Genomic DNA, 55,762 nt, shown 5'->3' with positions numbered 1-55,762 from the left:
GTGCTGTGCCGCAGGTGGTAGAGGAAGTCGCGGTAGAAGAGTGTCTTGCCCTGCTTGGCCAAGCCCAGCGCGTTGTAGAACTCCGCGCGCGGCTTGCGCGGCATCAGGCTGCGCAGGAACTGCACGTACGCGCTGGGCACTTCCATGTCGACCATGAAGTACGCGCGCGCGAAGCTGAACACCATCAGCAGGTCGTCCTCGCCGTGCAGCAGCGCGTCGATGACGAGCCGCCCCTGCTCGTCGTGCAGGATGGGCAGCGCAAACGGCACCTCCTGAAAACCGTTGATGAGCTTGCCCACCGCGTACGCGCCTTTGTTGCGGTAGAACAGGCTGTCGAGCACCTGGATCTGGAAGTTGGCACGCAGCCGCCGGTGGTCGAACAGCGGCAACAGCCCCGCGACGACGTCACCGACGTCGCGCGCCAAATCCTCGAACGGCACGCGCAGGCCGAAATCCTCGATCAGGCGCGTGAACGTGGCCGGCAGCTCGTCGACGGACTTGGGGTAGTAGCAGCGGTAGGTGGTGTGGGCGTTCGGGTCCTCCGGCTCGATGTATTCGGTGCTGATCGCCGGGCGGACGAAGATGAAATCGTTCTGGAAGTAGCTGCGGTGCAGGATCTTGGTCGTGACCGAGTTGAAGAAGGTCTCGGCCAGCTCCGGCTGGCGGTGGTCCACCAGCATGCCGATGTAGAGCAGCTTGACTTGCTGCCAGACCTCCATGGGCTGCTGCGAGGCGCGAAACTCGCGTTCCAGGCGCGTGACGCACTCTTTCACGCGCAGGTCATAGAACTCGATGCGCTCGCGCTGCGCGCGCTGCTGGCCGGCCCAGTCCGCCGTCTCGAAACGGTGCTTGGCGCGGGCGGACTCGGTGCGAAACAGCCGGTAGTGGCGGTTGAAGCCGTCGATCATCGCGCGCGCGATGTCGTAGGCGAGCTGGGAGTCGAGTCGGGACAGCAGCATGGCGGGTGTCTCGGGTGCGGCAACAGCCCCGATCATGACAGATCGGCACCATGGCGGCACGCCGCCACCTCGCACGCCGCACGGTAGACGGCCTCGACCCGGTCGGGGCTGTCCATCGACAAGCGCAGATCCTGCAGCAGGCCGTCCTTGAGGCCATAGACCCAGCCGTGCAGCATCACCGGCTGGCCGCGTGCCCAGGCGTCCTGCAGCACCGTCGACTGCGCGACGTGCCGCACCTGCTCGATGACGTTGAGCTCGCACAGCAGGTCCAGCCGGCGCTCGGCTGGCACCGCCAGCAGCCACCGCTGATGGCGGTCCGCCACGTCGCGCACGTGCCGCAGCCAGTTGTCGGCCAGCCCGACGCGGATGCCCTCCAGCGCCGCCTGCACGCCGCCGCAGCCGTAGTGGCCGACGACCATCAGGTGCTCCACGCGCAGCATGTCCACCGCGTACTGGATGGTGCTCAGGCAATTGAGGTCGGTGGGCACCACGACGTTGGCCACGTTGCGGTGCACGAACACCTCGCCGGGCTCCAGCCCCGTGATCTGGTTCGCGGGCACGCGGCTGTCGGAGCAGCCAATCCACATATAGCGCGGCGACTGCTGCTGGGCCAGGCGCGCGAAGAACCCCGGCCGCTCGGCCTCCATCCGCGCGGCCCACTCCCGGTTGTGCGCCAGCAGGTGCCGCCAGGGCATTACATCGTCTCCGCGAACAGCTCGCGCCCGATCAGCATGCGGCGGATCTCGCTGGTGCCGGCGCCGATCTCATACAGCTTGGCGTCGCGCCACAGCCGGCCCAGCGGATACTCGTTGATGTAGCCGTTGCCGCCGAAGATCTGGATGCCGTCGCCGGCCATGCGCGTGGCCTGCTCCGCGCACCACAGGATGACGCTGGCGCAGTCCTTGCGCACCTGGCGCACATGGTCGCTGCCGAGCCGATCGAGGTTCTTGCCCACGGTGTAGAGGAAGGAGCGCGCCGCCTGCAGCGTGGTGTACATGTCGGCCACCTTGCCCTGGATGAGCTGGAACTCACCGATCGACTGGCCGAACTGCTTGCGGTCGTGGATGTAGGGGATGACGTTGTCCATCACCGCCTGCATGATGCCGACCGGCCCGGCGGCGAGCACCGCGCGCTCGTAGTCCAGGCCGCTCATCAACACCTTCACACCGTTGTTGAGGCCGCCCAGGATATTCTCCGCCGGCACCTCGACATTCTCGAACACCAGTTCGCCGGTGTGGCTGCCGCGCATGCCGAGCTTGTCGAGCTTTTGCGCCACCGAAAAGCCCTTCATCCCCTTTTCGATGAGGAAGGCGGTGATGCCGCGCGCGCCCAGCTCCGGCTCGGTCTTCGCATACACGACCAGCGTGTCGGCGTCCGGGCCGTTGGTGATCCACATCTTGCTGCCGTTGAGCAGGTAGTAGCCGCCCTTGTCCTCGGCGCGCAGCTTCATGCTCACGACGTCGGAACCGGCGCCGGGCTCGCTCATCGCCAGCGCACCGACGTGCTCACCGCTGATCAGCTTGGGCAGGTATTTGCGCTTTTGCGCCTCGGTCCCGTTGCGGCGGATCTGGTTGACGCACAGGTTGGAGTGCGCACCGTAGGACAAACCCACCGAGGCGCTGGCGCGGCTGATCTCCTCCATCGCGATCATGTGCGCCAGATACCCCATGCCCGCGCCGCCGTAGGTCTCCTCGACCGTGATGCCGAGCACGCCGAGCTCGCCCATCTTGGGCCACAGGTCCATCGGGAACTGGTCGGTGCGGTCGATCTCGGCCGCGCGGGGCGCGATCTCGGCGGCGGCGAAGGCGCGCACCGCGTCGCGCAGGGCGTCGATATCCTCGCCGAGCTGGAAGTCGAGGCCGGGCAGATGCGTCATGGGTCGTCTCCTGTGAGGGGTAGCGGGTGTCATTCGGTTTTGGGCACGGGCATCAGCGTCTGCTGCATGACGGCGCACGGGTGGCGCGTGCCGTCGGGCGCCACGTGGACGAGTTCGGCGGTGGTGGCGGTCATGGGCAGGGTCTTCGATGCAACGCGTTTTGCCAACGCCTATTGACGTTTACGTAAACGTCAATTATGCCGTGTCCGGCACGCGCGTCAGGCCGCTTTTCCGGGGCTGGCCGCCCCCTCGCCCAAGCGGGCGAGCAGCGCGCGCGCCTCCTTTTCGTGGGCCTTGATTTCGTCCAGCGTCGCCTGCAGGTCGGCCATCTGGTCCTCGATCTGCCGCCGGTGCACCGCGAGCACCTCCAGGAATTTGCGCAGCTGCGGCCCGGTGTCGCGCGGGCTGTCGTACATGTCGATCAGCTCCTTGGCCTCCGACAGGCTCAGCCCCAGCCGCTTGGCGCGCAGCACGAGCTTGAGCCGCGTGCGGTCCCGCGCGGAGTACACGCGGCTGCGCCCCCCGGGTCCGGTGCGTTTGGGCTGCAGCAGGCCCATGTCCTCGTAGAAGCGGATCGCGCGCGTGGTGAGGTCGAACTCCCGCGCGAGATCGCCGATGGTGTAAGTGGTCTGGCTGGCCATGGTGCTCCCATCACGGCCGGGCGGGGCTGGACGCCCCTACACCCCGCGCCGACAGCGGTTTACGCCTTGACGTTGACGTAAACGTCAACTTCGGCGGGCATTCTACGCCATCGGGCACGGTCGCGCCCTCGCCCGGTGCGCCCCGCGCCGCGCAAAGGCTATAGTCGGTAATATGTCCACCCCGCCCGCCCCTGCCGCCCCCCTGACACCGGCCGCCGCCTGGCGCCTCGCCCGCCCGGGTTTTCTGTGGGTGACGGTCGCGGCGGTGGCACTGGGGCTGGCGATGGCGGCGGCGTGCGGCTGCGGGTTCGACCCGCTGCGCGCCGGCGTCACCGTCGCGCTGGCCGTGCTCGCCCACGCGGCCGCGAATGCGTGGAACGATTACCACGATGCCCTCAACGGCGCGGATGCGGCCAACCCCGCGCCGCTGTCGCCTTTCACCGGTGGCTCGCGCGTCATCCCCTCTGGCGACGCCTCGCCGGCGCAGGCGCGTGCGCTCGCGCTGGGGCTGACCGGTCTGGTGGTGTTGGGCGGGATGTGGCTCGCACTGGGGGCGGGTGGCGGGCTGATCGCCATCGGCGCGGCGGGCGTGCTGCTCGGCTGGGCATATTCGGCCCCGCCGCTGCGCCTGATGGCGCGCGGTCTGGGCGAGCTGACGGTGGCAACGGCGTGGTGGCTGGTCGTGCTCAGGGCCTATCACAGCCAGCGCGGACAGTGGTCGGTGGTGGCGGCCGCGTCGGCGCTGCCGTTTGCGCTGCTGGTCGCGGCCATCCTGCTGATCAACGGCGTGCCGGACGCGCCGTGGGATGCCCGCGTCGGCAAGCGCACGCTCGCGGTGCGCGTGGGGCCGATCGGCGTCGCGGCGCTCTACACCGCGCTGGTGGTGCTCGCGCACGGCGGCCTGGTGGCGTCGGTGCTGGCCCAGGTGACGCCGCGTGTGGGCTGGTGGGGTCTGGCGTCGCTGCCGCTGTCGCTGGCGGCGGCGGCCCTGCTGTGGCGGCACGTCGCGCGGGCCGCGCCGGTCACGGCGCTGCGGCCGGCGATCGTGCTGACGATCACGGCCGCACTGGTGCACGCGCTCGCCCTGACCGCCGCGTTCGCGACCGTCGCCGCCACGCTGTGAGCCCCGCGCGCCGACCAGTGGGCGGGGCGCGCGGTCAGCGCAGCGGGTGGCGGTGCAGCGCCGCGCGCCGCTGCGCGTAGTCCGGCAGTACCGCCGCCACCAGCGCCCAGAACGCCGGGCCGTGGTTCATCTCGCGCAAGTGCGCCAGTTCGTGGACGACGACGTAGTCCAGCAGCGCCGGCGGCAGGCACACCAGCCGCCAGTTGAGCGCGATCGTGCCGCGGCTGCTCGCGCTGCCCCAGCGGGTGCGCGCATCCGACACGCGCAGCCGCGCCGGTGCCACCCCCAGCAGCGGGGCATAGTGCGCCACGCGCTCGGCAAAGCGCTGGCGCGCCTGTTCGATCAGCGCCGGCGTGCGCGGGGGCCACGCCGGGCGCGGCCGCTCGGCCAACCGTCGCCACTGGGTCAGCACCCAGTCGGCCTTGTGCTGAAGAAAGGCTTCGATATCGGCCCACGCCGCACCGCGCGGGGCCCGCACGCTCAACCCCTGCGGGCCGGCGAGCAGGCCGAGCGTGCGCCGCGCGCTGCGCCGGCACTCGTAGGCGACGCGCACCCCGCGCAGGACGATCTCGCGGTTGGCGTGCGGGTGCGCCCACAGCGCCTGCGACGGGGCGGCGGCCGCCGCATGCTCAGGCGGCGCGGCGCTCATCTCGGTTTGCCCCTGGCGGCGAGTTGCCGGCGACGGGCGTGTACGCTTCCGGATCGAGGCGGCGCATTTCGGCTTCGATCCACGCCTCCACCTCGCGCATCAGCTCGTCCGGATCGCGGCCCACGCTCGGGATCGGCCGCCCGATCGAGAACACCACCGTGCCGGGCCGTTTGACGATCGCGCGGCGCGGCCAGCAGCGCCCGGACGTGACCGCGATCGGGATCACGGGCGCGCCGGTCTGCACCGCCAGCCGCGTGCCGCCGCTCTTGTACTGCCCGCGCTGGCCGCGCTCGACCCGCGTTCCCTCGGGGAACATGATGACCCAGGTGCCTTTGGCCAGCAGCCGCCGCCCCTGCTCCACGACCTTCTGAAACGCCTGCGCCCGCTTGGCACGGTCGATGTGGATCATGTCCAACGACCCCAGCGCCCAGCCGAAAAACGGGATGTAGAGCAGCTCTTTCTTGAAGACGAACGCGAGCGGGTGCGGCATCAGCACCGGCAGGCAAAACGTCTCCCACGTGGACTGGTGTTTGGCCAGCAGAATCGCCGGCGCGTTTTTTCCAACCGGCAAGTGCTCCCAGCCGATCACCTCGTTGCGGATGCCCAGCATCCAGCGCGCCGCCCACACCTGCAGCCGCACCCAGCCAATGCAAAACGAATACAGACGCTGCGACGAGACGAACGGCGCCATCAGCACCGCCGCCGTCGCCCACGGCACGACGGTCACCCCCATGAACAGCAGGTGCAGCCACGAGCGTAGGGCGTTCATGCCGCGCCCTCCCGTCCCGCCGACGCGTCGCGCTCGACCAGCGCCTCGGCAAACGCGAGCAGGTCGTCGTGCAACGCCACGGCCTGCGGCACACCCGGGGGCCGACCGACGCCGCGCCACGCCGCGGACTGTCCGGTCAACACGAGATGGGTGTCACACCCGGCCGCCACCCCCGCCCCCGCGTCGCGCACCGAATCGCCGACGACGACGAGCTGGGATGGCGACGTACCGAAGCGCGCGGCGATCTGGCGGAACAGGCCCGGTGCGGGCTTGCGGCAGTCGCACGCGTCCTCCGGCGCATGGGGGCAGAAGAACACCGCCTCGATGCGCCCGCCCGCCTGCGCGACGGCCTTGTGCATGCGCGCGTGAATGGCGTTGAGCGTATCCAGATCGAAGAGCCCGCGCCCCAGCCCCGCCTGGTTGGACGCGACGACGACGCGCCAGCCGGCCTCGTTCAGGCGCGCGATCGCTTCCAGCGCCCCGGGCAGCGGCTGCCAGTCGTCGGGGCCGTGGAGGAAATCCTCCGGGTCCTGGTTGAGCGTGCCGTCCCGGTCGATGACGACGAGCCGCAGGTCGCGCGCGGGCATGGGGCGTCCTCAGGCAGCGAGTCGCGACAGATCCGCGACGCGGTTCATCGCCCCGTGCAGCAGTGCCAGCAACCCGAGCCGGTTGGCGCGCAGCGCCGGGTCGTCGGCGTTGACCATGACGCCGTCGAAGAACGCGTCCACCGGTGCCTTGAGCGCCGCGAGCCGCTGCAGGCTGGCGGTGTAGTCGCCCGCCGCGTATGCGGCGTCGGCCTGCGGCTGCACGTCCTGCAGCGCGCGGTACAGCGCCTGTTCGGCCGGCTCCACGAGCCGCGCGGCGTCCACCACCGGCTGCACGGGCGCGTCGGCCTTGCGCAGGATGTTGGTCACGCGCTTGTTGGCGGCGGCGAGCGCCGGCGCCTCCGGCAGCGCAGCAAACGCCCGCACCGCCGCGAGCCGCCGCGGGACTTCGCGCAGCTGCGCCGGGCGCAGCGCCAGCACCGCGTCGATTTCGTGTTTCGCGTACCCGGCTGCCGCCGAGGATCCGCCCGCCTCACGCCCCGCGGCCGGGCCGGCCGGGTGCACCCACTCGCTCTCGATCCAGTTGTGCAGCCGCTCGTAGATGAAGGCGGTGAGCGCCTCGCGCGGGTCGCGGATGCGATCGCCGAACACCGGCACGGCCGCGTCGAGCAGCGCCGGCAGCGCCAGCGGCAGGTCGCGCTCGATGAGCATGCGCACGACGCCCAACGCGTGGCGGCGCAGCGCGTACGGGTCCTTGTCGCCGGTGGGCAGGCTGCCGATCCCGAACAGGCCCACGAGCGTCTCCAGCTTGTCGGCCAGCGCCAGGCACACGCCGACCGGGTTGCGCGGCAGCGCGTCGCCGGCGAAGCGCGGCTTGTAGTGGTCCTCGATCGCCTCGGCCACCAGCGGGTCTTCGCCATCGTGCAGCGCGTAGTAGCGGCCCATCGTCCCCTGCAGTTCCGGGAACTCGCCCACCATATCGGTCAGCAGGTCCGCCTTGGCCAGCAGCGCCGCGCGATCGACGTGGCGCTCGAGCGTTGCGTCGCCCAGCTGTGCCGCGATGGCGCGGCCGATCGCCGCCACGCGCTCCACGCGCTCACCCTGGGTGCCGAGCTGGTTGTGATAGACCACCTTCGCCAGCCCCAGCACGCGCGACTCCAGCGGCCGCTTGCGGTCCTGGTCGAAAAAGAACTTCGCGTCCGCCAGCCGCGGGCGCACGACGCGCTCGTTGCCGGTGATGACCGCGGACGGATCGGCCGGCGTGATGTTGCTAACCACCAGGAAGCGGTGCGTCAGGCGCCCCTGCGCATCGAGCAGCGGGAAGTATTTCTGGTTGGCCTTCATCGTCAGAATCAGGCACTCGGCCGGCACGGCAAGGAACGCCTCGTCGAACTGGCACACCAGCACGTTGGGCCGCTCGACCAGCGCGGTCACTTCGTCGAGCAGCGCGTCGTCCTGAATGGGGCGACAGCCGCCGCCGACGCGCGCGGCCGCCGCGGCGAGCTGGCGTTCGATCTCGGCGCGACGCTCGCCGAAGTGCGCGATCACCGCGCCCTCGCGCGCCAATGTCTCGGCGTAAGCGTCGGCGTGCGGGATCTCGATCGGGTCGCGCGCCGCCTCGAAGCGGTGGCCGTGCGTGTGCCGACCGGCGCTCAGGCCCAGCGCCTGCACCGGCACCACCGCCGTCCCATGCAGCGCCACGAGCGCGTGCGCCGGACGCACGAAGTGCACGTTGCGCCAGCCGTCGGCGAGCTGGTAGGTCATCACCTTCGGGATCGGCAGGCGGCGCAGCGCCTCATCCAGCGCCTTTTGCAACCCGGCGGCGAGCGTCGCCCCGGCGACCACGCTGTCCCAGTAGAGCACCTCGGCCTTGCCGTCGGACTGGCGGCGTAGCCGCGCGACCAGCGCGGCCGGCTCGGCCGTGTCCACGCCCAGCGCGGCGAGTTTTTTCAGCAGCGCGGGCGTCGGTTGGCCCTGTGCGTCCAAGCCGACGGCCACCGGCATCAGCTTGAGCTGCACCGCGCGGTCCTCGGCCTGGGCGCGCACGGCACTCAGGTGCGCGGCCAGCCGCCGCGGGCTGGCATACGGCGTGACGACGGCGTCCGGCGCGAGCAGGCCCTGCTCGCGCAACCCGTCGGCCAGACCCTGCGCAAACGCCTCGCCCAGCGCGCGCAACGCCTTGGGCGGCAGCTCCTCGACGAACAATTCCACCAGCAGAGGGGCCACGGTCGTGCTCATGCGGCGGCCTCCTGCTTCTTTTGCCACTGAGCCAGCACCTCGTCGGCCCACGCGCGCGGGGCCATCGGGAAGCCCAGCCGCGCGCGGCTGTCCACGTAGCTCTGCGCCACCGACCGCGCCAGGTTGCGGATGCGGCCGATGTACGCGGCGCGCTCGGTCACGCTGATCGCCCCGCGCGCGTCCAGCAGGTTGAACGTGTGCGCGGCCTTGAGCACCTGCTCATAAGCGGGCAGCGCCAGCTGCTGCGCCATCAGGTGCTTGGCCTGCCGCTCGTGCGCGGCGAAGGCGGCAAACAAAAACTCCACGTCCGCGTGCTCGAAGTTGTAGGCCGACTGCTCCACCTCGTTCTGGTGGAACACGTCGCCGTAGGTCAGCCCCGGCGCGTAGACGAGGTCGTAGACGTTTTCCACCCCCTGCAGGTACATGGCCAGCCGCTCCAGCCCGTAGGTGATCTCGCCGGTGATGGGGCGGCAGTCGATGCCGCCCACCTGCTGGAAGTAGGTGAACTGCGTGACCTCCATCCCGTTGAGCCAGACCTCCCAGCCCAGGCCCCACGCGCCCAGCGTCGGGTTCTCCCAGTCGTCCTCGACGAAGCGGATGTCGTTTTGCTTCAGGTCGAACCCGAGCGCCTGCAGGCTGCCAAGGTAGAGATCCAGGATGTCGGCCGGCGCGGGCTTGAGCACCACCTGGTACTGGTAGTAGTGCTGCAGCCGGTTGGGGTTTTCGCCATAGCGGCCGTCCTTGGGGCGGCGGCTGGGCTGCACGTACGCGGCCTTCCACGGCTCGGGGCCCAGCGCGCGCAGAAAGGTCGCGGTGTGGCTGGTGCCCGCGCCCACCTCCATGTCGTAAGGCTGCAGCAGGGCACACCCCTGCGCGTCCCAGTACGACTGGAGCTTGAGGATGATCTGTTGGAACGTCAGCATAAGGGCCCGATTCTACGGCGCGGGGCCCCTTGGCTCGGCGGCTCAGCGGCGGTCGCGGCGCGGCCGCGTCGCCAGCAGCACCGCGGCGCACACGCCCACCAGCGGCCACAGCCCGGCCCGGGACGCCCACCACGCGTAGGGCGTGAGGCCCTGCCGTGCGGCGACCGTCGCGTCCAGCACCCCACGCTCGCCCCGCGGCAGTTCGGCCTGCACGCGCCCGCGGTGGTCGATCACCGCCGTCGCCCCCGTGTTGGTCGCGCGCACCATCGGGCGGCCCAGCTCCAGCGCGCGCACGCGCGAGATGTGGCGGTGCTGGTCGATGGCCACCGTGTCGCCGAACCACGCGATGTTGCTCAGGTTCACCAGCACCGTCGGCGCGCGGCCCGCCTCGCCAAAGCCCGCCGCAAGCTCTTCACCGAACAGGTCCTCGTAACAGATGTTGGGTGCGATGCGTTGCCCGGCCCACGCCAGCGACGGCTGCGGCAACACCCCGCGGGCAAAATCCCCCAACGGGATATTCATCAACTCGGTAAACCAGCGAAACCCGGGCGGAATGAACTCGCCAAAGGGCACGAGGTGGTGCTTGTCGTAGCGGTAACGCGTCAGCGCCGCGAACGGGTCCGCCGCCGGATCGGCCGCCTCGCCCCCGGGGAACCACGCCACCGCCGAGTTGGTGTACCCCTCGCTGAAGCTGCCCAGCGGCACCCCCAGCAGCACGGCCGCGTCACCGGTGCGCACCACGGCGTGCAGCGCGCGCCAGTAGGCCGGATCCACGTCCTGCGGCAGCAGCGGGATCGCCGTCTCCGGCGCCACCACCAGCCCGCCGGCGAGTGCAGGGTCGCCGGTCGCGCGCACGATCTGCTCGCCGTACCAGCGCAGCGCCAGCGGCACGCCGGCGTCGACATCAAACTTTTGCTCCTGTGGAATGGCGCCTTGCAGCAGGCGTACCGGCAGCGCCCCGGCGGGCCGCGTGGTGTCGGGCAGGCGCTCCGCCAGCCACGCGCCGGCGCCCGGCACCCCCCACACCAGCGCCGCCAGCACGACCGTCACCACGCGCGCCACCCCCCGCAGCAGCACCGGCGCCGCCGCCAGCGCCGCCGCGACCGCGCCGATGCCGTACACGCCGACCCACGGCGCCAGCGCCCCGAGCGCCTCCACTTGCGCGTAACCGCCCGCGCCCCACGGAAAGCCTGTCCACAGCACACCGCGGGCCCATTCCGCCAAGGTCCACAGCGCCGCAAAGGCCAGCACCTGCGCTCCGGGCCCGGCCGTGCGCCAGCGCGACCACAACGCCGCCGCAAGCGCATAGTCCAGCGCCAGAAACGCCGCCAGCGCCAGCACCGCCAACACCGCCAGCGGCGCCACCAGCCCGCCGTAGGTGTGCATGGAAACGAACAGCCACCAGAAGGTGCCGGCCAGCCACGCCGTCGCGTACCCCCCGGCGCGCCACGCCGCGGCACTGGCCGTGGGCGCGTGCGCCAGCAGTGCCACCAGCGCCATCAGGCTCAGCGCGTGCAGCCACGCGGCCGGCTGTCCCGGCGCCAACCACCCGCCGATCGAGACATCCCACGGCCACGCCAGCGCCAGCGCGTGCGCCCCGCCGGCCAGCACCGCGGCAACGGCCACGGCCGCCCCCGCGAGCGCCGCGCCGTCACGCCGTGCCACCGCGCCGCGCGCCGCCATCCCCGTCATGTCGCGGGCTGGCGCGTCACCTTGAACCAGCGCACGGCGCCGCCGCGCGCGTGCTGCACGGTGAAGACCAGGCCCGCGGCCTCGAACACCTCGCCGCGGCGCGGCACGCGCCCCATCTCGTGCGCCACGTAGCCGCCGATGGTGTCGAAGTCCTCCTCCGGCAACGCCACCTGAAACCACTCGTTGACGCGCTCGATCGGCGTGTCACCGCTGACGCGCCACGTGCCGTCGGCCAGCGCGAAGATGTCGCCATGCTCCTCGTCGTCGTCGAACTCGTCCTCGATCTCGCCGACGATCTGCTCGAGCACGTCCTCGATCGTGATCAGCCCCGCCACGCGACCGAACTCGTCGATCACGATGGCCAGGTGATTGCGGTTGCTGCGGAACTCGCGCAGCAGGTCGTTGAGCGCCTTGCTTTCCGGCACGAACACCGCCGGGCGCAGCAACGCCCGGATGTTGAGCTCGGGCGCGCGCTGCAGCTTGAGCAAATCCTTGGCGAGCAGGATGCCGATGATGTTGTCGCGCTCGCCCTCGTACACCGGAAAGCGCGAGTGCCCCGTGTCGATGACGGTGTTGAGCAGCTCCGCGTACGGCGACGCGATGTCGAGCACGTCCATGCGCGGCGCGGCGACCATCACGTCGCCCGCGGTCAGGTCGGCGATACGGATCACGCCCTCGAGCATCGCCCGCGACTGCGCGTCGATGACGGCGTTGTCCTCGGCGTCGGCGAGCGCCGAAATGAGCTCGTCGCGGGAATCGGGCCCGGGGTGCAGGAACTCCACCAGGCGTTGCAGAAAATTGCGCTTGTCCCCGGCACGCGCCTCGGGGCGCGGCCGGGCAGAATGGGAGGGATCGGCCACAGGGGTGGTCAGGTGTTGCGACAGCCGTGAGAATACAACAGCCCGCACAACGACGCGCCCGTCGCAACGGCCCACCCCTTTGTGCGCCCCGCGGCGCGTCGCCCGCTGGCGGCACCTCACCCGTGCCCGGCGGGGCGGCGCACCACCCAGCGCACGAGCCGACGCCATGCGCGGCGCACGGCCTGCCAAAGCGCCTTGAGGCCGTAGTTGGCGCGCGCCGCCTCCTCCTGCAGCAACTCCCCCACCGTGGACTCGAAGTCGGCCGGCGGCAGCGCCAGGTGGCATTCGCTCTCGCCGGCCTGCTGCACCACGGTCGCCCCGGCCTTGCGTGCGATGCGCAGCATCGGCGCGTTTTCGCTCAGCGCGTGGATGTAGAGATAGCGCACCCCATGGTTGCGCGCATGCACCACGGCGCGGTCGAACAACTGCTGCCCGTAGCCGCGCCCGCGCGCGTGCGCGCTGACGCTGACGCCGAACTCCGCGCTGTCGCTGCCGCGCCCGGGCACCACCATGTATGCCAGGTGCGCCATCGCGATCAGCTCCAGTCGCCGGTTGAAAATGCCAAACACCTCGTCGATGCCGAAGCGCAGCCCCTGCACGTAGCGGCGAATGTGCTCGTCCTGCGCCGCGTAGCCGAAGCGCAGGTAGCGGTCGCGCTCGCCCAGCGCGAGCAGGTGGCGCAGGATCGCCTCCGCGTGGCTCGCGTCCAGGGTCCGGATCGGGGCGCGCCCGCGCACCGGCGCGGCCGCCACGGGCCAGGACGGGAACGTTGTCATCGCGCCCTCCAAGTCCGCCCGCCGTGCGCGACGCAGCAGCACCACACCACCCGCGACACGCGGGCGATCGGCGGACGGGGTGGCGGCAGGGGCATCACGCGTGGTTGCATCGGCGACAGATGCCCCGATTATGCGCGCCGGGGACGAAAAACGCTTGGACGGGCGGTGCCCCACCCGTGTACCACCGGCGACAGCTTCTAGGGACATCCCCTGAGTCGCGTCCCGGCCCGGCCCGCGACAATGAGGCCGTTCTTTCCAATTTCATCCGCCATGCAACGCATCTGGCTCTCCAGCTACCCCCCGGGCGTTCCCGCCGATATCGACCCGACGCAGTACTCGTCGCTCGCCGAGCTGTTGGAACAGGCGTTTCGCCGCCATCCGGGCGACCCGGTGTCGGTTTGCATGGACCGCTGGATGACCTACGGCCAGCTCGACCGCTACAGCGCCGCGCTCGGGGCGTATCTGCAGTCGCTCGGGCTGCCGCCGGGCGCGCGCGTGGCGATCATGCTGCCCAACCTGCCGCAGTTCCTGGTCACGATGGCCGCGGTCCTGCGTGCGGGCTACACCTGCGTCAACGTCAACCCGCTCTACACCGCGCGCGAGCTCGAGCACCAGCTCAAGGACTCCGGCGCCGAGGCAATCGTCATCCTGGAAAACTTCGCCCACACGCTGGAAGAGGTCATCGACCACAGCCCCGTGCGGCACGTGGTGGTGGCGAGCTTTGGCGACCTGCTGGGGCCGTGGTACGGGCGCTGGATGACGTTCCTCGTGCGGCACGTGGCCAAGCTCGTGCCGGCGTTCAAGCTACCCCTCAACGGCCCCGGCGGGCCGCGCACCATCGTGCCGTTTCGGCGCGCGCTCGAAGCCGGTCAGGCGCTGTCGCTCAAGCCCGCGCCGATGGACCGCGACAGCATCGCCTTCCTGCAATACACGGGCGGCACCACCGGGCTGTCCAAGGGCGCGATCCTGACGCACGGCAACGTCATCGCCGCCATCCTGCAGGCCGAGGCCTGGTTCACCCCGGCGCTCGAGAAGGTGGGCGACCCGCGGCGCACCAACCACATCATGGCGCTGCCGCTCTACCACATCTTCGCGCTGACGCTGATGCTGCTGGTGATGCGCCAGGGCGCCCACGCGACGCTGATCCCCAACCCTCGCGACATCCCCAAGTTCGTCGAGGTGCTCAAGAGCCGGCCGTTCCACGTGCTGCCCGCGGTCAACACGCTGTTCAACGGGCTGCTGGCCAACGCGCGCTTTCGCCAGCTCGACTTTTCGTCGCTGGTGCTGTCGCAGGCCGGGGGCATGGCGGCCTCCGAAGGCACCGCGCGCCAGTGGCAGAAGGTCACCGGCTGCGTGATGATCGAAGGCTGGGGCATGAGCGAGACCTGCGCCATCGGCACCAACAACCCGGTCACCAACACGGCCTTCACCGGCACCATCGGCCTGCCGCTGCCCAGCGTCGAGATCGCCATCAAGGACGACGACGGCCGCGACCTGCCGCCAGGCGGCACCGGCGAGATCTGCATCCGCGGCCCGAACGTGATGAAGGGCTACTACCGCAACCCCGAGGAGACCGCCAAGGTCTTCACCGCCGACGGCTACATGCGCACCGGCGACATCGGCATCATGGACGAGCGCGGCTACATCCGCATCGTCGACCGCAAGAAGGACATGATCATCGTCTCGGGGTTCAACGTCTATCCCAACGAGATCGACAACGTCGTCTCCACCTGCCCCGGCGTGCTGGAGTGCGCGGCGGTGGGCGTGCCCGACCCCCACTCGGGCGAGGCAGTCAAGCTCTACGTCGTGCGCAGCGACCCGACGCTCACCGAAGAGCAGGTGATGCGCTTCTGCCACGACAACCTGACCGGTTACAAGCGGCCCAAGTACATCGAATTCCGCGACGAACTGCCCAAGAGCAACGTCGGCAAGATCTTGCGGCGCGAACTGCGGGGCAAGGTGTAGGGTACGCGGCCGTGAGCGTGCGCCTGCCCGACGGGATGCGCGTGTGGGAGCGCGGCTGGCTCTCGGCCAACAACGTGCTGTTCGACGGGCCGGACGGCCCGGCGCTGGTCGACTCCGGCTACGTCACGCACGCGGCGCAGACGCTGGCGCTGGTGGAACACGCGCTGGGCGCGCGGCCGCTCGTGCGGCTGCTCAACACGCACCTGCACAGCGACCACTGCGGCGGTAACGCCGCGCTGCAGGCGCGCTATCCGGGCCTGTTGACGCTCATCCCCCCCGGACAGGCCGACGCGGTGCGTGCGTGGGACGAGCAGCGCCTGAGCTACCGCGTCACCGGCCAGCAGTGCGCCCGCTTTCGCTTCGATGGCCTGCTCGTGCCGGGCGCAACGATCCGCTTGGGCGGGCGCGACTGGCAGATCCACGCCGCGCCCGGGCACGACCCGGACGCCGTGCTGCTCTTCGAGCCGGTGGCGCGCATCCTCATCGCCGGCGACGCGCTGTGGCAGCACGGCTTCGGCGTGGTGTTCCCGGAACTGATCGGCGAACCCGGCTTCGACGCGGTCGCGGCGACGCTCGAGCGCATCGAGGCGCTGGCCCCGCGCGTCGTCATCCCCGGACACGGCGCGCCGTTTGGCGACCCGGCCCACACCGATCCCGCCACGCCCGCCGCCCCGGTCGCCGCGGCGCTGGCGGTGGCCCGAGAGCGGCTCGCGCATTTCCGCGCCGACCCGGCCCGGCACCGGTGCCACGCGCTCAAGGTCCTGCTCAAGTTCAAGCTACTCGAATGGCAGCGCCAGCGGCTCGACGCGGTCCACGCCTGGGCACGCGAGGTACCGTATCTCGTGCACCTGCACGCGCGCCACGGCGGCGGCACCGCGTTCGACCCCTGGCTCGACGCGCTGATCGACGACCTGTGCGCCGGCGGGGCCGCCCGGCGCGACGGCGCGTGGCTCGTGGATCGCGTATGACAGTCGGCTGTCAAGCGCGTCTACCGCCTAGACGACACGCCATCTCACACTTCGAGCAGCAGCCGCGCTCGCCGCGGAAAGGCGTTCGCCAGTTTCTTGTCTGCGGTCACGAAATCCACATCGAGGAAGTCAGCAAGCGCGACGTACTCGCAGTCGTAGGCCGAACACCGGCTGGCCTCACTCAGGCGCAAAACAGACGCCGTATCGACCTCGTATTCTTCGGTGTCGATGATTTCCGATGCGCGCTGGAAAAGCGCCAACGCGTCCTGCAGCGCCATCTTCTGGGTTCGCACATACGTCGCCAAGATGTTGCGCAATTCGCTGCGCCACAACCGAGGCACTGCCCATACGGGATCGCTCTCCAGCAGGGCCTCCGCACTCGCCGTGTATCGTCCGGGAATCAAGAGGTATGCAATGACGTTGACATCCACAACGATCATGCACGCCCCTCGCGTTTCATCCCGTCGATGAGCGTGTGGTCAAAGTCCGTCGCTTTCAATCGGGCCCGCACCGCCCGGATGGCGGCCAAGTGCTCCTGAGCAGACAGGCGGCGCGGAAAGACCTGGGACTGCAGCAGAGCGATGATTTCGCCGTTGAGGCTCCGATGATTCGCTGCCGCGGCCTGCTTCAATCGCTCGTACACATCGTCCGGAACACCTTTCAAGGTCAGCGTGACGGCCATCTCGCGCTCCTTTGCGTTATGTCGCGTCATGATGACACCTTGACGCGGTGTTTGACAACCGTGCCCGTAAAGCCATCCCGATCACGGTCTCCGGGGAAGCCCCCAACGCCCGCTCACACCCCCAGCATCAGCCGCAGGTTCTGCACCGCGGCGCCGCTGGCGCCTTTGCCGAGGTTATCCAGCCGCGCGACCAGCAGCGCGTGGCGGTGCGTCTCGTTGCCGTAGACGCGCAGCTCCAGCCGGTCGGTGCCCGCCAGCGCCACGGCGTCGAGCTTGCCGTCCGCCGTGGGCGGCTCGACGCTCACCCACGCGCTGCCGGCGTAGTGCGCCGCCAGCGCGTCGTGCAAATCGGCCGCGCGCACCTGCCCCGGCAACAGGTCCAGGTGCAGCGGCAGCTGCACCAGCATCCCCTGCGGGAAGTTGCCCACCGACGGCACGAACAGCGGCCGCCGCCGCAGCCCCGTGTAGGCCATGATTTCCGGCAGGTGCTTGTGCTGCAGTCCCAGCGCGTACAGCTCGAAGGCCGGGGCCTGGCCGGACTCGTAGGCCTCGATCATCGGGCGGCCGCCGCCCGTGTAGCCGCTGACGCTGGGCAGCGTCAGCGGATGGTCGGGCGGGATCAGGCCCGCGTCGACGAGCGGACGGATCAGCGCGATCGCGCCCGTCGCGTAACAGCCGGGGTTGGCCACGCGCTCGGCGCGGCGGATCGCCTCCGCCTGCCCCGGCGTCAGCTCGGCGAAACCGTACACCCAGCCGGGCGCCACCCGGTGCGCGGTGGAGGCGTCGATCACACGCGGGGCGCGCCCCGTCTCGGCGCGCAGCGCCTCGATCATCGCCACCGACTCGCGCGCTGCGTCGTCGTGCAGGCACAGGATCACCACGTCCGCCTGCGCCATGCACGCGCGCTTGGCGGCGGGGTCCTTGCGGCGCTCGGGGTCGATCGACAGCAGCGTCACGCCGGGGACATCCTGCAAACGTTGCCGGATCTGCAGGCCGGTGGTGCCCGCTTCGCCATCGATGAATACCTGGGCCATCGCGAGATACTCCGAGGGGTTGATTGTCAGCGTTGCACAAGGTTTGTGCGACGCACCATGATACAGTTCGCGCTGTCCCGCGCTGGCCCGCCAGCCCTGCCGCGCCGCCCCGTTTTGGGGCGTCCGCGCACTCGTGCGCGCGTCCGTGCGAGCGGCGATCCCGCTCAACGGCCGCTGGGCGGACCTCCCGTCAGACGCCACCACTTCAGACAGGAACCACATGAAGATACACGAGTACCAAGGCAAGGAAATCTTGCGTCAGTTCGGCGTGCCGGTGCCGCGCGGCATCCCGGCCTTCACGGTGCAAGAGGCGGTCGAGGCGGCCCAGAAGCTCGGCGGCCCGGTGTGGGTCGTCAAGGCCCAGATCCACGCCGGCGGCCGCGGCAAGGGCGGCGGCGTCAAGGTCGCCAAGTCCATCGACGAGGTGCGCGAGCTCGCCGGCCGCATGCTGGGCATGCAGCTCGTCACGCACCAGACCGGCCCGCAGGGGCAGAAGGTGCGCCGCCTCTACATCGAGGAAGGCGCCGACATCGGCAAGGAGTTCTACGTCTCGGTGCTGACCGACCGCGCGACGCAGAAAGTCGCCTTCATCGCCTCCAGCGAGGGCGGTATGGACATCGAGGAAGTCGCGGCCAAGACGCCCGAGAAGATCGTCAAGGTGTTCGTCGACCCGCTGGTGGGCCTGACCGAGGCGCAGGCGCGTGAGCTCGCCGCCGGCATCGGCATGGAAGGCCACACGGCCGACCAGGCGGTGACGCTGTTCCAGAACCTGTACCGCTGCTACATGGAGACGGACGCGTCGCTGGTCGAGATCAACCCGCTCAACCGCGACTCCAAAGGCAACCTGATCGCGCTGGACGCCAAGTTCAACTTCGACAGCAACGCGCTGTTCCGCCACCCGGAAATCGTCGCACTGCGCGACCTCGACGAAGAAGACCCGGCCGAAGTCGAGGCCAGCAAGTACGACCTCGCCTACATCAGCCTGGACGGCAACATCGGCTGCCTGGTCAACGGCGCGGGGCTGGCGATGGCGACGATGGACACCATCAAGCTCTTCGGCGGCGAGCCGGCCAACTTCCTCGACGTCGGCGGCGGTGCCACGGCCGAGAAGGTCACCGAGGCCTTCAAGATCATGCTGCGCAACCCGAACGTCAAGGCCATTCTGGTCAACATCTTCGGCGGCATCATGCGCTGCGACGTGATCGCCACCGGCGTCATCGCCGCGTGCAAGGCGGTCAACCTCAACGTCCCGCTGGTGGTGCGCATGAAGGGCACCAACGAGGAGCTGGGCAAGCAGATGCTGGCCGAGTCGGGGTTGCCGATCATCAGCGCCGACACCATGGCCGAGGCCGCGCAGAAAGTCGTGGCCGCCGTCGCGGGCCGCTGAACCGCCCTTGCCGAGAAGGAACGCACACCATGTCCATCCTGATCAACAAAGACACCAAGGTCATCACCCAGGGCATCACCGGCAAGACGGGCCAGTTCCACACCCGCATGTGCCGGGACTACGCCAACGGCAAGAACTGCTTCGTCGCGGGCGTCAACCCGAAGAAAGCCGGTGAAGACTTCGAGGGCATCCCCATCTATGCCAGCGTGCGCGACGCCAAGGAGGCCACGGGTGCCACGGTCAGCGTCATCTACGTGCCGCCGGCCGGCGCGGCCGACGCGATCTGGGAAGCGGTGGAGGCCGACCTGGATCTCGTCATCTGCATCACCGAAGGCATCCCCGTGCGCGACATGCTGATGGTGCGCAACAAGATGAAGGCCAAGGAGGCCGCCGGCGGCAAGAAGACCCTGCTGCTCGGCCCCAACTGCCCCGGCCTGATCACGCCCGATGAAATCAAGATCGGCATCATGCCCGGCCACATCCACCGCAAGGGCCGCATCGGCGTCGTCTCGCGCTCCGGCACGCTCACGTATGAGGCCGTGGCGCAACTGACCGAGCTGGGCCTGGGACAAAGCTCGGCCGTGGGCATCGGCGGCGACCCGATCAACGGGCTCAAGCACATCGACGTGATGAAGATGTTCAACGACGACCCGGACACCGACGCCGTGATCATGATCGGCGAGATCGGCGGGCCGGACGAGGCCGAAGCCGCCCGCTGGTGCAAGGACCACATGAAAAAACCCGTCGTCGGCTTCATCGCCGGTGTCACCGCGCCGCCGGGCAAGCGCATGGGCCATGCCGGCGCGCTGATCTCGGGCGGTGCCGACACCGCCGAGGCCAAGCTCGCCATCATGGAGGAGTGCGGCTTCAAGGTCACGCGCAACCCGTCCGAGATGGGCAAGCTGCTCAAGAGCCTGCTCTGACGGCGCGCCCCACCGCACACGGCCCCGATGCCCCGCCCCGTGCGGGGCATTTTTCTGGGCACAGCGGCTACACTGCAGGCTCCGGCGTCGCGCCATATCGCTTCTGCGCTGCCTGATGTTGTCGTACCGCTTTGCGTGCGCCACCGACCCCGGCCGTGTGCGCCCGAACAACGAAGACACCGTTCGCATCGAGCCCGACATCGGTCTTGTGGTGGTGGCCGACGGCTTGGGCGGCTACAACGCGGGGGAAGTGGCCAGCCGCCTGTGTTGCGACACCGTCGCGGAGATCGTGCGCACCGCGTCAACCCCACGCGCTGCCGACGAACGGCTGCGCAGCGCCATCGAGGCGGCCAATCAGCGCATCCACGCGCACGCCCAGCGCCACGCCGCTTATCATGGCATGGCCACCACCGTCGTGGCCGTGCTCGTCAGCGGCGAACAGCTCACGGTGGCCCACGTGGGCGACTCGCGCCTGTACCGACTGCGCCACGGGCGGCTCGTTGCCCTGACGCGTGACCACACGCTCGTGCAGGAGTACATCGACGCCGGCTGGCTGCACCCGGATGACATTCACCACGTGGATTACCGCAACATCGTCACGCGGGCGGTCGGGGCCTTGCCCGCGGTCACCGTCGACGTGGCAAAGCACACCGTGCAGGCGGGCGACACCTATTTGCTGTGTTCTGACGGATTGACCGAAATGCTCAGTGATGCCGAGATCGAGGCGATCCTGTGCAACGCACCCCTCGGGCCAGCCACCGCGCTGGCGCTCATCGACGCGGCCAACGCGGCAGGCGGCAGCGACAATATCGCCGTGGCCATGATTTACTGCACCAACACCGGAGGGAGCCCCCATGCCCACGCTGATCATCACGCTCGATGGACGTGAGCTGCAGCGCGTCCCGCTCACGCGCCCCCGCACCACCGTGGGGCGCCGGCCATATAACGATATCGTGATGGAACATCTTGCCGTCAGCGGCGAGCACGCGGTGTTCGTGCTCCAACCCGACGGTCGCGTACAGGTTCTGGACCTCAACAGCACCAACGGCACCTACGTCAACGGGCGCACCATCGTCTCGGCCGACATCGGCCCCAAGGACGTGATCGAAATCGCGCGCTATCAGCTGCGGCTCGCGGACGAATCGCCCCCCTTCCCACCCCCCGGCCCGCACCGCACACCCCGCCGGCGCACGGACCGCAGCCCCCGACGTTGACGGAGCGAACCGATCCGCCCAATCTCACGGCCACGCCGGCCACCCCCGCACCGGCCCCAGTAGCACCAGCCCCCGCAGCGCCGCCCACCCCCCCGACGCCTGCGGCACACATCGTCGTGCTCGACGGACCGGCGGCCGGGCGTACATTGCCGCTGACCAAACCCAGCACCACCATCGGCAAGCCCGGCACCGCGGTGGCAGTGGTCGAGCGCTGCTCAGCCGGCTACCGCCTCACCCAAGCGGCAGGTGAGGCACCGGCACGCCTCAACGGACAGCCCCTGCCGGCCTCGGGTGCGGTGCTGCACGATGGCGACATCATCGCGCTGGCCGGCATCCATGTGCAATTCCGCACCGCCTGAAGAACGACAGCGCGGCCTGCCGGTGCCGCGTGTCAGCCAGCGGCCGTTGGCGGCACAGCGCCACTCCAAACCTCAAAGCCACAACGCGGCGCGCGTTCGCTGTGCCTCGGCCCGTGCCGCGACTGCGAACCCATCGTCGCCGCTGGCGTACAAAATGGCGCGAGAAGAATTCACCACCACTGGCCCAGTCGTGCGCCCCTGCGCGTCACCGCGCCAGCCGGCGCGCACAGTGGTCGCGGCGTCCCCGCCCTGGGCGCCGACGCCGGGAATCAGCAGCGGCACCGTCGGCGCGATGGCGCGCACACGCTCGATCTCCTGCGGGTAGGTGGCCCCCACCACCAGCCCCATCTGGCCGTTGCGGTTCCACGGCCCCTGCGCCAGCGCCGCGATGTGCTCGTACAGGCGCGGCTCGCCCGGCACATCGGCCAGCCGGCGCGCCTGCAGGTCGTCCCCGCCGGGGTTGCTGGTGCGGCACAACAAAAACACCCCCTTGCCGTGATAGCGCAGGTACGGCTCCACCGAATCGAACCCCATGAACGGTGACAGCGTCACCGCGTCCGCCCCGTAGCGCTCGAACGCCTCCTTGGCGTATTGCTCCGCGGTGCTGCCGATGTCGCCGCGCTTGGCATCCAGGATGATCGGCACGTCCGGCGCGGTGACGCGGATGTGCGCCATCAGGCGCTCGAGCTGGCCCTCCGCCCCGTGCGCGGCGAAGTACGCGATCTGCGGCTTGTAGGCGATCACCAGGTCCGCCGTCGCGTCCACGATGGCGGCACAGAAATCGTACAGATGCGCGGGGTCGCCACGCCAGCGCCCTGGCAGCCGCGACGGCTCGGGGTCGAGGCCGACACACAAGCGCGAGCGATGGCGCTGTTCGGCCGCCAGCAACATCTCGATGAAGTCCATGGCCGCATTGTAGGCAGTCCCCCCGGCGGAACAGTCCTCAGCGCTATGATGCCGCCATGCCCGCTGACGACCCGCGCCGTCCCACAGGCAACGACACCCCCTCCAGCCCCAATCCTGCAGCCCTCGCGGACAGCTTGCAAGCGCTGCAAGCCCGCTATGGTGAGCGATATCGCTGGCGCTTGCTGATGTCGGTCATGGTCGGGGCCATCGCGGCGCTGATGTCGTCCACCGTCGTCAACGTCGCCATCCCCGAACTCAGCCACCACTTCACGCTTGGCCAGGATCAAGCCCAGTGGGTGACCTCGGGCTTCATGGCGGCCTCGGTGGTGGCCATGCTGACCACACCGTGGATGTTGGCGCGCTTCGGCTTTCGGCGCACTTACGAGCTGTGCATGCTGGTGCTGCTGCTGGGGGGCATCCTGGGCGGCGTGGCCACCCACTATCCGTGGGTGCTCGCAGCCCGCATCGCCGAGGGAGTCGCCGCCGGCATCGTGCAGCCCATCCCCGCCATCATCATCCTGCGCGCCTTTTCGCCCAGCGAACAAGGGCGTGCCAGCGGCCTCTTTGGCATGGGTGTGGTGCTGGCACCCGCGCTGGGCCCGAGCCTGGGCGGCGTGCTGGTGGAACTGGCAGGCTGGCGCTCGGTTTTTTTCATGGTCGTGCCCTTCGGCCTGCTGGCGATCGCCCTGGCCCGCCGCTACGTCCCCGTCACCGCACCGGGCGGTGTGGCACCACAGCCCGATCTGGCACTGGACCGCTGGGGCCTGCTGATGGCCAGCGCGGCAACGCTGACGCTGCTGACAGGCCTGGTGAGCCTGCACGCGGGCCCGCCGCTGCAGGCGGCTCTGCTGCTGGCCGCGTCGGCGGCAGCGCTGGCGGGCTTCGTGGCGTGGCAGCGCCGCCGCCAGCGCCACGGCAACCCCGCGGCCCTGCTGTCACTCGACGTTTTCGGCCAGCGGCACTTCGCCGCAGGCGGCCTGGTGGCGCTGATCTATGGTGCCGCCCTGTTTGGCTCGACCTACCTCATTCCGTTGTACCTGCAAATGGGCATGGGGCTGTCGGCGGCACACGTGGGCACCTTGCTGCTGCCCGCGGGGCTGGCGCTGGCGGGCACCATCGCCATGGTAGGCCGACTCGCCGACCGCCAGCCCCCCCATCGCCTGGTGCAATCGGGGCTGGCGCTGCTGGCACTGTCGTTCGCGGCGTTCGGGCTCGTCGACGGGCACACGCCGCTGGTGTGGCTCGTGGCGCTGGTCATACTGGGCCGCGTGGGCTTGGGCTTTGTGCTGCCCTCGCTCAACCTGGGGGCGCTGCGGGGTCTGCCCGCAGCCCACTTGCCGGCGGGCTCCAGCGCCATCAACGTGCTGCGCATGCTGGGTGGCTCGGTCGGTGTGAGCCTGAGCGGCGTCGTGCTGCAGTGGCGGCTGGCCGTCCACGGTGCAACCATCGCCGCCGGCACACCCGGCCCACGCCTGGCCGCCTTTGCCGAGACCTTTGGCCTGCTTGCCGCCTTGTGCGCGCTCGCCTGCTGGCGCGCACGGGCGCTGGGTCCCACCGGGCCCCAGCGGTAACGGCTGTCCGCGCGGCACCGCCATGGTGCCGCCTCGCCCGCGCCCCGCACACGGGCGCTGTCGCCAGTCCACGCACTGCACGACACCCCCGACTGCCCCGCCCCGTGCGCGGGCACAGTCGCCGTCGGGCTCACGCAACGCGGCTGGCCACTGCCGGCGTGGCGCGCCAGCCCTGTGCCGGACATTTGCCTCACGCACGCTTCACCAACATCGCAATTACCGCTACAGTGACAACCATGGCGATGGCCACGGACTGCCTCGCTCGCACCGGGGGGCAGCGGCAACCGGCTCGTTGCCGCGCGATCCCTCTACCACTCAACGACAGACACAATCGACCGGTATGCGCGTGAGCTGGCAAGAATGGTTCGTGTGGGGTGATACCGTCGGGCCTCTGGCGCCTGCCGTATGGGACGCCTGGCTCGTGGCCCTGTCGATCGTGATCGCCTGCGCGGGGGGCGTCGCCGCCATGCAGCTGTGCGCCATCGCCCGGCGGCCCGATGCCTTTGGCCCCACCGTCTCACGCGCCGCCTACGCGCTGGCTGCGTTGGGTATGGGCAGCAGTGTGTGGGGCATGCACTTTATCGGCATGCTGGCGGTGGACATTTGCCAACCGGTGCGCTACGACCCGTGGATCACGGGGCTGTCCATGCTGCCCGCGCTGATCGCGTCGTGGGTGGGTCTGCGCATGTACGCCCGCCCGGCCCCCGCTGTGGCCGGTTCGGCGGGCCCGCCAACTCGGCTGCGCTGGCCCCCGATTCTGTGGGGTGGCCTGTGGGTGGGGGCGGGCATCGGAACCATGCACTACAGCGGCATGGCCGCGATGCGCATGGAGAGCACCCTGCGCTACGACCCGATGGGCTTTGCGTTGTCCATCGTGGTCGCCGTGGTCTTGGCCATCATCGGCCTGGGCGCGCGGGAGTGGCTGCGCCACCGGGGACGGATGCGGGGTTTCCAGGCAAACCTGCTGGCGGGTTTGATCCTCGGCTTGGCCACGGTTGGCATGCACTACACGGCCATGCGCGCGTCGCTCTTCATCGGGCCGGTGGACCTGGCCTACCCGCGCTGGTCCAACCGGCAAGTCGAATTGGCGCTGGCGGTGGCGGGCGCGCTGGTGGTGGGGTTTGGCTTTTCTTGGGGAGCGCTGGGGCTGCTCAGCTACCGCACGCTGCTGCAGCGGCTACGCGAGCGCGAGGCGCTGCTGTCGACCATCCTCGACGACATGCCGCTGGCGGTGCTGCGCCTGACCGTGCACGATGACGGCACGACGCTGCCCGCACTGGTCTCGCGCGCCGTGCAAAATCTCGTCGGCCTTCCAGCAGAGGGCTACCTAAACCGTCAGTGGACGCTGCTGCAGCGCATACACCCAGACGACGTCACCGCTGCGCACCAAGCCTTCAACCACGCCTTGGAGACGCAGCAACCGCAGCGCTTCGAGGCCCGGGTCCGCCACGAAAGCGCGGGCTGGCGGCACGCGCTGGTGTTGGCCACGTGCTACCGCAACGAGCGGCAGCGGCACTTGCACATTTACGCGCTGGACATCACCAACGAGGCGCGCATCAGTCGCGAGCGTCGTACGCTGCTGGAGGCCATCGACCACATCGCTTGTCGCGCCATCTTGTCCACCGACCGGCGCTTCGTCGAGGTCAACGACACGCTGGCGCACGCCTTGGGTTACTCCGCAGCAGAATTGGTGGGCCAACCCCACGCCGCCGTGTGGCCCGAGGATGAACAAGCCGCTCAACAATACGAGCAGCTGTGGAGCGCGCTGCTTGATGGCTACGAGGAGCAAGGGTTTTTTCCGCGCAAGCGGCGCGACGGCAGCATCGTATACCTGCAAGGGGCGTACCGCCCGCTGCTCGACGACGACGGGCGCGTGCGGGCGGTGCTCAAAATCGCGCTGGATGTTACCGACCGCGAACGCACCGTGCAGACACTGGAGAAGACGCGCGCGCAGCTGCAAGCCGCGCTGGCCAGCCGAACGGTATTTTTTGCCAGCTTCAGCCACGAAATCCGCACGCCGATGAACGCCATCCTCGGCTACGCGGAGCTGCTGCGCGAGGCGCTGCCCATCAACAGCGCGGAGCGCGAACAAGTCGACATCATCGTCAACGCGGGACGGTCGCTGCTGCGCATCCTCAACGACTTGCTCGACGCCGCCAAGCTCGAGCGCGGCGAATTCAAACTCGCCCCTACACCGGTGGTGCTGCCGCGGCTGTTGCATGGGTTGATCTCGCGTTTTGGCGTGCTGGCGCAGCCCAAGGGGTTGCGGCTGCAACTGGACGTGGACGATGCGCTGCCCGCGTGCATCGAAGCCGACGGCGACCGGCTGGAGCAGATCCTGAGCAACCTCATCGGCAACGCGCTGAAGTTCACCGAGCGCGGCCACGTCACCGTGGGCGCGCGGCGCGCCGACGCGCAAACCCTGCACCTGTGGGTGGAGGACTCCGGCATCGGCATCCCCAAAGAGCGGCAACAAGCCATTTTCGAGCCGTTCGTCCAGGCCGACGCCGTCACCACCCGCCGCTATGGCGGCACGGGCCTGGGCATGACCATCGTCAAGCGCCTGGTCGAGCTCATGCAAGGGGAGCTGAGTTTGCAGAGCGAGCCCGGCGTGGGCACACGCATCGACATTCGCCTGCCACTGCACGTGCTGCCGACCCACGACTGTGCGGAGGCGGCACCGCCGCACAGTCCCGCCGCCGCAGCGCCCGATGCCGCACTGCCCCCGCTGCGCGTGCTGGCGGCCGACGACGTCGAGCAAAACCGCACGCTGCTGCACACGCTGCTGACCCGCTGGGGACACGCGGCGTGTGTGGTCGACGGTGGCGAAGCACTGCTTGCCCGCTATGCGCAAGACCCCGCCGCGTGGGACGTGGTGCTGCTCGACTTGCATATGCCCGAGCTTGACGGGCTGCAGACATGTCAGCGGCTGCGTGCGCTCGAGCACGAGCGCGGCCTGCGGCCCATCCCCGTCTACGCGTTGACCGCCGCGGTGATGGAAGAAGATCGCCGCGCGGCGGCGCAAGCGGGCATGGACGGCTTTTTGGAAAAACCCATCCATCCCGCGGCGCTGCGGCACGTGCTGCAAGCGGCGGCCGAGCGAGCGGGCGCGGTCATGGCTGCGGGATCGGCGGGCGAAGGTACCCACACCGCCCCAGCGCCCACAGCGGCCGACAAAACGGCTGCCGGCCCGGTCGTGGACGCTGAACAGGGCCGCGCCCTGTGGCATGACGATTGGCTGCCGCGCGTCCGCCAGTGGTGGGCGGAGATGGCCCCCCAGTGGGCAGCGATGCCCACGTGGGATCGCACGGCGTGGCACCGCTGTGCGGGTGTTGCCGCCAATTTGGGATTGGCGGCACTGGCCGCGGCCGCGCGTGCGTGCGAACAGGCCCTCGTGCGTGGCGAACCTGCCCCCGTGGACGCGGCGCAGCGGGCGGTGCACGCCACGGCCGCTTGGCTGCAAGAGAGCGACAGCAGCCGCGCGTCGGCAGCGGCTCCCCCTGCGGCGCCCGCGGCTGACGCGTTGTCCGCGCCCCCCGCCCCCGCCATCGTGCAGCGGCTGCGCCGCGCCTGCCAGCGCGGCGAGGTGGACGAGCCTGCGCTGCAGGCCTTGCGGCAAACCCACCCCACCGTCGCCCAAGTGCTGCAGCAGGCGCTGGACAACTTCGACTTTGACGGCGCGCTGCGCTGCCTACAAAATTTGGGCCAGGAGACCACGGATGCAGCCCAACCATGACACCTCGGGACCGTTCGAAGCGTGGGCCGAATGGCTTGGCCCGCCTCGGCTATTGCTGGTGGACGACGAGCCGATCAACCTCCAACTGTTGCGGCGGGTGTTGGCGGACGACTACCAGCTCTCCTTTGCCCGCAGCGGCGCCGAAGCCCTGCAGCGCGTGCGCGAGGTACCCCCCCGGCTGATCGTGCTCGACATCATGATGCCGGGGATGAGCGGTCACGACGTCATCCGAGCCCTCAAAGCCGACCCCGCCACGGCCCACATCCCGGTGCTGTTTTGTACCGCGCTGGGGGCGGAGGAAGACGAGACACTCGGCTTGGAACTCGGGGCGGTGGACTACATCACCAAGCCCATCTCGCCCCCGGTGTTGCGCGCCCGCATCCGCACCCACTTGGCCCTGGTGCAAAGCAGCGAGCTCGAACGCACGCGGCTGGAGATCATCCGGCGCCTGGGCCGTGCGGCGGAGTTCAAGGACAACGAAACCGGGCACCACGTCATCCGCATGAGCCACTACTCGCGGCTGATCGCGGAGCAGCTGGGTGCGCCGCCAGGGTTTTGTGACACGCTGCTGCACGCGGCACCGATGCACGACATCGGCAAGATCGGTACCCCCGACGCCATCCTCCTCAAGCCCGGCAAGCTGGACGCCGCGGAATGGGCCGTCATGCGCCAGCACCCCCAGATCGGCGCGGACATCATCGGCGACGACCCGAGCCCGCTGCTGCGCATGGCGCGCACCATCGCGCTGCAACACCACGAAAAATGGGACGGCAGCGGCTACCCGCACGGGCTGGCGGGCGAAGCGATCAGCGTCGAGGCGCGCATCGTCGCCGTGGCCGACGTGTTCGACGCGCTGACCAGCCAGCGCCCCTACAAACCCGCGTGGCCGCTCGAGCGGGCGCTGGACCTGTTGCGTGCGGAAAGCGGGCGGCATTTCTGGCCGGACGCGGTGCAGGCGCTGCTGGCGCGCATCGACGACGCGTGGGCCGTCCGCCAGCAGTGGCTGGACGACGGGCCGGAGAAGGGCACGCAAGGCGCGCCAGCGACGACGGATGCGACGGTCAGCCCCCCCTGACCGCACCGCCTGACACCCGCACGCCCCGCAAGGGGCGTCTCCCCGCGTCCGATCACGGAAGCACGCGGTGGCCCGCGACCCCGCCGTCGCGGGGTTAACATGGCGCCTCCTGCATCCCCGGGCGACCCATGCGCCCGTACGAACCGATTCGAGCGCTCGACATGAACCCCTGGCTATTGCTCGGTCTGGCCATCGTCGCGGAGGTCATTGGCACCTCCGCGCTCAAGGCCAGCGACGGCTTCACGCGCCTGCAGCCATCGGTGGTCGTCGTCGTGGGCTATGGCGTGGCGTTCTATTGCCTGTCGCTGGCGCTGCGGCATATCCCCGTTGGCGTGGCGTACGCGGTTTGGTCGGGGCTGGGCATCGTGCTCATCACGCTGGTGGCGTGGGTGGTCTATGGCCAGCGCATCGACGGGCCCGGCCTGCTGGGCATGGGCCTGATCATCGCGGGCGTGCTGGTGCTCAACCTGTGGTCCGACAGCGCCGGGCATTGATGCGCCGCGCCCTCACACCCCCACGCCCGCACGGTCCGGGCCGGAGGTCGTTGGCTGTACGCTCACGCCCGCACCGTCCGAATCCGTCGCATCGCACGCGCGATGAGCAGCCCCAACGCGACGCCCACGCCGTCGGCCACCCAGTCGGCCAGATCACCGTGGCGCCAGCCGGTGGCGGCCTGCGCCCACTCGATGGCCGCGCCGTGCGCCAGCAGCCCGGCCACCAGCGCCGCCTCCCGCCACAGCGGGTAGGCCAGAGACCCCAGCAGCGCCAGCGCCGCGAAGCCCAGCGCGTGCTGCGCCTTGTCCCAGAGGTCGAACACCAGCGGTGGCAGGTGCTCCACCGGTGTCAGCGACGCCACAGTGAGCGCCACCGCCAGACCCCAGAATGCGAGGCGCGTCAGCCCGCCGCCCTGCACCGTCACGTCGCGGCCCCTGTTCGGCCATCCGCCGACGCGGCCGCGCCCGCCCGCACGGCAGCCTCCAGCGCATCGACGAAGCGCGCCGCGACATCGTAGCCCGTCTGCTGCGTGATCTCCTGAAAGCACGTGGGACTGGTGACGTTGATCTCGGTCACCCACTCGCCGATCACGTCCAGCCCCACCAGCAGCAGCCCGCGCGCGGCGAGCACCGGCCCCAGCGCGCGCGCAATGGCCCAGTCCCGTTCGGAGAGCGGCCGCGCCTCGCCCCGGCCGCCGGCCGCCAGGTTACCGCGCACCTCGCCGCCCTGCGGGATGCGCGCGAGCGCATACGGCACCGGCTCGCCGCCGATGACGAGGATGCGCTTGTCCCCATCGGCGATCTGCGGCAGGTAGCGCTGCACCATGATCGTCGTGTGGCCGTGCTGGGTCAGCGTCTCGATCACCGCGCCGAGGTTGAGGCCGTCCGCGCCGACGCGGAAGATCCCCCGTCCGCCCATGCCGTCCAGCGGCTTGAGGATGATGTCGCGGTGCTCGGCGTGAAACGCCCGGATCGCCTCCGCGCTGCGTGTGACCAGCGTCGGTGGCGCCCACTCGGCGAACGCCATCACCGCCAGCTTTTCCGGATGGTCGCGCAACGCAGCGGGGTCGTTGAAGACGCGCGCCCCCTCGCGCTGCGCCTGCTGCAGCAGGTGCGTCGCATAGAAATACTCCGCATCGAACGGCGGATCCTTGCGCATCAGCACGGCGTCGAACGCGTGCAGCGGCTCGCGCCCCTGCCGCCGCACGTGGAACCAGTCGTGTGCGTCGTCGGTCAGCGTCACCTCGCGCACCAGCGCCGTCACCGGCTCGCCGCTGCGCCACTGCAGGTGCGCCGGCTCGCACGCGGCCAGCGCCACGCCGCGACGCGCCAGCTCGCGCATCATCGCGTAGGTGCTGTCCTTGTAGGTGACGAAGGTGTGCAGCGGGTCGGCCACCACCAGCACCCGCCGCAGGGGGGGCACCGCCTCAGTCATAGCGCTCCGCCTCGGGGTCGGTGGCCTCCAGCTCGTACGCCGCGGCCAGCATCGCCAGCCGCGCGACCACGCCGTACATGTAGAAGCGGTTGGGCACGCTCGCCCCCGGCGGCGAGCCGGGCTGCGGCTGCAGCGCGCTTTTCTCGAACGCCAGCGGCACGAAGCTCGCCCCCGGGGCGTTGAGGTTTTCGTCGACGCCACGCTCGGCGTGCACGCGGTAAAAGCCCCCCACGACGTAGCGGTCCATCATGTACACCACCGGCTCGGCCACGGCGTCGTGGATGCGCTCGTGCGTCATCACGCCTTCCTGGATGATGACGTCGCTGACCTGCTGGCCGTCCTTGATGACGTTCATCTTGTTTTTGGTGCGGCGGTTAAGGTTGGCCAGCTCCGCCGCGTCGCGCACCATCATCACGCCCATGCCGTAGGTGCCGTTGTCGGCCTTGACGACGACGAAGGGGCGCTCCTGGATGCCGTATTCCTTGTATTTGCGGCGGATTTTGGCGAGCAGCGCGTCGACGTTGGTCTGCAGGCACTCCAGCCCCGCACCTTCGGCGAAGTTGACCTGCCCGCACTGCGCGAACATCGGGTTGATCAGCCACGGGTCGATGCCCACCAGCTTGCCAAAGCGCTTGGCCACCTCCTCGTACGCGCGGAAGTGGTTGCTCTTGCGCCGCACGTGCCAACCGGCGTGCAGCGGCGGCAGCAGGTACTGCTCGTGCAGGTCCTCCAGGATGCCGGGCACACCGGCACTCAGGTCGTTGTTGAGCAGGATGGTGCAGGGGTCGAAATGCTTCAGGCCCAGCCGGCGACCCTCGCGGATGATGGGCTCGAGCACGACGCGGTCACCGTTGGGCAGGTCGATCGTCGTCGGCTCCTTGATGTCGGGGTTGAGCGAGCCGACGCGCACGTTCAGCCCCGCGGAGTAGAAAATGCGCTGCAGCTGCGCCACGTTCATCAGGTAGAACGTGTTGCGTGTGTGGTTCTCCGGCACCAGCAGCAGGTTTTTCGCCTCCGGGCAGATTTTTTCGATCGCCGCCATCGCCGCCTGCACGGCCAGCGGCAGCATTTCATTGGTCAGGTTGTTCCACCCGCCGGGAAAGAGGTTGGTGTCCACCGGCGCAAGCTTGAAGCCCGCGTTGCGAATATCCACCGAGGTGTAAAACGGCGGGGTGTGCTCCATCCACTCCAGCCGGAACCAGCGCTCGATGACAGGGGTGGATTCGAGGATGCGCTGCTCCAGCTCGTTGATGGGGCCGGTGAGCGCGGTGACGAGATGCGGAACCATACGTGCCCTCGACGGGGTGGGGGAAGGGCCACGGCCGCGCCCGGTATACGGTTGGCGCGGGGCGGTGGCGGTCAGTCGAGCCCCGATTGTAGGAAGTCGCGCACGCGGCCCACAACCCGGGCGGGTATCGGGTATAACCATCGCCCATGAACCGCAACCTCTGGCTGCTCGCCATCGCCCAAGGGCTGTTTCTGACGAACAACGTCGTCTTCATCGCGATCAACGGGCTGGTGGGCCTGCGGCTGGCGCCGGCGGGTTGGATGGCGACGCTGCCGGTGATGGGTTATGTGGTCGGGGGTGCGCTGTCCACCGGGCTGGTCGCACGCTCCCAGGCGCGCTGGGGCCGACAGGTGGCGTTCCAGATCGGCCTCGCGGTCGCCTTCGGCTCGGCGCTGCTCGCGGCGCTGGCACTGGCCATCGGGCAGTTCTGGTTGCTCGTGGCCGCCACCGTCATCGCCGGCTACTACAGCGCCAACGGGCAGCTCTACCGCTTCGCCGCCGGCGAGCTGGCGGCCCCCGCGTTCCGCGAAAAAGCCGTCTCGCTGGTGCTGGCGGGCGGCCTGATCGGCGCGGTGGCGGGGCCGAACCTGGCCAACCACACGCGCGATCTGCTCGACGTCCCCTTCCTCGGCGCGTACCTGGCGCTGGCGGGCGTGGCGCTGGTTTCGATGGGGGTGATGGCGGGCATCCGCTTCCCGGCCGAGCCGCCGCGGCCCGCGGGCCGGGTGACGGAGGGCCGCTCGGTGGTGGAATTGCTGCGCGAACCGGCGTTTGCGGTCGCGGTGCTGGGCGCGGCGCTCGGCTACGGGGTCATGAACCTGCTGATGGCCGCGACGCCGCTGGCAATGCAGACCTGCGGGCTGCCGTTCGCCGACGCGGCGCTGGTGCTGGAGTGGCACGTGATCGGCATGTTCGCACCGGGTTTTTTCACCGGGCACCTGATCCGGCGCTTTGGCGCCGTGCCCATCATGGGGGTGGGCGTGCTGCTCAACGCCGCGTGCATCGCGGTGGCGCTGTCCGGACAGGACCTGCACCAGTTCCTGGTGGCGCTCTTTTTGCTCGGGGTCGGGTGGAACTTCCTGTTCACCGGCAGCACGACGCTGGCGATGCAGGCGTACCGGCCGGAGGAGAAGGACCGCGCGCAAGCGACGATCAACTTCGCGGTCTTCGCGACGATGGCGGTCACGGCGTTTGCCTCCGGCGCGCTGGTGACGACGCAGGGCTGGTGGTGGCTCAACGTCGGCTCCACCGTGCCGGTGGCGATCACCGGGCTGGGACTGCTGGCGCTGGCGCTGCGGCAACGGGCCCACGCCGCGGAACGCGCACAGGGGGTGTGATCACGTTCTCTATCGATCCAACATGAAGAAGCTTGGTATTCCCGCACAGCGTCCAACACGTGCGAAGCATGCGGGAGACGCAAGACAGAATCGTGCTGGAGTGATATTGATCCAGTACGAAAAAGTTTTGACTCTCCCGCAGCGTTCTGTGCTAACACGGAAAGCGGGGGGCTCAAGACAAAACCGTGCCGGAGCAATAGTGGGGAGGCCGAGTCGGGGAGGCCGCCCTGCCCTCATCAGTCCGCTGCGCGGCCTGGAAATCGGGCCGGACGGCCTCCCCGGCTCGACCTCAAGGGGTGTCGGGTGCGCGCTGCCGGCGCCCGGTAGCGGCGGCAGGTGGGATCGGGGCCGATTTCCGGGCCGCACAGCGGACCGATGAGGCCACGGCCCCATCCGCCACCGCTCCCACCCACGCGAAAACGCAATCCGGTCCTTCAAGGCATGCGCGCGATGACCTCAGCCACGGCGGCCGTGAGCCGCCGCGCATAAGGCACGTGCAGGAACTCGTTGGGACCGTGCGCGTTGCTCTGCGGGCCCAGCACCCCACACACCATCATCTGCGCACGTGGGAAACCCGCGCTCAGCATGTTCATCAGCGGAATCGTGCCGCCCTGCCCGATGGTGCCGCACGCGGCGCCGAAGTGGGCGTGGCTCGCCACCTGCAGCGCCTGCGCGAACCACGGCGCGGTGTCCGGCGCGTTCCAGCCGTTGGCGGCCCCTTCCGGCTCGAAGGTCACGCGCGCCTGGTACGGCGCGTTGTCCTCCAGCAGCGCCTTGAGGCGCTGCGCCGCCTGCGCCGCGTCCACCAGCGGCGGCAGGCGCAGGCTGAGCTTGAACGCGGTGTACGGGCGCAGCACGTTGCCCGCATCGCGCAGCGGCGGCAGCCCCTCGGCACCGGTCACCGACAGCGTCGGGCGCCACGTGCGGTTCAGCAGCGCCTCCACTGGGTCGGTCGTCGTCGGCAGCGCAAACACGGTGCTGCCGCCACAGTCGTGGTGCGCCCACGGGAAGCGCCGCCACACCGCGTCGCCCAGGATCGCCGCGGTCTCGCGCGCCTGCGCGACGCGCTCGGGCGGAATCTCGCAGTGGAACACCTCGGGCAGCAGGCGGCCGGTGGCGCTGTCCTCCAGCCGGTCGAGCACGTGGCGCAGGATGCGAAAGCTCGACGGCACCACGCCCGAGGCATCACCGGAGTGCACCCCTTCGGTGAGGATGTCCACCCGCAGCACGCCGCTGACCATGCCGCGCAGGCTGGTGGTCAGCCACAGCTGGTCGTAGTTGCCCGCCCCGCTGTCGAGGCAAATCACCAGCCCCACGTCGCCCAGCCGCGCGCGCAGCGCGTCGATCGTGGGCAGCAGGTCGGGCGAGCCGCTTTCCTCGCCGGTTTCGATCAGGCCGACGATGCGTGGGTGGGGGCGACCGCTGGCCTGCAGCGCTTCTATCGCGGCCACCGCGGCGTAGACCGCGTAGCCGTCGTCGGCGCCGCCGCGGCCGTAGAGCCGCTCGTCGATCAGGCGCGGCGTCCACGGCCCCAGATCCGCGCGCCAGCCCGCAAACTCCGGCTGCTTGTCCAAGTGGCCGTACATCAACACGGTCTGGCCGCTGGCCGGTGCCGGGGTGCCGTCGGCGCCGGCGCGCGCCGGCACCTCGAACCACAGCACCGGCGTGCGCGGCGTGCCGTCCGGGCGCGTCAGCCGCACGACCTCCAGCGTCAGCCCCTCGACGGGCTGGCGCGCCACCCAGTCGGCCGCGTCGCGCAGCACGCGCTCCAGGTGGCCGTGCGCGACCCAGTCGGCGTCGAACATCGGCGATTTGGCCGGCACCTCGATATAACGGTGCAGCGCCGGCAGGATGTCACGCTGCCAGCGCTCGTCCACGCGCTGGCGCACGGCGGCGGGGTCGAGCAGCGGTTGGGCGGTATCGGGCAGACGGGCGTTCATGGCAACCTCGTGGGGTACTGGTATACGACGCTGCGGGGGCTGGCCACCGGCGCCTGGACACGCGAACCGGGGCATGACCACGCGGCGCCCCCGCGCGAAGACGTCGTGCAGCGGCACTCACAACGCCGCGGGCCGGCCGAAATGGTAGCCCTGAAACAGGTGGCAGCCCATCTCGCGCAGCGCCTCGAACTGCGCCGCCGTCTCCACGCCCTCGGCGACCACCTCCATCTCCAGGCTCTTGGCGAGCTGCAGGATGGTGCGGGCAATCGCCGCGTCGTTGGGGTCCTCCAGCAGGTCGCGCACGAAAGAGCGGTCGATCTTGAGCTGCGCGAGCGGCAGGCGCTTGAGGTACGCCAGCGACGAGTAGCCGGTGCCGAAGTCGTCCAGCGCGAACTGGATGCCCTGCGCGGCCAACGCCTCCATCTTCGTGATCGTGTCCTCGATGTCGTGCAGCAGCAGGCTCTCGGTGAGTTCCAGCTTGAGCCGGCGCGGGTCGGCGCCGGCCTCGCGCCACGCCGCCTGCACGGTATCGACGAAATCCGGCTGGCGCAGCTGCCGCGGGCTCAGGTTCACCGCCAGCGACCACTGCGCGCGCTCGCCCCCCGCGCGCGCCCACGCGGCCAGCTGCGCGCACGCCTGGCGCAGCACCCACTGCCCCATCGGCAGGATCAGCCCGCTTTGCTCCGCCACCGGAATGAAATCCGCCGGCGACACCATGCCGCGCAGCGGGTGCTGCCAGCGCAGCAGCGCCTCTTGTCCCACAACCTGCGCGCGTGCATCGACCACCGGTTGGCCAAAGAGGCGCAGCTCGCCGTCGCGCAACGCGTGGCGCAGATCGCGCTGCAGGGTGGCCCGCGCCACCACCGCCGCCTGCATCGCCGGGTCGAAGAAGCGCACCGCGTTGCGCCCGGCCGATTTGGAGTGGTACATCGCGAGGTCGGCGCGGCGCAGGATGTCCTCCACCGCCTCGTCCCGGCCGCGAAAGAGCGTGATGCCGATGCTGGGCGTGGCCTGCACCTCGTGCCCCTCGATGGTGAGCGCCGTCTCCACCGCGGCGCGCACCTTCTCGGCCACGTGCTGCGCGCGCCAGGCCGCCTGCTCCTCGTCCGCGTGCAAATCTTCCAGCAGCACGACGAACTCGTCGCCGCCCAGGCGGCCGATCGTGTCCTCGATACGCACCACGTCGCGCAGCCGCTGCGCCACCGTCTGCAGCAGGCGGTCGCCCGCGGCGTGGCCGTAGGCGTCGTTGATGTCCTTGAAATTGTCCAGGTCGATGAAGCACAGCGCCGCCCACTCGCCGCTGCGCGCACTCGCCGCCTGCGCCTGCTGCAGCCGGTCCACGAACGCGCGCCGGTTGAACAGGCCCGTGAGGCTGTCGTAGAACGCCAGGCGCTGGATCGTGGCCTCGTCCTCCTTGCGCCGCGTGATGTCGCGGCCGACCCCGCGGTAGCCGGTGAAGCGCCCGTCGGCGTCGTACACGGGCATTCCGCTGATCGAAAACCACACGACGCGGCCGTCGCGCAACCGACGCTGCAGCTCCACGCGACGGAAAACGCGCCGTTCGGCAAACGCCTCGCGCAGCGGCGCCCAGTCCTCGGGCCGCGGGCGGTTCAGCGCCGGCACGTCCCACGCGCACTTGCCGAGGAACATTTCCGCCGTCTCGTACTCGCGGATCAGCCGCCCCTCCAGCCGCGTGTAGCGGCCCTCGGCGTCCCACTCCCAGTACCAGTCGGCCGACAGCTCCGTCAGGCTGCGGAAGCGCTCCTCGCTGTCGCGCAGGTAGCGCACCATCTGGGCGTGGCGCGTGACGTCGACGTAGGCGCGCACCCAGCCGCCGCCGGGGATGGCGATCGTCGTGCCCTGCAGCGTGCGGCCGCCGGCGGTGGTGTAGGTGTAGACGTGCGGCTGGCCGCGGCGCGCCGTCTCGCGCAGGTGGTGCCACACGCGCTGCAGGATGTGCGACACGTCGCCGCGCAGATCGCCGCGCTCCACCTGCCAGCGCACCACGTCGTCGATAGGGGGTTGCGACTGCAGCAGCGTCAGCGGCAGCTCCAGCATCTCGCGCGCCTGGTGGTTGACGCCGACCACGTGCCCGGCCTCGTCCAGCACCACGAGGCCGACCTGCAGGTGGTCCAGCAAGACGCCCACCGGCAGGCGGCCGCTGCGGACCGGATCGTCCGGCGATTCGGCCACGAGGCCGGGCAACGTGCTGGAAAAATCGATCATGCGGGCTCAGGCCATGGACGGGCGGGGCATCAGAAACTCTCCCACTCGCCCTCTTCCGTCGCGGGGGAGGGGCGCGGTGGCAGCGCCTTGGGGGCGGTGGGCTTGGCCGGTGCGGCCGTCGGGCCGGACGCCGGCTTGGCGGCGCCAGCCGGAGCCGCGCCGGGGGTCTTGCTCGCGGGTTTGCCCGCGGATGAGGAAGATGCGGCGGCCGCGCCCAGCGCCGGCCGCGCCGGCGTGTGGCCCACGGCCTTGAGCGTGGTGGACTTGGCCGCCGCCGGGGGCAGCGACGGCTCGCGCCGCGCGGCGGGTGCCGAGGCGCTCGCACGCATGGGCGCCACGGTGCGCACCGCCCCGTCGCCGTCGCCGGTGCGGAATTGCGCCACCACCTGCAGCAGCGCCTGCGCCTGGGTGTTGAGGCTGGCAGCCGCCGCCGCGGCCTGCTCCACGAGGGCCGCATTCTGCTGCGTCGTGCTGTCGAGCTGCCCCACCGCCGCGTTGACCTGCGCAATGTTTTCGCTTTGCTCCTGCGCCGCCGCCGTCACCTCGCCGATCATGTCCGCCACGCGCTGAATGGCCTGCACGATCTCTTCCATCGTGCGCCCGGCCGCGTCGACCTGCGCGCTGCCGGCCTGCACACGCTGCACACTCTCTTCGATCAGCGCCTTGATCTGCTTGGCGGCCTCGGCGCTGCGCTGCGCGAGCGAGCGCACTTCGCCCGCCACCACCGCAAAGCCGCGTCCCGCCTCCCCGGCGCGCGCCGCCTCCACCGCGGCGTTGAGCGCGAGGATATTCGTCTGAAACGCAATGCCGTCGATCACGTTGGTGATGTCGGCGATTTTCTGGCTGCTGGCCTCGATGCCCTTCATCGACTCCACGGCTTGTGCCACTGTCTGGCCGCCGCTGCGTGCGGCATCGGCCGCCTGGGCGGCGAGCTGGTTGGCCACCGCCGCGGCCTGAGAGCTGCTGCGCACGGCTTCGGTGAGCTGCTGCAGGCTCGCTGAGGTCTCCTCAACGCTGGCGGCGGCATTCTCCGTGCGGGCGGAGAGATCCTGGTTGCCCTGCGCGATTTCGGCGCTGGCCAGCGCCACCTGGTCGGCGCTGGCGCGGATGCGCTGGAACGCCTGCTGAAGCGCGGCTTGCATCTGCTGCAGCGCGCGCATCAGCTCACCGACCTCGTCACCGCGGTCGACGTGGATCGTTTGCGTCAGGTCACCGTGCGCGACGGCCTGCGCTATCCCGACAGCCTCGCGCAACGGGCGCACGATGCCGCGGGTGAGCGAGACGGCAACGGTCACGCCGATCAGCAGCGCCAGCGCTGCCGCCGCGCCCATCGCCAAAGAGAGATTGCCCACGAACCGCTTGGCCTCCTCGATCGTACGTTCCGCGTCCGTCACGAGGTACTGCGCGAGGTCTTCCTGGGCCTGGACATAGCGGTCACCTGCACGCCGATACTCCCCGTCCGCCAGCGCCCTCGCACCGGTATGGTCGCCGGCCCGCACGCGTTCCAAAACTTGGTCGCGCAAGCGCATTTGCGCCCCCCGCGCCTCCCGCGTCAATTGCAGCAGGCGCGACGCCTCGGCATCAGCCAGCTGGTCTACCGCAGCCCCGGTGCGCTGCTGCAGCTCGTCCACGAGCGCGCGCGTTTGCGCAATTTGCGTCTGAAAATACTCCAGCGCTTGCGGATTCTCGCCCAGGCGGGCGACGGCCACCGTGCGGTCGACTTGTTGGCGTGTAAACGCCGACCACTTTTCGGCCAACATGGCCGCCTTATTGTAGGTTTTGACGGTTTCCTCGACCGCCTGCATGCGCAGCCCACCCACGATTCCGCCGATCGCCACGGCCAATAGCAGCGCGAGCAAGAGGCCAAATCCCAGGCCCAGCCGCACACCGATTTTGAGATCCCTTATCGCCATCGTCGACTCCTCGTGCTGGAACACCACCCGACTGGTTCGAAATGACTGTACCCGATGTCACGCGGACGATCGGGTCTCTTGCCGCCGCCGCTCCGGCCCCTGATAGGACGCCGGGTCACCGTGCCCCCGCACCGCTGCGGGCTTGAGCGGCGGGTGCTCGCCCGCATCCGTCGGCAGACGGAACATCGCCACCGTCTCGCCCAGGCGCTGCGCCTGGGCGCGCAGCTGCTGGGCGGTGGCCGCGCTCGAGCCGACGAGCTCCGCGTTTTGCGTCGTCATCTGGTCCACCTCCGCCACGGCGGCGTTGACCTGCGCCAGCGCCTGTGCCTGTTCCTGCGTCGCGTGGCTGATGTCGCGGATGAAGCCCGAGACCTGCTGCGCGTTGTCGACGATGTCGCGGATGGTGGACCCGGCGCGGTGCACGACCTCGGTGCCCGCGGCCACCTGGGCCACGCTCTGCTCGATCAGCGCCTTGATCTGCTTGGCCGCCTCGGCGCTGCGCTGCGCGAGCGACCGCACTTCGCCCGCCACCACCGCAAAGCCGCGCCCCGCCTCCCCGGCGCGCGCCGCCTCCACCGCGGCGTTGAGCGCCAGGATATTCGTCTGGAACGCGATCCCGTCGATCACGTTGGTGATGTCGGCGATTTTCTGGCTCGCGGCCTGCAGGCCGTCCATCGTGGCCACGACCTGCTGCACCTGCGCGCCGCCCCGGTCGGCCACCTCGGCGTTGCGCTGCGCCAGCGCGATCGCGGACTGCGCCGCGTCGCTGGAGGCGCGCACGGTCTGGGTGATCTCCTCCAGGCTCGCCGCGGTCTGCTGCAGGTGCGCGGCGGTGTCGTCGGTGCGCTGGCGCAGGTCGGCGCTGCCGCTGGCGACCTCCTCACTGGTGCGGTGGATGCGCTCGGCGGCGTCGCGCACGGCGCCCACGGTGCGCGCGAGCGCCCCCTGCATGTCGTGCAGGCTGCGCAGCAACTGCGCCAACTCGTCGGCCCCCTGGGTGTCGACCCGAGTCCCGAGATCGCCGCGCGCGATCGCCACGGCCAGCGCCTCGGCCTCGCGCACGGGTCGCACGATGCTGCGCAGGTTGGCCAGCGTGGTCGGTGCCACGATGGCCATCGCCACCGCGAGGGCCGCCGCCAGCCCCCACAACGCCTGCTGGCGGATCTGCTCCCCATGGTCGGTGAGCGCGATCATCTCCTGCGCGAACGCCTCGTTGGCGCTGGTGGCGTTTTGCGACGCCACCGTCCATGCGAGCGTCAGCGCCTCGTGCTGCGCGATCTGCATGTGGTGCACGGCCCACACGCCGACACCGGCGAGCATCACCATCAGCGCCAGCACGACGCCGATCGCCCCCCACATGCGCGTGCGCACCGACCAGGCCCGCATCGCATCGCTCATCCATCGGATCATCGGCATCCTCCCGTGGCAGTGGTGGGTCGGCCGACGCCGCTCAGGCGTCCATCAGGCCCATGTCGGGGCTGCTGACCAGCGCCTCGATGTCCATCAGGATCAGCATGCGCTCGCCGACGCTGGCGATACCGGTGATGAAGGCGGTGTCGACGGCCGCGGACGTCATCTCGGGCGCGGCGCGGATGGCGTCGCGGGCGAGTTCGAGCACGTCGGAGACCGAGTCGACGACCACGCCCACGACGCGGCCCTTGACGTTGAGCACGATGACGACCGTGAGGTTGTTGTACTCGACGCGCTCACAGCCGAGCTTGATGCGCAGATCGACCACCGGCACGATCACCCCGCGCAGGTTGACCACGCCGAGGATGTGCGACGGCGCGTTGGCGATGCGGGTGGGCTGCTCGAAGGAGCGGATCTCCTGCACGCGCAGGATGTCGATGCCATACTCCTCGGCCCCGAGGCGGAACGTCAGGTACTCGGCGCTGGCGCGTTGGGTGGCGATCTCGTTGGAATGGGCGACGACGGCGGTCATGGCGACTCCTGGATGGCGGCCGCGCACCCAGTGTTCGACGGGGCCGCGGCGGCGGGGAACTCGACGATGATGCGAAGCCCCGAGTATCGACCAAAAAGGAGCCTATGCCAACGCGGTTAGTCCGCGTTTTGTCGGCCGGGTGTCGGTACCGCCGCCGACCCCGTCAATGCCCCTCGAAGCTCACCAGCGTGAACAGCGGCAGCCCCGCCGCCTCCAGGCGCTGCACGCCGCCCAGCTCCGGCAGCGCGACGATCGCGGCGCCCTCGGTCACGGTGGCGCCGAGCTTTTCCAAGAGTTTTTTGCCCGCCATCATCGTGCCGCCGGTGGCGATCAGGTCGTCGATCAGCAGCACGCGGTCGCCGGGCTTGACGGCGTCGGTGTGCAGCTCGACGGTGGCGCTGCCGTACTCCAGCTCGTAGGTCTCCGCCACCGTCGTGAAGGGCAGCTTGCCCTTCTTGCGGATCGGCACGAAGCCCACGCCCAGCTCGTACGCCACGACGGAGCCGATGATGAAGCCGCGTGCGTCCAGCCCCGCGACCACGTCCGGCCGCTTGTCGCGGTCCATGTAGCGGTGCACGAAGGTGTCGATGAGCACGCGAAAGACTTTCGGGTCCTGCAGCAGCGGCGTGATGTCGCGGAACTGCACGCCCGGCGCGGGCCAGTCGGGGACGGTGCGGATGTGCGAACGGAGGTAGGCGGCGGTGTCCATGGGGCCGGATTATCCCGCCAGCAGCTTGGCCTCGGCCAGCGCCAGCGCTTCCGGCGTGCCGTAGAGCACCACCGCATCGCCCCCCTGCAGGCGCAGATCGTCGTCCGGCACCTCGCGCCGCCCGTTGGCATGGCGCACGTCCATCACCTGCACGCCGACGGCGTGCAGCGCGAGGTCCGCGAGCCGCTGGCCCACGGTCGGCCCGCCGGGCGGCAGCACGACGGTGGCCAGCCGCGCGTGGCCGGCCTCGTCGTCGGCGTCGTCGTCCGCGCCGTGGAAGTAGCCGCGCAACAGCTGGTAGCGCGCGTCGCGCTGCTCCTGCACCAGCCGCACCACCCGGCGCAGCGGCACCCCGACCAGCGCCAGCGCGTGGCTGGCGAGCATGAGGCTCGCCTCCAGCGCCTCCGGCACGACCTCGGTGGCACCAGCCGCCTGCAGCCGCGCCCAGTCGGTGTCGTCGATCGTGCGCACCACCACCGGCACGGCCGGCGCGTGTTCGCGCACGTGGTGCAGCACCTTGAGCGCACTGGGGGTGTCGATATACGTGATGACGACCGCGCTGGCGCGCGCGAGCCCCGCTGCGATCAGCGACGGCAGCCGCGCCGCGTCGCCGAAGACGACCGAGTGCCCCGCCGCCGCGGCCTGGCGCACGCGGTCGGGGTCGAGGTCGAGCGCCATGTACGGAATGCCCTCGCCGTCGAGCAGCCGCGCGAGGTTTTGCCCGCAGCGGCCGTAGCCGCAGATGATGACATGCCGGTCCGCGGCGATGGACTTGCGCGCGATCTGCGTCATCTGCACCGACTGCTGCAGCCAGTCGCTGCTGACCAGCCGCGTGACGATGGCGTTGCTGCGCTCGATGATGAAGGGGGTCAGCAGCATCGAAATCACCATCGACGCCAGCGTCGGGTTGAACAGCGCCGGCGGCACCAGCCCGTGCTGGTTGGCCAGCCGCAGCAGCACGAGCCCGAACTCGCCCGCCTGCATCAGGTACAGCCCCACGCGCAGCGACGTGCCCATGCTGGCGCCGAAGGCACGCACCAGCGCCGTGATCAGGACCACCTTGAACGTGAGCGACAGCACCAACAGCAGCAGCACCAGCGGCCAGCGCTCCAGCACGATGCGCCAGTCCAGCATCATGCCGATGGTGATGAAAAACAGCCCCAGCAGCACGTCGTGGAACGGCCGGATGTCGGACTCCACCTGGTGCTTGTACTCGGTCTCGGCGATGAGCATCCCTGCGACGAACGCGCCCAGCGCCAGCGACAGCCCCGCGTGCTCGGTCAGCCACGCCAGCCCCAGCGTCACGAGCAGCAGGTTGAGCACGAAGAGTTCCTGGCTCTTGCGCCGCGCCACCAGCGTCAGCCACCAGCGCATCACGCGCTGCCCGCCCGTGAGCAGCAGCGCCAGCAGCACCGCCGCCTTGCCCACCGCCAGCAGCAGCGCGCGCCCCAGGTCCTCGCCCGGCGCGGCCAGCGCCGGGATCAGCACCAGCAGCGGCACCACGGCCAGGTCCTGAAACAGCAGGATGCCCACGACGCGCTGCCCGTGCTCGGACTCCAGCTCCAGCCGGTCGGCCATCAGCTTGACGACGATCGCGGTACTGCTCATCGCCATCACGCCGCCCATCGCCGCCGCCATCGGCCACTCGAGCTTCCACCACTGCGGCAGCAGCCACCCGAGCGCCAGCGACGCCGCCGTCGTCAGCAGCACGGTCAGCACCACCTGCGCCGTGCCCAGGCCGAAGACGAAGCGCTTCATCGCGCGCAGCTTGGGCAGGCTGAACTCCAGCCCAATGGCAAACATCAGGAACACCACGCCGAACTCGGCGAGGTAGCGCAGCCCCGCCGAGTTTTGCGCCAGCGCCAGCGCGTGCGGGCCGATGAGCACACCCACGCCCAGGTAACCGATCATCGCCGGCAGCCGCAGCAAACGGCACACCACGACCCCCAGCACGGCCGCCAGCAGGTACAACAGCGCGAGGTCGAGGGCGTTCATACCGCCGATCATACGGGGCAGAGACGGGAAGCAGTGCCCCACCACGCGCGCGTCGGCATGTGCAGCGGGGCGCCACGCTCGACGGTGCGGCCACCGGCGCCGCGCGGGTGTGACGCGGCGGTGGCTTGCCGGATAATCCCGCCATGACGCTCCTCCCCTCCCAGGCATCCGACGACGAACGTCTGCTCGCCCTCGCGCGCGAGGCGCTGCAAACCGAAATCCAGGGCCTGCAGGCGATGCAGCAGCGCCTGGACGGCCGCTTCGCGCAGGCGGTGCGCGTGGTGCTGGCCTGCCGCGGGCGCGTGGTCGTGATGGGCATGGGCAAGAGCGGCCACGTCGGGCGCAAGATCGCCGCCACACTCGCCTCCACCGGCACGCCGGCGCTCTTCGTGCACCCGGCCGAGGCCAGCCACGGCGACCTCGGCATGATCACGGCAACCGACGTCGTGCTGGCGATCAGCAACTCGGGCGAGAGCGACGAACTCTCGGCCATCCTGCCCCTGATCAAGCGCATGGGCGTGCCCCTGCTGGCGATGACGGGACGGGCGGACTCGACGCTGGCGCGCCACGCGGACGTGGTGCTGGACACGGGCGTGGCGCGTGAGGCCTGCCCGCACAACCTGGCCCCCACCGCCAGCACCACGGCGCAGATGGCGATGGGCGACGCGCTCGCGGTGGCGCTGCTGAGCGCCCGGGGCTTTCAGCCGGACGACTTTGCCCGCTCGCACCCGGGCGGCGCGCTGGGTCGGCGGCTGCTGACGCTGGTGCGCGACGTCATGCGCCCGCTAGAGGCGACGCCACGCGTGGCACCCGGCGCGACGCTGATGGAGACCATGCGCGCGATGAGCGCCGGGGGGCTGGGTGCCACCGCGGTGGTGGACGAGGCGGGCCGCCCGATCGGCATCTTCACCGACGGCGACCTGCGTCGCCTGATTGAAGCGCGCGACGGCATGGGCCTGCGCGAACTCACCGCCGGCGAGATCATGCACCCGCGGCCGCGCACGGTGCGGCCGCAGATGCTGGCGGTGGAGGCGGCGCAGCTGATGGAGGCGCACCGCATCACCAGCGTGCTGGTGGTGGACGACGACGGGCGCCTGGCCGGGGCGCTGAACCACCACGACCTGATGCGCGCCAAGGTGATCTGATGCATGCGCCCACGCTGACCTTTCCGCCCGAGACGCTGCTGCGCGCGCAGGACGTGCGCGTGGCCTTTTTCGACGTCGACGGCGTGCTCACCGACGGCGGCCTCTACTACGGCCCCGAGGGCGAGATGCTCAAGCGCTTCGCCAGCCTGGACGGCCACGGCCTCAAGCTGCTGCGGCACGCGGGCATCGAGCCGGCAGTCGTCACCGGACGCGACTCGGCCGCGCTGCGCCAGCGCCTGCAGGCGCTCGGCATCCGCCACGTCCACTACGGCACCGAGGACAAACGCCCGGCCGCCGAAGCGATCCTCGCGGCGCTGGGCCTGACCTGGGCGCAGGCGGCGGCCATCGGCGACGACTGGCCCGATCTGCCGGTGCTGACGCGCTGTGCGTTCGCGGCCGCGCCGCCGTCGGCCCACGCCGAGGTGCTGGCCCGCGTGCACCACGTGACGCGCGCGCCCGCCGGGGCGGGCGCGGCGCGCGAGTTCTGCGACGTGCTGCTCGTGGCCTCGGGCCGCTACGCGACGCTGCTGGCGGAGGCGCTGGCATGACGGTCGGCGCCTCCCCCGCGGCGGCTGGCCCCGCCTCCGCAGCACGCCCCACCACCCCGCGCCGGCGCTGGCACGGGCTGTGGGACCGCGTGTCGCTGTACCTGCCGGTGCTGCTGATGGGGGCGCTGGCCGCGATCTCGTACGGCATCGTGCGGCAGCTGCCGCCGCTGCCGGCCGCGCCGGACGCCCCTGTGACCCCCGGGGTCCCCGACTATCGGCTGGAGGACTTCGTCCTGCGCCGCTACGACGCGGCGGGGCAACTGGAATCCACCCTGCGCGGCAAAGCGCTGGCGCACTACCCGGACCGTGCCGTGCTGCTCGTGCAGGAGGCCGACCTCGAGCGCTGGGCGCGGGCCGACGGCCACCGCCTGTGGGCACGCGCGCGCGTGCTGCAGACCGACGATGCGCGCACGGTCGTGCACCTGCGCGGGGACGTGCGCGTGGTACGCGAAGCGCTCGCGGGCACCCCACAAACGAAAACCACGCCGCGCCTGACCTTCGAGGGTCAAGCGCTGACGTGGCACGAAACCCAGCGGCTGCTGGAATCGGATCAGCCGGTGCGCGTCACGCGCGGGGCCGATGTGCTGACCGGCGACCGCCTGCGCTACGACGAGGCGCGCGGGGTCGCCGATGTCACGGGCCGGGTGCGCGCCACGCTGGCGGCGCGCCCCTGACCTGCCTGGACCGCGGGATCAGTATCCGCCGCGGTCGTCGCGCCGGCGCGGGCTGCCGTAGGGGCTGCGGAACTGGCCGTCGCCACCACCGTAGCCGCCCTCACGACGGCCACCGCCGAAGCCACCGCTGCGCGGCGGACGCGGCTCCATCGGACGGGCCTCGTTCACGACGAGGCTGCGCCCGCCCATCGACTGGCCGTGCATGCCGGCGATGGCGGCCTGCGCCTCGCCGTCGCTGCCCATTTCCACGAAACCAAAACCCTTGGAGCGACCGGTGTCGCGCTCCATCATGACCTTGGCGCTGGCCACCTGGCCGTAGGCACTGAAAGCCTGTTCGAGATCGCCGTCGCGCACCGAATACGGAAGATTGCCGACGTACAACTTGTTGCCCATTGCGGGACTCCTGAAAACACACAAAACACAAACACGAAGCGATGGAGCCCCGACGGCACACCAGAAACCTGTCGCGCGCGAAACCAACCGATCACTCGAAACCACGGATGTCGCGAACATCCGCGAAGCGCATTATGCGCCCATTCCGTCATCAGGGGGAATTTTTTTGCGCGACCCCGCGGCGGCACGGCGCCGGCGGCGGCGCCTGACGCGCCAAAACAACAGCCGGGTGAACAGACGGGGCCCGCTTCGGCCGCCCCGATAGGGCGAACACTGGCCACCACGGGGCTAGCTCCCTGCGGCGCGGAGCGGCTGTCGAGCGGCCCCATAAAGCCGCATGCCGCGTCGGCCCGTCCGTGGGCGTGTGACCCGGCCGCCCAATGCCCCCAAGGCCGACCTCGTCACGGCTGCCGGGGCCAGCGCCGTTGGTGCCCCTAGCGCCGTGGCCTTATACTGCGGCCCAGCGCCGATTTGGGTCCCGCTTGCGGGCGCTTCAACAAATACCGCTAAAGAGGAAGCCCCGGCACCGTGCCGGGTGTGCCAGTCCTCGGTCACGGCGCTTTTTGAGGATGACCCCGTGATCGTCACCCCCCAACGCCATACCTTCACCGAGCCGCTGCCGCTGCAAAGCGGCGCGGTGCTGCCGTCGTTCGAACTCGTCTACGAAACCTACGGGACGCTGTCGCCCGCGCGCGACAACGCGGTGCTGATCTGCCACGCGCTCAACGCCAGCCACCACGTCGCAGGCTTTTATGCCGACGCGCAGGGCCAGCCGATCCCCAAGAGCGAGGGCTGGTGGCACAACATGGTGGGGCCGGGTAAGCCGGTGGACACCCAGCGTTTTTTCGTCATCGGTGTCAACAACATCGGCTCGTGCTTCGGCTCCACCGGCCCCACGCACGTCAACCCCGCCACCGGGCAGCCGTGGGGCGCAGACTTTCCGGTGGTGACGGTGGAGGACTGGGTCAACGCGCAGGCGCGGCTGCTGGATGCGCTGGGCATCGAGCGGCTGGCGGCGGTCATGGGCGGCAGCCTCGGCGGCATGCAGGCGCTGTCGTGGACGCTGCAGTACCCCGAGCGCGTGCGGCACGCGGTGGTGGTGGCCAGCGCCCCCAACCTCACCGCCGAGAACATTGCCTTCAACGAGGTCGCGCGCCGCGCCATCGTGACCGATCCGGACTTCCACGACGGCCACTACCTGCGGCACGGCACCAAGCCGCGGCGGGGCCTGCGCATCGCGCGCATGATCGGGCATATCACGTATCTGAGCGACGACGTGATGAACGAAAAATTCGGCCGTCGCCTGCGCCCGCTGGCCGAGGCGCTGCGCGCGGGCGACGTGGAGACCGCCGAGCGGCTCGCGTACCGCTACACGACGCAGGAGGTCGAGTTCGAAATCGAGAGCTACCTGCGCTACCAGGGCGACAAATTCAGCGAGTATTTCGACGCCAACACGTATCTGCTCATCACCCGCGCGCTCGATTACTTTGACCCCGCGCGGGCCTACGATGGCGATTTGAGCGCTGCGCTGGCACGCGCCCGCGCGGATTTTTTGCTCGTATCGTTCAGCACGGACTGGCGTTTTTCGCCGGCGCGCAGCCGCGAGATCGTCAAGGCGCTGCTCGACAACGGCCGCGCCGTCAGTTATGCGGAAATCGACGCCCCGCACGGGCACGACGCGTTTTTGCTGGACGACGCGCGCTACCACGCGGCGGTGCGGGCGTACTTCGAGCACCGCGTGGCGGCGGGATTGACCGCGCAGGGGGATCGCCATGAGTGACCGCGCCATTCAAACGATGATCGCGCGGCTCGTGCCCACCGGGGCGCGGGTGCTGGACCTGGGCTGTGGCGACGGGGCGCTGCTGGCGCACCTGCGCGAGGCGCGCGGCTGCAGCGGCTACGGCATCGAAATCGACGACGCGCAAGTGCTCGTGTGCCTCAAGCGGGGACTCGACGTGCTGCAGTTCAACCTCGAGGAAGGGCTGTCGATGTTTGCCGACGACAGCTTCGACGTCGTGCTGCAGATCGACACGCTGCAGCACCTGCGCAACGCCGAGACGATGCTGCGCGAGACCGCGCGCGTCGGGCGCAGCGCGATCGTGGCCTTCCCGAACTTTGCGCACTGGCCCAACCGGCTGCGCGTGCTGGCCGGCCGCATGCCGGTGACCAAGCGGCTGCCGTACGAGTGGTACGACACGCCCAACATCCGTGTGGGCACGTTTGCGGACTTCGAGGTGCTCGCACGGCGCCTGGGCCTGCAAGTCGAGGACGCCTTCGGCCTCGACGACGAGGGGCGCGAGGTGCGCACGCTGCCAAACCTGCTGGCCAGCACCGCGGTGTTCAAGCTGGCCAAGCGGTGAGTGGCACCCGGCCGCAGCCGCCGCGCACGCGGTGGCTGCACGGCCGCGCTCGGCTCGTGGCGCGGTTGTGTACTTGTCGCTCGATCAGGCCAGCTCGCGAATCGTCTCGCCAAGCGCGTCGACCAGCCGGAGAATCTCGGCCTCGGTGCTGATGAACGGGGGGGCGAGCTGGATGGTGTCGCCGCCGTAGCGCACGTAAAACCCCTTGGCCCACATGCGCATCGCAATCTCGAACGGGCGCTTGAGCGGCTCGCCCGGCACGGCCGCGAACGTCAGGCCCGCGGCCAGCCCGTAGTTGCGGATATCGGTCAGGTGCGGGCTCGCGCCGCGCAACTCATGCACCGCCGCCTCCAACACCGGTGCGAGCGCGCGCACACGCGCCAGTGCGTCGTCATCCGTCAACAGCCGCAGCGACGCCAGCCCCGCCGCGCACGCCACGGGGTGCGCGGAGTAGGTGTAGCCGTGCGGGAACTCCAGCGCGTAGTCCGGCCCGCCGGCGGCCATGAAGGTGTCATAAATCTCCTGCCGCACCACCACGCCGCCCAGCGGCTGCACGCCGTTGGTCACCTGCTTGGCAAAGTTCAGGATGTCGGGCGTGACGCCGAAAGCCTCTGCACCGGTCCACGCGCCGCAGCGACCAAAACCGGTGATGACTTCGTCGAAGATGAGCAGGATGTCGTGCGCGGAGCAAATCTCGCGCAGCCGCTGCAGGTACCCCACCGGCGGCACGACGACGCCCGCCGAGCCGGAAAACGGCTCGACGATCACCGCGGCAATGGTCGAGGCATCGTGCAGCTCGATGAGGCGCAGCAGCTCATCGGCCAGCGCCGCGCCCGCGTAGCGCCCACCGCCGTCCGCGGGCGGCTGGCCACGGAAGAAGCTGCCAGCCGGCGGCTGCGTGTGCGGCAGGTGATCGGCCTCGACCCCCTGACCGAACAGCTTGCGGTTGCCGACGATGCCACCGACCGAGATGCCGCCAAAGTTGACGCCGTGGTAGCCCTTGGCGCGGCCGATCAGGCGCGTCTTGCTGGCCTGCCCGCGGGCGCGCCAGTAGGCGCGCGCGATCTTGAGCGCGGTGTCGGCCGACTCGGAGCCGGAGCCGGTGAAAAAGACGCGGTTGAGCCCCGCGGGCATGCGCTCGACGATGCGGTTGGCCAGCTCGAACGACAGCGGGTGGCCGAACTGGAACGCGGGCGAATAGTCGAGCGTGGCCACCTGGCGGCTGACGGCCTCGACGATCTCGCGCCGGCCGTGCCCGAGCCCCGTGCACCACAGACCCGACAGGCCGTCGAACACCCGGCGACCGTCGGCGTCGATCAGGTAGGCCCCCTCGGCCGCGACGACGAGGCGCGGATCGGCCTTGAACTGCCGGTTACCGGTGAAGGGCATCCAGTGCGCGGCCATCCAGTCGGCGCCGCCGGGCGTCACCTCGGCGCTGGTGGGCGTGTAGGCCCCGGCCAGCGGGGCGGCGATGTGCGAGCGGTCCGACAGATCCATGGCGGCAATCCCCTTCTGTGCAAACCGTGCCATTATGCGCGTCATGCACGACGCCCCCCAAGCACCACCTGCGCCCGTCGGTCGCGGACCGCTCGCGGACGACCCACACGGCCTGATCCTGCTGGCGCACGGCGCGCGCGACCCGGCGTGGGCCGCCCCTTTCGAACGGGTGGCCGCCGCCGTGCGCGCGGCGCGCCCCCAAACGCCCGTCGCGCTGGCCTTCCTCGAATTCATGACGCCCGACCTGCCGACCGCGGGCGCGGCGCTCGCCGCCGCGGGTTGCCGCGCGGTGACGGTGCTGCCACTCTTTCTCGGTGTGGGCGGGCACGTGCGCAAAGACCTGCCGCGGCTGCTGGACGGGCTGCGCGCGCGTTTTCCCGCGGTCACGTGGCACCTGGCCCCGGCGATCGGCGAGGACGCGCGGCTGCTGGCGGCGATGACGGCGATCGCACTCGATGCGCTGTCCCCGCCACCCGGTGCCGGCGACGCCACCGGCGGCTGACCGCGCCCGCCCCCAAAAACGCGGCACCGCTGGCGCGGCGGGTTGGACTCCGGCTAGTTTCCCTGGGCCACGACGCAGGCGACATCGGCCTCGCGCAGCATGGCATCGAACGGCGGCGGTGGCGGGCGGTCCGTGTACACGCGCGTCAGCTCCGCGATGTGGCCGACCTCCACCATCGCCGGTCGCCCGAACTTGCTGTGGTCGGCGCACAGCCACACCTGGCGCGCGTGCTCGATGATCGTGCGCGCCGCGCGCACCTCGCGCACGTCGTAGTCGCGCAGTGTCCCGTCCGTCTCGATGCCCGAGATACCGATGAGGGCGATATCAACGCGGAACTGGCGCAGAAAGTCGATCGTCACCTCGCCGACGATCCCGCGGTCGCGCCCGCGCACCACCCCGCCGGTGATGACCACCTCGCAATCCGGGTTGTCCGACAGGATCGCGGCGACGTTGAGGTTGTTGGTGATGACGCGCAGACCGCGGTGTTGCAGCAGCGCGCGCGCCACCGCCTCGGTGGTCGTGCCGATGTTGAGGATCAGCGAGCAACCGGCGGGGACGTCGCGCGCCACCGCACGCGCGATCGCGGCCTTGGCCTCGGCGTTGAGCGTCTGCCGCTGGGTGTAGGCGAGGTTCTCCACCGTGGACACCGGTGTGCGCACCCCGCCGTGAAAGCGCGCGAGCAACCCCATCTGCTCGAGCTGCCGCACGTCGCGCCGCACCGTCTGCAGCGTGACCCCGAAGCGCTGCGCGAGTGCCTCGATGCTGAGCGTGCCGGCCTCGCGCACCAGCGCCAGCAGCTCACTCTGGCGCGGGTTGAGGGCGCGGCGACGCTGCGGCAACGGGTGGGACGACATGGCCACGCATTGTGCCGCAAGGCGGCGGCCGCGTGGTGGACCGGCGGTTCTGGCCATTCCGCGCTGTCCCCCTGATGCCCCCGTGCCATCCCCTATCCCTGTGCCATCCCGGTACTACCCCGACCACACCACGCCCGACCCATTTCGATCATAATCGCACTTATCCGAACATCTACGAACATTCGCAAACCGCGCCTGCCCCATGGCCCCTTCTTCCACGTCCCCTTTTGAGACGCCCATCCCGCCGTCGACCACGGACGTGCTCGTCGTCGGCGGCGGTATCAACGGCTGCGGCATCGCGCGCGACCTCTCCGGGCGCGGCGTGCGCGTGCTGCTGTGTGAACAGGACGATCTGGCCGCCCACACGTCGTCGGCCTCGACCAAGCTGATCCACGGCGGCCTGCGCTACCTGGAGTACGGGGAGTTCGGGTTGGTGCGCAAGGCGCTGGCCGAGCGCGAGGTGCTGCTGCGCGTCGCGCCGCACCTGATCGCACCGATGCGCTTCGTCATGCCGCACGACCCCGGCATGCGCCCGGCGTGGATGATCCGCCTGGGCCTGTGGCTATACGACCACCTGGCGCGGCGCGAGGTGTTGCCGGCGTCGCAGGCAATCGACCTCGCGCACGACCCGGCCGGGGCCGCCCTGCAGCCCGGCTGGCGGCGCGGCTTCGCCTACGCCGACGGGTGGGTGGACGACGCGCGGCTGGTCGTGCTCAACGCGCGCGACGCCGCCGACCGCGGTGCGACGGTGCTGACGCGCACGCGCTGCACGGCGCTGCGGCGCACGCCCGACGGCTGGCTGGCAACCCTGCAGCCGCGCGACGGGGGACCGGCGTGGTCGGTGCACGCGCGCGTCGTCGTCAACGCCGCCGGACCGTGGGCCGAGTCGCTGCTGCGCGAGCAGGCGGGGATCGCCCCTGCGCGGCACCTGCGCCTCGTGCGCGGCAGCCACATCGTCGTGCCCCGGCTGTTCGACCACGACAGCGCCTACCTGCTGCAGGCCAGCGACCGGCGCGTCGTCTTCGCCATCCCCTACGAGCGCGACTACACCCTGATCGGTACGACGGACGTCGAGCACCGCGACGACCCGGCGGCCGCGTGCATCGACGCGGACGAAACCGCCTACCTGTGCCGCGAGGCGGGGCGCTACTTCCGCCGCCCCGTGTCCCCTGCGGACGTGGTGTGGCACTACAGCGGCGTGCGACCGCTGCTGGAGGACGCGAGCGACGACCCGTCGGCCGTGACGCGCGACTACCGGCTGGAACTGGACACGCGCGACGGGGCGGCACTGCTGACCGTGTGGGGCGGCAAGATCACGACCTACCGGACGTTGGCGACGGAGGCGGCGCGGCGGCTGGCGCCGCTGCTCGGGGCGACGACCGATGACTGGACCCGCTGCGCCCCGCTGCCCGGCGGTGACGCGACGCGCCTGTTCGGCACCGATGGCGGCCCGATGGCGGCGATGCGGCGGTTGCTCGACCACATCGGGACGCGCTGGCCGTGGCTGCCTGCGCCGGTGCGGGAACGCTGGGTGCGGGCGTACGGGACGTCGTGTCTGGATTGGCTGCAGGGGGCGCAGCGCCCCGCGGACCTCGGCGACGAGGTCGCCCCCGGGCTGTACGAGGTGGAGCTGCGGCATTGGGTCACGCGCGAATGGGCACGCAGCGCGGACGATATGCTGTGGCGCCGCAGCAAGCTGGGCCTGCACCTGTCGCCGGCACAGCGCGAAGCGGTGCACGACTGGATCGCGCGACACGTGCCCGCCGCACCACTGCCCGATGCGGCCCACCAAGTGCCCCCCAATGCGGCTCACCACGTGCCGCCCAATGCGGAAAAACCCTAGGCCATCGTCCGGATGGTCCCCTTTGTCACTAAACTGTCACGGTTTACTCCAATCATTTCGGGTGTGATCGCCTGTTTTCCCACCACCCCATGCCCCTGCAAGGAGCCGTGATGACCAAACCCATCCAACGCCTCGTCACCGCCACCGTGCTGGCCGCCAGCGCCTTCGGTGCCCACGCCCAGACCGAGATCGTCTGGTGGCACTCGATGGGAGGCGCGCTCGGCGAATGGGTCAACGACCTGGCCAACGAGTTCAACGCCAGCCAGAAGGACTACAAGGTCGTGCCGGTCTTCAAGGGCAGCTACGACGAGTCGATGACGGCGGCGATCGCGGCCTTCCGTGCCGGCAACGCGCCGCACATCCTGCAGGTGTTCGAGGTCGGCACCGCCACGATGATGGCCAGCCGCAACGCCATCGTCCCCGTGGCCGAGGTGATGAAAAAGGCCGGCGTCACCTTCGACCCCAACGCCTACGTGGACGCCGTCAAGGGCTACTACACCGCGCCCAACGGGCAGATGCTGAGCTTCCCGTTCAACAGCTCCACGACGGTGCTGCACTACAACAAGGACGCCTTCAAGGCCGCGGGGCTGGACCCCAACAAGCCGCCCAAGAGCTGGCCCGAAGTGGCGCTGGCCGCCGCCAAACTCAAGACCGCGGGCCACAAATGCCCGTTCACGACGAGCTGGCAGAGCTGGACGCAGCTGGAGAGCTTCTCGGCCTGGCACAACGTGGAGTTCGCGTCGAAGAACAACGGCTTCGGCGGGCTGGACGCGCGCCTGACCTTCAACTCACCGCTGCACGTGCGCCACATCGAAAACCTGGCCAACATGGCCAAGCAGGGGCTTTTCGTCTACAAAGGGCGCGGCAACGCGGCGGACGCGACCTATGTGTCGGGCGAGTGCGCGATGATGACGGGCTCCTCGGCGCTGTACGGCAACGTCAAGCGCAACGCGAAGTTCGACTTCGGCATCTCGACGCTGCCCTACTACCCGGACGTGCCCGGTGCGCCGCAAAACACCATCATCGGCGGCGCCAGCCTGTGGGTCATGGCCGGCAAAAAGGACGCCGATTACAAGGGGGTGGCGCAGTTCTTCGCCCACCTGTCCAAACCCGACGTGGCCGCGCGCAGCCACCAGCGCACGGGCTACCTACCGGTCACCAAGGCCGCCTATGAGCTGACGGAGAAATCGGGCTTCTACAAACAGAACCCCGGCACCGACGTCTCGGTCGAGCAGATGATCCGCAAGACCACCGACAAGTCGCGCGGCATCCGACTCGGCAATTTCGTGCAGATCCGCACCATCATCGACGAGGAGATGGAGCAGGTCTGGGCCGGCAAGAAGAGCGCCAAGCAAGGGCTGGACGACGCCGTGCGCCGCGGCAACGAGCAGCTCGAGCGCTTCCAGCGCGCCAACCAGGGGCGGATGTGACGCCGACCTGACCCCGCGTGCGGTGCGCGGCCGCGCGGCCCGCACCGGCTGACGCCGCCCGGCGACCCCGACCGGGCGGTTTTTTCGTTCATCCCCGCCCATCATGGAAAAACGCGTTCGATTCGCCTCGCGCTGGCTGCCGTGGCTGCTGGTGATGCCGCAACTGGCCATCGTGCTGGTGTTCTTTTTCTGGCCCGCGGCGCAGGCGCTGCTGCAAAGCGTCATGGAGCAGGACGCCTTCGGCGGCAGCGTCGAGTTCGTCGGGCTGGCCAACTTCGAGCGGCTGTTCGCCGACGCGACCTACCTGCAGTCGTTCCGGGTCACGGCGGTGTTCTCGGTGCTGGTGGCGGTGGTGGGCCTGTCGGT

General features: G+C 70.2%; 51 protein-coding genes (2 of these 51 running past the window's edge). 22 read left to right on the top strand and 29 right to left on the bottom strand.

What is annotated here, in order from left to right; all coding sequences use genetic code 11:
- The 4 genes from aceK to LCC91_RS00790 form a co-directional block, all read right to left on the bottom strand.
- Window positions 1-959: the 5' portion of a bifunctional isocitrate dehydrogenase kinase/phosphatase gene (gene aceK, locus LCC91_RS00805; protein WP_052231522.1), read on the bottom strand. Its footprint begins 931 nt before the window's first position; the window shows 959 of its 1,890 coding nt (coding positions 1-959); it begins with the start codon at window positions 957-959; the stop codon falls past the left edge of the window.
- Window positions 960-991: 32 nt separating this feature from the next.
- Window positions 992-1,654 (bottom strand): carbonate dehydratase, encoded by a 663-nt coding sequence (gene can / locus LCC91_RS00800; RefSeq protein WP_143897413.1) that lies wholly within the window; start codon window positions 1,652-1,654, stop codon window positions 992-994.
- Window positions 1,654-2,835: an isovaleryl-CoA dehydrogenase gene (locus tag LCC91_RS00795; protein ID WP_043700440.1), complete on the bottom strand. Its 1,182-nt coding sequence runs from the start codon at window positions 2,833-2,835 to the stop codon at window positions 1,654-1,656. The genes can and LCC91_RS00795 overlap by 1 nt, the downstream gene beginning before the upstream one ends.
- A gap of 218 nt (window positions 2,836-3,053) precedes the next feature.
- Window positions 3,054-3,476, bottom strand: coding sequence for a MerR family transcriptional regulator (locus tag LCC91_RS00790; protein WP_043700438.1), 423 nt, complete (start codon window positions 3,474-3,476; stop codon window positions 3,054-3,056).
- A 172-nt stretch (window positions 3,477-3,648) separates the two neighbouring features.
- Here LCC91_RS00790 and LCC91_RS00785 point away from each other — a divergent pair, with 172 nt between their 5' ends.
- Window positions 3,649-4,599: a prenyltransferase gene (locus LCC91_RS00785; RefSeq protein WP_224440976.1), complete on the top strand. Its 951-nt coding sequence runs from the start codon at window positions 3,649-3,651 to the stop codon at window positions 4,597-4,599.
- A gap of 34 nt (window positions 4,600-4,633) precedes the next feature.
- On the opposite strand, the gene LCC91_RS00780 is transcribed toward LCC91_RS00785, so the two are convergent.
- From LCC91_RS00780 to LCC91_RS00745, 8 genes are all read right to left on the bottom strand, one after another.
- Entirely contained in the window at window positions 4,634-5,248 is a 615-nt protein-coding gene (locus LCC91_RS00780) for a M48 family metallopeptidase (RefSeq protein ID WP_052231521.1), read from the bottom strand.
- On the bottom strand, window positions 5,229-6,017 hold the full coding sequence (locus LCC91_RS00775) for a lysophospholipid acyltransferase family protein (RefSeq protein WP_052231520.1): 789 nt from the start codon (window positions 6,015-6,017) through the stop codon (window positions 5,229-5,231). The genes LCC91_RS00780 and LCC91_RS00775 overlap by 20 nt, the downstream gene beginning before the upstream one ends.
- Window positions 6,014-6,604 (bottom strand): D-glycero-beta-D-manno-heptose 1,7-bisphosphate 7-phosphatase, encoded by a 591-nt coding sequence (gmhB, locus tag LCC91_RS00770; protein ID WP_043700435.1) that lies wholly within the window; start codon window positions 6,602-6,604, stop codon window positions 6,014-6,016. Before gmhB ends, LCC91_RS00775 begins: the two co-directional genes overlap by 4 nt.
- A gap of 9 nt (window positions 6,605-6,613) precedes the next feature.
- Complete coding sequence (gene glyS, locus LCC91_RS00765) at window positions 6,614-8,800, bottom strand: glycine--tRNA ligase subunit beta (RefSeq protein WP_143898486.1); 2,187 nt, start codon at window positions 8,798-8,800, stop codon at window positions 6,614-6,616.
- Entirely contained in the window at window positions 8,797-9,723 is a 927-nt protein-coding gene (gene glyQ, locus LCC91_RS00760) for a glycine--tRNA ligase subunit alpha (RefSeq protein ID WP_043700433.1), read from the bottom strand. Before glyQ ends, glyS begins: the two co-directional genes overlap by 4 nt.
- Window positions 9,724-9,765: 42 nt before the next feature.
- On the bottom strand, window positions 9,766-11,415 hold the full coding sequence (lnt, locus tag LCC91_RS00755) for an apolipoprotein N-acyltransferase (RefSeq protein ID WP_390612149.1): 1,650 nt from the start codon (window positions 11,413-11,415) through the stop codon (window positions 9,766-9,768).
- Window positions 11,412-12,275 (bottom strand): HlyC/CorC family transporter, encoded by an 864-nt coding sequence (locus tag LCC91_RS00750; protein ID WP_043700429.1) that lies wholly within the window; start codon window positions 12,273-12,275, stop codon window positions 11,412-11,414. Before LCC91_RS00750 ends, lnt begins: the two co-directional genes overlap by 4 nt.
- 116 nt (window positions 12,276-12,391) lie before the next feature.
- On the bottom strand, window positions 12,392-13,051 hold the full coding sequence (locus tag LCC91_RS00745; protein WP_058616681.1) for a GNAT family N-acetyltransferase: 660 nt from the start codon (window positions 13,049-13,051) through the stop codon (window positions 12,392-12,394).
- Between the two features lie 270 nt (window positions 13,052-13,321).
- Between LCC91_RS00745 and LCC91_RS00740 the strand changes: the two genes are divergently transcribed.
- Together LCC91_RS00740 and LCC91_RS00735 are read left to right on the top strand one after the other, a co-directional pair.
- Entirely contained in the window at window positions 13,322-15,016 is a 1,695-nt protein-coding gene (locus LCC91_RS00740; protein ID WP_143898484.1) for an AMP-binding protein, read from the top strand.
- A 35-nt stretch (window positions 15,017-15,051) separates the two neighbouring features.
- Window positions 15,052-15,984 carry an MBL fold metallo-hydrolase gene (locus LCC91_RS00735; protein WP_058616680.1) on the top strand — a complete coding sequence of 311 codons (933 nt, stop codon included), beginning with the start codon at window positions 15,052-15,054 and terminating at the stop codon, window positions 15,982-15,984.
- Between the two features lie 44 nt (window positions 15,985-16,028).
- Here the strand turns inward: LCC91_RS00735 and LCC91_RS00730 are convergent, their stop codons facing one another.
- From LCC91_RS00730 to argC, 3 genes are all read right to left on the bottom strand, one after another.
- Window positions 16,029-16,424 carry a type II toxin-antitoxin system VapC family toxin gene (locus LCC91_RS00730; RefSeq protein ID WP_058616672.1) on the bottom strand — a complete coding sequence of 132 codons (396 nt, stop codon included), beginning with the start codon at window positions 16,422-16,424 and terminating at the stop codon, window positions 16,029-16,031.
- Window positions 16,421-16,666: a FitA-like ribbon-helix-helix domain-containing protein gene (locus tag LCC91_RS00725; protein WP_058616671.1), complete on the bottom strand. Its 246-nt coding sequence runs from the start codon at window positions 16,664-16,666 to the stop codon at window positions 16,421-16,423. The genes LCC91_RS00730 and LCC91_RS00725 overlap by 4 nt, the downstream gene beginning before the upstream one ends.
- Window positions 16,667-16,779: 113 nt before the next feature.
- The gene (gene argC / locus LCC91_RS00720) at window positions 16,780-17,700 is read right to left on the bottom strand and encodes an N-acetyl-gamma-glutamyl-phosphate reductase (RefSeq protein WP_043699572.1); all 921 of its coding nucleotides are present in this window, start codon (window positions 17,698-17,700) and stop codon (window positions 16,780-16,782) included.
- A 220-nt stretch (window positions 17,701-17,920) separates the two neighbouring features.
- On the opposite strand from argC, the gene sucC reads away from it, so the two are divergent.
- The 5 genes from sucC to LCC91_RS00695 all read left to right on the top strand — a co-directional run bounded on the left by sucC (window position 17,921) and on the right by LCC91_RS00695 (window position 21,583).
- On the top strand, window positions 17,921-19,087 hold the full coding sequence (sucC, locus tag LCC91_RS00715; protein ID WP_058616670.1) for an ADP-forming succinate--CoA ligase subunit beta: 1,167 nt from the start codon (window positions 17,921-17,923) through the stop codon (window positions 19,085-19,087).
- A gap of 29 nt (window positions 19,088-19,116) precedes the next feature.
- Window positions 19,117-20,010, top strand: coding sequence for a succinate--CoA ligase subunit alpha (gene sucD, locus LCC91_RS00710; RefSeq protein ID WP_043699576.1), 894 nt, complete (start codon window positions 19,117-19,119; stop codon window positions 20,008-20,010).
- A gap of 115 nt (window positions 20,011-20,125) precedes the next feature.
- Entirely contained in the window at window positions 20,126-20,899 is a 774-nt protein-coding gene (locus LCC91_RS00705; RefSeq protein WP_052231445.1) for a Stp1/IreP family PP2C-type Ser/Thr phosphatase, read from the top strand.
- Complete coding sequence (locus tag LCC91_RS00700) at window positions 20,865-21,224, top strand: FHA domain-containing protein (protein WP_224440975.1); 360 nt, start codon at window positions 20,865-20,867, stop codon at window positions 21,222-21,224. The genes LCC91_RS00705 and LCC91_RS00700 overlap by 35 nt, the downstream gene beginning before the upstream one ends.
- A 116-nt stretch (window positions 21,225-21,340) precedes the next feature.
- A complete protein-coding gene (locus LCC91_RS00695) occupies window positions 21,341-21,583 on the top strand; it encodes an FHA domain-containing protein (RefSeq protein WP_224440974.1) in 243 nt (80 codons plus the stop codon).
- Between the two features lie 72 nt (window positions 21,584-21,655).
- Here the strand turns inward: LCC91_RS00695 and pyrF are convergent, their stop codons facing one another.
- The gene (gene pyrF, locus LCC91_RS00690) at window positions 21,656-22,489 is read right to left on the bottom strand and encodes an orotidine-5'-phosphate decarboxylase (protein WP_043699578.1); all 834 of its coding nucleotides are present in this window, start codon (window positions 22,487-22,489) and stop codon (window positions 21,656-21,658) included.
- A gap of 56 nt (window positions 22,490-22,545) precedes the next feature.
- On the opposite strand from pyrF, the gene LCC91_RS00685 reads away from it, so the two are divergent.
- From LCC91_RS00685 to LCC91_RS00670, 4 genes are all read left to right on the top strand, one after another.
- Window positions 22,546-24,060: a DHA2 family efflux MFS transporter permease subunit gene (locus LCC91_RS00685; RefSeq protein ID WP_082007499.1), complete on the top strand. Its 1,515-nt coding sequence runs from the start codon at window positions 22,546-22,548 to the stop codon at window positions 24,058-24,060.
- Between the two features lie 346 nt (window positions 24,061-24,406).
- The gene (locus LCC91_RS00680; RefSeq protein ID WP_185974882.1) at window positions 24,407-27,796 is read left to right on the top strand and encodes an MHYT domain-containing protein; all 3,390 of its coding nucleotides are present in this window, start codon (window positions 24,407-24,409) and stop codon (window positions 27,794-27,796) included.
- Window positions 27,780-28,871 carry a response regulator gene (locus tag LCC91_RS00675; RefSeq protein ID WP_082007501.1) on the top strand — a complete coding sequence of 364 codons (1,092 nt, stop codon included), beginning with the start codon at window positions 27,780-27,782 and terminating at the stop codon, window positions 28,869-28,871. The genes LCC91_RS00680 and LCC91_RS00675 overlap by 17 nt, the downstream gene beginning before the upstream one ends.
- 161 nt (window positions 28,872-29,032) lie before the next feature.
- Window positions 29,033-29,365: an SMR family transporter gene (locus LCC91_RS00670; RefSeq protein WP_043699625.1), complete on the top strand. Its 333-nt coding sequence runs from the start codon at window positions 29,033-29,035 to the stop codon at window positions 29,363-29,365.
- 62 nt (window positions 29,366-29,427) lie between these two features.
- Here LCC91_RS00670 and LCC91_RS00665 read toward each other — a convergent pair whose 3' ends face one another.
- From LCC91_RS00665 to gshA, 3 genes are read right to left on the bottom strand one after another with little or no spacing between them, the layout of a single operon-like run.
- Window positions 29,428-29,790 carry a VanZ family protein gene (locus tag LCC91_RS00665; protein ID WP_043699584.1) on the bottom strand — a complete coding sequence of 121 codons (363 nt, stop codon included), beginning with the start codon at window positions 29,788-29,790 and terminating at the stop codon, window positions 29,428-29,430.
- Window positions 29,787-30,788, bottom strand: a complete 1,002-nt coding sequence (gene gshB / locus LCC91_RS00660; protein ID WP_224440973.1) for a glutathione synthase — start codon at window positions 30,786-30,788, stop codon at window positions 29,787-29,789. The genes LCC91_RS00665 and gshB overlap by 4 nt, the downstream gene beginning before the upstream one ends.
- 4 nt (window positions 30,789-30,792) lie before the next feature.
- A complete protein-coding gene (gshA, locus tag LCC91_RS00655; RefSeq protein WP_143897692.1) occupies window positions 30,793-32,088 on the bottom strand; it encodes a glutamate--cysteine ligase in 1,296 nt (431 codons plus the stop codon).
- Between the two features lie 146 nt (window positions 32,089-32,234).
- Between gshA and LCC91_RS00650 the strand changes: the two genes are divergently transcribed.
- Complete coding sequence (locus LCC91_RS00650) at window positions 32,235-33,425, top strand: MFS transporter (RefSeq protein ID WP_143897690.1); 1,191 nt, start codon at window positions 32,235-32,237, stop codon at window positions 33,423-33,425.
- Window positions 33,426-33,859: 434 nt separating this feature from the next.
- Here LCC91_RS00650 and LCC91_RS00645 read toward each other — a convergent pair whose 3' ends face one another.
- The 7 genes from LCC91_RS00645 to LCC91_RS00615 form a co-directional block, all read right to left on the bottom strand.
- A complete protein-coding gene (locus LCC91_RS00645) occupies window positions 33,860-35,365 on the bottom strand; it encodes a M20/M25/M40 family metallo-hydrolase (RefSeq protein ID WP_143897688.1) in 1,506 nt (501 codons plus the stop codon).
- Window positions 35,366-35,482: 117 nt separating this feature from the next.
- Entirely contained in the window at window positions 35,483-37,591 is a 2,109-nt protein-coding gene (locus LCC91_RS00640) for a putative bifunctional diguanylate cyclase/phosphodiesterase (RefSeq protein ID WP_143897686.1), read from the bottom strand.
- A 29-nt stretch (window positions 37,592-37,620) separates the two neighbouring features.
- Window positions 37,621-39,504, bottom strand: coding sequence for a methyl-accepting chemotaxis protein (locus tag LCC91_RS00635; RefSeq protein ID WP_143897684.1), 1,884 nt, complete (start codon window positions 39,502-39,504; stop codon window positions 37,621-37,623).
- A gap of 57 nt (window positions 39,505-39,561) precedes the next feature.
- Window positions 39,562-40,914, bottom strand: a complete 1,353-nt coding sequence (locus LCC91_RS00630) for a methyl-accepting chemotaxis protein (protein WP_224440972.1) — start codon at window positions 40,912-40,914, stop codon at window positions 39,562-39,564.
- 40 nt (window positions 40,915-40,954) lie between these two features.
- Window positions 40,955-41,446: a chemotaxis protein CheW gene (locus LCC91_RS00625; protein ID WP_143897680.1), complete on the bottom strand. Its 492-nt coding sequence runs from the start codon at window positions 41,444-41,446 to the stop codon at window positions 40,955-40,957.
- 163 nt (window positions 41,447-41,609) lie between these two features.
- A complete protein-coding gene (locus tag LCC91_RS00620) occupies window positions 41,610-42,155 on the bottom strand; it encodes an adenine phosphoribosyltransferase (RefSeq protein WP_143897678.1) in 546 nt (181 codons plus the stop codon).
- A gap of 9 nt (window positions 42,156-42,164) precedes the next feature.
- Window positions 42,165-44,150 carry a monovalent cation:proton antiporter family protein gene (locus tag LCC91_RS00615; RefSeq protein WP_143897676.1) on the bottom strand — a complete coding sequence of 662 codons (1,986 nt, stop codon included), beginning with the start codon at window positions 44,148-44,150 and terminating at the stop codon, window positions 42,165-42,167.
- Window positions 44,151-44,293: 143 nt separating this feature from the next.
- Between LCC91_RS00615 and LCC91_RS00610 the strand changes: the two genes are divergently transcribed.
- From LCC91_RS00610 to lptC, 3 genes are read left to right on the top strand one after another with little or no spacing between them, the layout of a single operon-like run.
- A complete protein-coding gene (locus tag LCC91_RS00610; protein ID WP_143897674.1) occupies window positions 44,294-45,295 on the top strand; it encodes a KpsF/GutQ family sugar-phosphate isomerase in 1,002 nt (333 codons plus the stop codon).
- On the top strand, window positions 45,295-45,843 hold the full coding sequence (locus LCC91_RS00605) for a KdsC family phosphatase (RefSeq protein ID WP_143897672.1): 549 nt from the start codon (window positions 45,295-45,297) through the stop codon (window positions 45,841-45,843). Before LCC91_RS00610 ends, LCC91_RS00605 begins: the two co-directional genes overlap by 1 nt.
- Window positions 45,840-46,517, top strand: a complete 678-nt coding sequence (lptC, locus tag LCC91_RS00600) for an LPS export ABC transporter periplasmic protein LptC (protein ID WP_143897670.1) — start codon at window positions 45,840-45,842, stop codon at window positions 46,515-46,517. Before LCC91_RS00605 ends, lptC begins: the two co-directional genes overlap by 4 nt.
- Window positions 46,518-46,535: 18 nt before the next feature.
- On the opposite strand, the gene LCC91_RS00595 is transcribed toward lptC, so the two are convergent.
- The gene (locus LCC91_RS00595) at window positions 46,536-46,910 is read right to left on the bottom strand and encodes an RNA recognition motif domain-containing protein (protein ID WP_143897668.1); all 375 of its coding nucleotides are present in this window, start codon (window positions 46,908-46,910) and stop codon (window positions 46,536-46,538) included.
- A 577-nt stretch (window positions 46,911-47,487) separates the two neighbouring features.
- Here LCC91_RS00595 and metX point away from each other — a divergent pair.
- Entirely contained in the window at window positions 47,488-48,690 is a 1,203-nt protein-coding gene (gene metX, locus LCC91_RS00590; RefSeq protein ID WP_143897666.1) for a homoserine O-succinyltransferase MetX, read from the top strand.
- Window positions 48,683-49,270, top strand: coding sequence for a methionine biosynthesis protein MetW (metW, locus tag LCC91_RS00585; RefSeq protein WP_058616090.1), 588 nt, complete (start codon window positions 48,683-48,685; stop codon window positions 49,268-49,270). Before metX ends, metW begins: the two co-directional genes overlap by 8 nt.
- Before the next feature lie 84 nt (window positions 49,271-49,354).
- Here the strand turns inward: metW and LCC91_RS00580 are convergent, their stop codons facing one another.
- Window positions 49,355-50,767: an aspartate aminotransferase family protein gene (locus LCC91_RS00580; RefSeq protein ID WP_082668358.1), complete on the bottom strand. Its 1,413-nt coding sequence runs from the start codon at window positions 50,765-50,767 to the stop codon at window positions 49,355-49,357.
- Between the two features lie 43 nt (window positions 50,768-50,810).
- Between LCC91_RS00580 and LCC91_RS00575 the strand changes: the two genes are divergently transcribed.
- Window positions 50,811-51,269 (top strand): sirohydrochlorin chelatase, encoded by a 459-nt coding sequence (locus LCC91_RS00575; RefSeq protein WP_082007505.1) that lies wholly within the window; start codon window positions 50,811-50,813, stop codon window positions 51,267-51,269.
- 53 nt (window positions 51,270-51,322) lie between these two features.
- Here the strand turns inward: LCC91_RS00575 and LCC91_RS00570 are convergent, their stop codons facing one another.
- Complete coding sequence (locus tag LCC91_RS00570; RefSeq protein ID WP_052231453.1) at window positions 51,323-52,123, bottom strand: DeoR/GlpR family DNA-binding transcription regulator; 801 nt, start codon at window positions 52,121-52,123, stop codon at window positions 51,323-51,325.
- A 202-nt stretch (window positions 52,124-52,325) separates the two neighbouring features.
- Here LCC91_RS00570 and glpD point away from each other — a divergent pair, with 202 nt between their 5' ends.
- From glpD to ugpA, 3 genes are all read left to right on the top strand, one after another.
- The gene (glpD, locus tag LCC91_RS00565) at window positions 52,326-53,966 is read left to right on the top strand and encodes a glycerol-3-phosphate dehydrogenase (protein ID WP_143897664.1); all 1,641 of its coding nucleotides are present in this window, start codon (window positions 52,326-52,328) and stop codon (window positions 53,964-53,966) included.
- Between the two features lie 110 nt (window positions 53,967-54,076).
- Window positions 54,077-55,396, top strand: coding sequence for a sn-glycerol-3-phosphate ABC transporter substrate-binding protein UgpB (gene ugpB, locus LCC91_RS00560; RefSeq protein WP_043700789.1), 1,320 nt, complete (start codon window positions 54,077-54,079; stop codon window positions 55,394-55,396).
- A gap of 103 nt (window positions 55,397-55,499) precedes the next feature.
- Window positions 55,500-55,762: the 5' end (the start) of a sn-glycerol-3-phosphate ABC transporter permease UgpA gene (gene ugpA, locus LCC91_RS00555; RefSeq protein WP_043700787.1), read on the top strand. It continues 619 nt past the right edge of the window; only the first 263 of its 882 coding nucleotides appear in the window; its start codon is at window positions 55,500-55,502; the stop codon falls past the right edge of the window.

The sequence above is a fragment of the Tepidimonas taiwanensis genome, from assembly GCF_020162115.1.
Lineage (GTDB): Bacteria > Pseudomonadota > Gammaproteobacteria > Burkholderiales > Burkholderiaceae_C > Tepidimonas > Tepidimonas taiwanensis.
The sequence above is the reverse complement of the archived record's forward strand: the minus strand, read 5'-3'. Positions and strand labels throughout refer to the sequence as shown.

What these genes read in the sequence shown, in the direction of transcription:
- LCC91_RS00580 (WP_082668358.1), bottom strand. Translation starts at nt 50,767, where the DNA reads ATGGATCTGTCGGACCGCTCGCACATCGCCGCCCCGCTGGCCGGGGCC.
- LCC91_RS00635 (WP_143897684.1), bottom strand. Translation starts at nt 39,504, where the DNA reads ATGGCGATAAGGGATCTCAAAATCGGTGTGCGGCTGGGCCTGGGATTT.
- LCC91_RS00670 (WP_043699625.1), top strand. Translation starts at nt 29,033, where the DNA reads ATGAACCCCTGGCTATTGCTCGGTCTGGCCATCGTCGCGGAGGTCATT.
- LCC91_RS00735 (WP_058616680.1), top strand. Translation starts at nt 15,052, where the DNA reads ATGCGCGTGTGGGAGCGCGGCTGGCTCTCGGCCAACAACGTGCTGTTC.
- LCC91_RS00705 (WP_052231445.1), top strand. Translation starts at nt 20,126, where the DNA reads ATGTTGTCGTACCGCTTTGCGTGCGCCACCGACCCCGGCCGTGTGCGC.
- LCC91_RS00625 (WP_143897680.1), bottom strand. Translation starts at nt 41,446, where the DNA reads ATGACCGCCGTCGTCGCCCATTCCAACGAGATCGCCACCCAACGCGCC.
- LCC91_RS00615 (WP_143897676.1), bottom strand. Translation starts at nt 44,150, where the DNA reads ATGAACGCCCTCGACCTCGCGCTGTTGTACCTGCTGGCGGCCGTGCTG.
- glyQ (WP_043700433.1), bottom strand. Translation starts at nt 9,723, where the DNA reads ATGCTGACGTTCCAACAGATCATCCTCAAGCTCCAGTCGTACTGGGAC.
- argC (WP_043699572.1), bottom strand. Translation starts at nt 17,700, where the DNA reads ATGGCCCAGGTATTCATCGATGGCGAAGCGGGCACCACCGGCCTGCAG.
- LCC91_RS00595 (WP_143897668.1), bottom strand. Translation starts at nt 46,910, where the DNA reads ATGGGCAACAAGTTGTACGTCGGCAATCTTCCGTATTCGGTGCGCGAC.
- ugpB (WP_043700789.1), top strand. Translation starts at nt 54,077, where the DNA reads ATGACCAAACCCATCCAACGCCTCGTCACCGCCACCGTGCTGGCCGCC.
- LCC91_RS00700 (WP_224440975.1), top strand. Translation starts at nt 20,865, where the DNA reads ATGCCCACGCTGATCATCACGCTCGATGGACGTGAGCTGCAGCGCGTC.
- LCC91_RS00780 (WP_052231521.1), bottom strand. Translation starts at nt 5,248, where the DNA reads ATGAGCGCCGCGCCGCCTGAGCATGCGGCGGCCGCCGCCCCGTCGCAG.
- LCC91_RS00610 (WP_143897674.1), top strand. Translation starts at nt 44,294, where the DNA reads ATGACGCTCCTCCCCTCCCAGGCATCCGACGACGAACGTCTGCTCGCC.
- LCC91_RS00645 (WP_143897688.1), bottom strand. Translation starts at nt 35,365, where the DNA reads ATGAACGCCCGTCTGCCCGATACCGCCCAACCGCTGCTCGACCCCGCC.
- LCC91_RS00730 (WP_058616672.1), bottom strand. Translation starts at nt 16,424, where the DNA reads ATGATCGTTGTGGATGTCAACGTCATTGCATACCTCTTGATTCCCGGA.
- LCC91_RS00795 (WP_043700440.1), bottom strand. Translation starts at nt 2,835, where the DNA reads ATGACGCATCTGCCCGGCCTCGACTTCCAGCTCGGCGAGGATATCGAC.
- LCC91_RS00640 (WP_143897686.1), bottom strand. Translation starts at nt 37,591, where the DNA reads ATGATCGATTTTTCCAGCACGTTGCCCGGCCTCGTGGCCGAATCGCCG.
- LCC91_RS00685 (WP_082007499.1), top strand. Translation starts at nt 22,546, where the DNA reads ATGCCCGCTGACGACCCGCGCCGTCCCACAGGCAACGACACCCCCTCC.
- metW (WP_058616090.1), top strand. Translation starts at nt 48,683, where the DNA reads ATGAGTGACCGCGCCATTCAAACGATGATCGCGCGGCTCGTGCCCACC.
- LCC91_RS00620 (WP_143897678.1), bottom strand. Translation starts at nt 42,155, where the DNA reads ATGGACACCGCCGCCTACCTCCGTTCGCACATCCGCACCGTCCCCGAC.
- LCC91_RS00790 (WP_043700438.1), bottom strand. Translation starts at nt 3,476, where the DNA reads ATGGCCAGCCAGACCACTTACACCATCGGCGATCTCGCGCGGGAGTTC.
- LCC91_RS00785 (WP_224440976.1), top strand. Translation starts at nt 3,649, where the DNA reads ATGTCCACCCCGCCCGCCCCTGCCGCCCCCCTGACACCGGCCGCCGCC.
- gshA (WP_143897692.1), bottom strand. Translation starts at nt 32,088, where the DNA reads ATGGTTCCGCATCTCGTCACCGCGCTCACCGGCCCCATCAACGAGCTG.
- LCC91_RS00570 (WP_052231453.1), bottom strand. Translation starts at nt 52,123, where the DNA reads ATGTCGTCCCACCCGTTGCCGCAGCGTCGCCGCGCCCTCAACCCGCGC.
- glyS (WP_143898486.1), bottom strand. Translation starts at nt 8,800, where the DNA reads ATGAGCACGACCGTGGCCCCTCTGCTGGTGGAATTGTTCGTCGAGGAG.
- LCC91_RS00630 (WP_224440972.1), bottom strand. Translation starts at nt 40,914, where the DNA reads ATGATCCGATGGATGAGCGATGCGATGCGGGCCTGGTCGGTGCGCACG.
- LCC91_RS00775 (WP_052231520.1), bottom strand. Translation starts at nt 6,017, where the DNA reads ATGAACGCCCTACGCTCGTGGCTGCACCTGCTGTTCATGGGGGTGACC.
- LCC91_RS00740 (WP_143898484.1), top strand. Translation starts at nt 13,322, where the DNA reads ATGCAACGCATCTGGCTCTCCAGCTACCCCCCGGGCGTTCCCGCCGAT.
- sucC (WP_058616670.1), top strand. Translation starts at nt 17,921, where the DNA reads ATGAAGATACACGAGTACCAAGGCAAGGAAATCTTGCGTCAGTTCGGC.
- gmhB (WP_043700435.1), bottom strand. Translation starts at nt 6,604, where the DNA reads ATGCCCGCGCGCGACCTGCGGCTCGTCGTCATCGACCGGGACGGCACG.
- LCC91_RS00605 (WP_143897672.1), top strand. Translation starts at nt 45,295, where the DNA reads ATGCATGCGCCCACGCTGACCTTTCCGCCCGAGACGCTGCTGCGCGCG.
- glpD (WP_143897664.1), top strand. Translation starts at nt 52,326, where the DNA reads ATGGCCCCTTCTTCCACGTCCCCTTTTGAGACGCCCATCCCGCCGTCG.
- lnt (WP_390612149.1), bottom strand. Translation starts at nt 11,415, where the DNA reads ATGACGGGGATGGCGGCGCGCGGCGCGGTGGCACGGCGTGACGGCGCG.
- LCC91_RS00745 (WP_058616681.1), bottom strand. Translation starts at nt 13,051, where the DNA reads ATGACAACGTTCCCGTCCTGGCCCGTGGCGGCCGCGCCGGTGCGCGGG.
- LCC91_RS00575 (WP_082007505.1), top strand. Translation starts at nt 50,811, where the DNA reads ATGCACGACGCCCCCCAAGCACCACCTGCGCCCGTCGGTCGCGGACCG.
- LCC91_RS00650 (WP_143897690.1), top strand. Translation starts at nt 32,235, where the DNA reads ATGAACCGCAACCTCTGGCTGCTCGCCATCGCCCAAGGGCTGTTTCTG.
- LCC91_RS00675 (WP_082007501.1), top strand. Translation starts at nt 27,780, where the DNA reads ATGCAGCCCAACCATGACACCTCGGGACCGTTCGAAGCGTGGGCCGAA.
- pyrF (WP_043699578.1), bottom strand. Translation starts at nt 22,489, where the DNA reads ATGGACTTCATCGAGATGTTGCTGGCGGCCGAACAGCGCCATCGCTCG.
- can (WP_143897413.1), bottom strand. Translation starts at nt 1,654, where the DNA reads ATGCCCTGGCGGCACCTGCTGGCGCACAACCGGGAGTGGGCCGCGCGG.
- LCC91_RS00725 (WP_058616671.1), bottom strand. Translation starts at nt 16,666, where the DNA reads ATGGCCGTCACGCTGACCTTGAAAGGTGTTCCGGACGATGTGTACGAG.
- sucD (WP_043699576.1), top strand. Translation starts at nt 19,117, where the DNA reads ATGTCCATCCTGATCAACAAAGACACCAAGGTCATCACCCAGGGCATC.
- lptC (WP_143897670.1), top strand. Translation starts at nt 45,840, where the DNA reads ATGACGGTCGGCGCCTCCCCCGCGGCGGCTGGCCCCGCCTCCGCAGCA.